Annotated in this window: 46 protein-coding genes (2 of these 46 running past the window's edge); 16 read left to right on the top strand and 30 right to left on the bottom strand. The window is 68.2% G+C overall.

The window, feature by feature from the left end:
* The 3 genes from ACZYX4_RS11175 to ACZYX4_RS11165 form a co-directional block, all read left to right on the top strand.
* Positions 1 to 1,282 carry the 3' portion of an HRDC domain-containing protein gene (locus tag ACZYX4_RS11175; protein WP_463875823.1) on the top strand. It extends 116 nt beyond the left edge of the window, so 1,282 of the gene's 1,398 nt are visible here — the last part of the coding sequence; its start codon lies beyond the left edge, outside the window; its stop codon occupies positions 1,280 to 1,282.
* 173 nt (positions 1,283 to 1,455) lie between these two features.
* Positions 1,456 to 2,769, top strand: coding sequence for a thiolase family protein (locus tag ACZYX4_RS11170; protein ID WP_463875821.1), 1,314 nt, complete (start codon positions 1,456 to 1,458; stop codon positions 2,767 to 2,769).
* Positions 2,766 to 4,946 (top strand): 3-hydroxyacyl-CoA dehydrogenase NAD-binding domain-containing protein, encoded by a 2,181-nt coding sequence (locus ACZYX4_RS11165; RefSeq protein ID WP_463875819.1) that lies wholly within the window; start codon positions 2,766 to 2,768, stop codon positions 4,944 to 4,946. Before ACZYX4_RS11170 ends, ACZYX4_RS11165 begins: the two co-directional genes overlap by 4 nt.
* 266 nt (positions 4,947 to 5,212) lie before the next feature.
* On the opposite strand, the gene ACZYX4_RS11160 is transcribed toward ACZYX4_RS11165, so the two are convergent.
* The 8 genes from ACZYX4_RS11160 to ACZYX4_RS11125 form a co-directional block, all read right to left on the bottom strand.
* Positions 5,213 to 6,190 (bottom strand): aldo/keto reductase, encoded by a 978-nt coding sequence (locus ACZYX4_RS11160; RefSeq protein WP_463875817.1) that lies wholly within the window; start codon positions 6,188 to 6,190, stop codon positions 5,213 to 5,215.
* Between the two features lie 76 nt (positions 6,191 to 6,266).
* A complete protein-coding gene (locus tag ACZYX4_RS11155) occupies positions 6,267 to 6,485 on the bottom strand; it encodes a helix-hairpin-helix domain-containing protein (RefSeq protein WP_463875815.1) in 219 nt (72 codons plus the stop codon).
* A gap of 67 nt (positions 6,486 to 6,552) precedes the next feature.
* Positions 6,553 to 7,110, bottom strand: coding sequence for a hypothetical protein (locus ACZYX4_RS11150; protein WP_463875813.1), 558 nt, complete (start codon positions 7,108 to 7,110; stop codon positions 6,553 to 6,555).
* The gene (locus ACZYX4_RS11145) at positions 7,107 to 7,664 is read right to left on the bottom strand and encodes a DUF402 domain-containing protein (RefSeq protein WP_463875811.1); all 558 of its coding nucleotides are present in this window, start codon (positions 7,662 to 7,664) and stop codon (positions 7,107 to 7,109) included. The genes ACZYX4_RS11150 and ACZYX4_RS11145 overlap by 4 nt, the downstream gene beginning before the upstream one ends.
* Complete coding sequence (dxs, locus tag ACZYX4_RS11140; RefSeq protein ID WP_463875809.1) at positions 7,661 to 9,634, bottom strand: 1-deoxy-D-xylulose-5-phosphate synthase; 1,974 nt, start codon at positions 9,632 to 9,634, stop codon at positions 7,661 to 7,663. Before dxs ends, ACZYX4_RS11145 begins: the two co-directional genes overlap by 4 nt.
* Positions 9,635 to 9,796: 162 nt before the next feature.
* Positions 9,797 to 12,610 (bottom strand): aconitate hydratase, encoded by a 2,814-nt coding sequence (locus tag ACZYX4_RS11135; protein ID WP_463875807.1) that lies wholly within the window; start codon positions 12,608 to 12,610, stop codon positions 9,797 to 9,799.
* A gap of 171 nt (positions 12,611 to 12,781) precedes the next feature.
* Positions 12,782 to 14,155, bottom strand: coding sequence for a class I SAM-dependent RNA methyltransferase (locus tag ACZYX4_RS11130; protein WP_463875805.1), 1,374 nt, complete (start codon positions 14,153 to 14,155; stop codon positions 12,782 to 12,784).
* Positions 14,152 to 16,128, bottom strand: a complete 1,977-nt coding sequence (locus tag ACZYX4_RS11125) for an APC family permease (protein ID WP_463875860.1) — start codon at positions 16,126 to 16,128, stop codon at positions 14,152 to 14,154. The genes ACZYX4_RS11130 and ACZYX4_RS11125 overlap by 4 nt, the downstream gene beginning before the upstream one ends.
* 164 nt (positions 16,129 to 16,292) lie before the next feature.
* Here ACZYX4_RS11125 and ACZYX4_RS11120 point away from each other — a divergent pair, with 164 nt between their 5' ends.
* Together ACZYX4_RS11120 and ACZYX4_RS11115 are read left to right on the top strand one after the other, a co-directional pair.
* On the top strand, positions 16,293 to 16,964 hold the full coding sequence (locus tag ACZYX4_RS11120) for a potassium channel family protein (RefSeq protein WP_463875803.1): 672 nt from the start codon (positions 16,293 to 16,295) through the stop codon (positions 16,962 to 16,964).
* Positions 16,965 to 17,714 (top strand): potassium channel family protein, encoded by a 750-nt coding sequence (locus ACZYX4_RS11115; protein WP_463875801.1) that lies wholly within the window; start codon positions 16,965 to 16,967, stop codon positions 17,712 to 17,714.
* Positions 17,715 to 17,785: 71 nt separating this feature from the next.
* Here the strand turns inward: ACZYX4_RS11115 and ACZYX4_RS11110 are convergent, their stop codons facing one another.
* From ACZYX4_RS11110 to dut, 4 genes are all read right to left on the bottom strand, one after another.
* Entirely contained in the window at positions 17,786 to 18,625 is an 840-nt protein-coding gene (locus ACZYX4_RS11110) for a DUF3159 domain-containing protein (protein WP_463875799.1), read from the bottom strand.
* On the bottom strand, positions 18,622 to 19,050 hold the full coding sequence (locus tag ACZYX4_RS11105) for a single stranded DNA-binding domain-containing protein (protein ID WP_463875797.1): 429 nt from the start codon (positions 19,048 to 19,050) through the stop codon (positions 18,622 to 18,624). The genes ACZYX4_RS11110 and ACZYX4_RS11105 overlap by 4 nt, the downstream gene beginning before the upstream one ends.
* Positions 19,043 to 19,774, bottom strand: coding sequence for a DUF3710 domain-containing protein (locus tag ACZYX4_RS11100; protein ID WP_463875795.1), 732 nt, complete (start codon positions 19,772 to 19,774; stop codon positions 19,043 to 19,045). Before ACZYX4_RS11100 ends, ACZYX4_RS11105 begins: the two co-directional genes overlap by 8 nt.
* Before the next feature lie 166 nt (positions 19,775 to 19,940).
* A complete protein-coding gene (gene dut, locus ACZYX4_RS11095; protein WP_463875793.1) occupies positions 19,941 to 20,471 on the bottom strand; it encodes a dUTP diphosphatase in 531 nt (176 codons plus the stop codon).
* A gap of 119 nt (positions 20,472 to 20,590) precedes the next feature.
* Here dut and ACZYX4_RS11090 point away from each other — a divergent pair, with 119 nt between their 5' ends.
* Positions 20,591 to 21,076 carry a DUF3093 domain-containing protein gene (locus ACZYX4_RS11090; protein WP_463875791.1) on the top strand — a complete coding sequence of 162 codons (486 nt, stop codon included), beginning with the start codon at positions 20,591 to 20,593 and terminating at the stop codon, positions 21,074 to 21,076.
* Between the two features lie 25 nt (positions 21,077 to 21,101).
* Here the strand turns inward: ACZYX4_RS11090 and ACZYX4_RS11085 are convergent, their stop codons facing one another.
* Positions 21,102 to 21,401 (bottom strand): DUF4193 domain-containing protein, encoded by a 300-nt coding sequence (locus ACZYX4_RS11085; protein ID WP_463875789.1) that lies wholly within the window; start codon positions 21,399 to 21,401, stop codon positions 21,102 to 21,104.
* 356 nt (positions 21,402 to 21,757) lie between these two features.
* Here ACZYX4_RS11085 and sepH point away from each other — a divergent pair, with 356 nt between their 5' ends.
* On the top strand, positions 21,758 to 23,122 hold the full coding sequence (gene sepH / locus ACZYX4_RS11080; protein WP_463875787.1) for a septation protein SepH: 1,365 nt from the start codon (positions 21,758 to 21,760) through the stop codon (positions 23,120 to 23,122).
* Between the two features lie 52 nt (positions 23,123 to 23,174).
* On the opposite strand, the gene ACZYX4_RS11075 is transcribed toward sepH, so the two are convergent.
* From ACZYX4_RS11075 to ACZYX4_RS11065, 3 genes are all read right to left on the bottom strand, one after another.
* Positions 23,175 to 24,461 carry an alkaline phosphatase family protein gene (locus ACZYX4_RS11075; protein WP_463875786.1) on the bottom strand — a complete coding sequence of 429 codons (1,287 nt, stop codon included), beginning with the start codon at positions 24,459 to 24,461 and terminating at the stop codon, positions 23,175 to 23,177.
* Positions 24,445 to 25,188, bottom strand: coding sequence for a DUF5998 family protein (locus tag ACZYX4_RS11070; RefSeq protein WP_463875784.1), 744 nt, complete (start codon positions 25,186 to 25,188; stop codon positions 24,445 to 24,447). The genes ACZYX4_RS11075 and ACZYX4_RS11070 overlap by 17 nt, the downstream gene beginning before the upstream one ends.
* 109 nt (positions 25,189 to 25,297) lie before the next feature.
* Positions 25,298 to 27,988 (bottom strand): bifunctional acetate--CoA ligase family protein/GNAT family N-acetyltransferase, encoded by a 2,691-nt coding sequence (locus ACZYX4_RS11065; protein ID WP_463875782.1) that lies wholly within the window; start codon positions 27,986 to 27,988, stop codon positions 25,298 to 25,300.
* Between the two features lie 67 nt (positions 27,989 to 28,055).
* Here ACZYX4_RS11065 and ACZYX4_RS11060 point away from each other — a divergent pair, with 67 nt between their 5' ends.
* Both ACZYX4_RS11060 and ACZYX4_RS11055 read left to right on the top strand, forming a co-directional pair.
* Positions 28,056 to 30,578: a DNA gyrase/topoisomerase IV subunit A gene (locus ACZYX4_RS11060; protein WP_463875780.1), complete on the top strand. Its 2,523-nt coding sequence runs from the start codon at positions 28,056 to 28,058 to the stop codon at positions 30,576 to 30,578.
* Between the two features lie 550 nt (positions 30,579 to 31,128).
* Positions 31,129 to 31,647, top strand: coding sequence for a DinB family protein (locus ACZYX4_RS11055; protein WP_463875778.1), 519 nt, complete (start codon positions 31,129 to 31,131; stop codon positions 31,645 to 31,647).
* Positions 31,648 to 31,677: 30 nt separating this feature from the next.
* On the opposite strand, the gene ACZYX4_RS11050 is transcribed toward ACZYX4_RS11055, so the two are convergent.
* The 6 genes from ACZYX4_RS11050 to ACZYX4_RS11025 form a co-directional block, all read right to left on the bottom strand.
* Entirely contained in the window at positions 31,678 to 32,670 is a 993-nt protein-coding gene (locus tag ACZYX4_RS11050) for a GNAT family N-acetyltransferase (RefSeq protein ID WP_463875776.1), read from the bottom strand.
* Positions 32,671 to 32,691: 21 nt separating this feature from the next.
* Positions 32,692 to 36,279: a thiol reductant ABC exporter subunit CydD gene (cydD, locus tag ACZYX4_RS11045; RefSeq protein ID WP_463875774.1), complete on the bottom strand. Its 3,588-nt coding sequence runs from the start codon at positions 36,277 to 36,279 to the stop codon at positions 32,692 to 32,694.
* 6 nt (positions 36,280 to 36,285) lie between these two features.
* A complete protein-coding gene (gene cydB, locus ACZYX4_RS11040) occupies positions 36,286 to 37,335 on the bottom strand; it encodes a cytochrome d ubiquinol oxidase subunit II (RefSeq protein ID WP_463875772.1) in 1,050 nt (349 codons plus the stop codon).
* Between the two features lie 36 nt (positions 37,336 to 37,371).
* On the bottom strand, positions 37,372 to 38,973 hold the full coding sequence (locus ACZYX4_RS11035; RefSeq protein WP_463875858.1) for a cytochrome ubiquinol oxidase subunit I: 1,602 nt from the start codon (positions 38,971 to 38,973) through the stop codon (positions 37,372 to 37,374).
* Between the two features lie 403 nt (positions 38,974 to 39,376).
* Positions 39,377 to 39,763, bottom strand: a complete 387-nt coding sequence (locus tag ACZYX4_RS11030; RefSeq protein ID WP_463875857.1) for an MIP/aquaporin family protein — start codon at positions 39,761 to 39,763, stop codon at positions 39,377 to 39,379.
* A gap of 14 nt (positions 39,764 to 39,777) precedes the next feature.
* Positions 39,778 to 40,104, bottom strand: a complete 327-nt coding sequence (locus ACZYX4_RS11025) for a hypothetical protein (protein ID WP_463875866.1) — start codon at positions 40,102 to 40,104, stop codon at positions 39,778 to 39,780.
* Positions 40,105 to 40,612: 508 nt separating this feature from the next.
* Here ACZYX4_RS11025 and ACZYX4_RS11020 point away from each other — a divergent pair.
* From ACZYX4_RS11020 to ACZYX4_RS11010, 3 genes are all read left to right on the top strand, one after another.
* On the top strand, positions 40,613 to 42,046 hold the full coding sequence (locus ACZYX4_RS11020; RefSeq protein ID WP_463875770.1) for a DUF2252 domain-containing protein: 1,434 nt from the start codon (positions 40,613 to 40,615) through the stop codon (positions 42,044 to 42,046).
* Positions 42,047 to 42,354: 308 nt separating this feature from the next.
* Positions 42,355 to 42,741, top strand: coding sequence for a BlaI/MecI/CopY family transcriptional regulator (locus ACZYX4_RS11015; protein ID WP_463875768.1), 387 nt, complete (start codon positions 42,355 to 42,357; stop codon positions 42,739 to 42,741).
* A gap of 6 nt (positions 42,742 to 42,747) precedes the next feature.
* Positions 42,748 to 43,737, top strand: a complete 990-nt coding sequence (locus ACZYX4_RS11010; RefSeq protein WP_463875766.1) for a M56 family metallopeptidase — start codon at positions 42,748 to 42,750, stop codon at positions 43,735 to 43,737.
* Positions 43,738 to 43,841: 104 nt separating this feature from the next.
* On the opposite strand, the gene ACZYX4_RS11005 is transcribed toward ACZYX4_RS11010, so the two are convergent.
* From ACZYX4_RS11005 to ACZYX4_RS10990, 4 genes are all read right to left on the bottom strand, one after another.
* Positions 43,842 to 43,994: a hypothetical protein gene (locus ACZYX4_RS11005; RefSeq protein WP_463875764.1), complete on the bottom strand. Its 153-nt coding sequence runs from the start codon at positions 43,992 to 43,994 to the stop codon at positions 43,842 to 43,844.
* A 30-nt stretch (positions 43,995 to 44,024) separates the two neighbouring features.
* Positions 44,025 to 44,990: a M20/M25/M40 family metallo-hydrolase gene (locus ACZYX4_RS11000; RefSeq protein ID WP_463875762.1), complete on the bottom strand. Its 966-nt coding sequence runs from the start codon at positions 44,988 to 44,990 to the stop codon at positions 44,025 to 44,027.
* A gap of 84 nt (positions 44,991 to 45,074) precedes the next feature.
* Positions 45,075 to 45,362, bottom strand: a complete 288-nt coding sequence (locus ACZYX4_RS10995) for a hypothetical protein (RefSeq protein ID WP_463875760.1) — start codon at positions 45,360 to 45,362, stop codon at positions 45,075 to 45,077.
* A gap of 169 nt (positions 45,363 to 45,531) precedes the next feature.
* The gene (locus tag ACZYX4_RS10990; RefSeq protein WP_463875758.1) at positions 45,532 to 47,640 is read right to left on the bottom strand and encodes a DNA gyrase/topoisomerase IV subunit B; all 2,109 of its coding nucleotides are present in this window, start codon (positions 47,638 to 47,640) and stop codon (positions 45,532 to 45,534) included.
* 239 nt (positions 47,641 to 47,879) lie between these two features.
* Between ACZYX4_RS10990 and ACZYX4_RS10985 the strand changes: the two genes are divergently transcribed.
* Positions 47,880 to 48,101 (top strand): DUF7455 domain-containing protein, encoded by a 222-nt coding sequence (locus tag ACZYX4_RS10985; protein ID WP_463875756.1) that lies wholly within the window; start codon positions 47,880 to 47,882, stop codon positions 48,099 to 48,101.
* Between the two features lie 176 nt (positions 48,102 to 48,277).
* Here the strand turns inward: ACZYX4_RS10985 and ACZYX4_RS10980 are convergent, their stop codons facing one another.
* From ACZYX4_RS10980 to ACZYX4_RS10965, 4 genes are all read right to left on the bottom strand, one after another.
* On the bottom strand, positions 48,278 to 49,597 hold the full coding sequence (locus ACZYX4_RS10980) for an RNA polymerase sigma factor (RefSeq protein WP_463875754.1): 1,320 nt from the start codon (positions 49,595 to 49,597) through the stop codon (positions 48,278 to 48,280).
* Between the two features lie 319 nt (positions 49,598 to 49,916).
* Entirely contained in the window at positions 49,917 to 51,215 is a 1,299-nt protein-coding gene (locus tag ACZYX4_RS10975; protein WP_463875752.1) for a DUF4192 family protein, read from the bottom strand.
* A 103-nt stretch (positions 51,216 to 51,318) separates the two neighbouring features.
* Positions 51,319 to 52,650 (bottom strand): MFS transporter, encoded by a 1,332-nt coding sequence (locus ACZYX4_RS10970; protein ID WP_463875750.1) that lies wholly within the window; start codon positions 52,648 to 52,650, stop codon positions 51,319 to 51,321.
* Positions 52,651 to 52,685: 35 nt separating this feature from the next.
* Positions 52,686 to 53,624: a proteasome assembly chaperone family protein gene (locus tag ACZYX4_RS10965; protein ID WP_463875748.1), complete on the bottom strand. Its 939-nt coding sequence runs from the start codon at positions 53,622 to 53,624 to the stop codon at positions 52,686 to 52,688.
* Positions 53,625 to 53,914: 290 nt separating this feature from the next.
* On the opposite strand from ACZYX4_RS10965, the gene ACZYX4_RS10960 reads away from it, so the two are divergent.
* The 3 genes from ACZYX4_RS10960 to sucB form a co-directional block, all read left to right on the top strand.
* Positions 53,915 to 55,441, top strand: a complete 1,527-nt coding sequence (locus ACZYX4_RS10960) for a leucyl aminopeptidase (RefSeq protein ID WP_463875746.1) — start codon at positions 53,915 to 53,917, stop codon at positions 55,439 to 55,441.
* Positions 55,442 to 55,696: 255 nt separating this feature from the next.
* The gene (gene lpdA, locus ACZYX4_RS10955) at positions 55,697 to 57,082 is read left to right on the top strand and encodes a dihydrolipoyl dehydrogenase (RefSeq protein WP_463875744.1); all 1,386 of its coding nucleotides are present in this window, start codon (positions 55,697 to 55,699) and stop codon (positions 57,080 to 57,082) included.
* Positions 57,083 to 57,208: 126 nt separating this feature from the next.
* On the top strand, positions 57,209 to 57,671 hold the 5' end (the start) of the coding sequence (gene sucB, locus ACZYX4_RS10950) for a 2-oxoglutarate dehydrogenase, E2 component, dihydrolipoamide succinyltransferase (protein WP_463875742.1). The gene runs 1,337 nt beyond the window's last position; only the first 463 of its 1,800 coding nucleotides appear in the window; the start codon lies at positions 57,209 to 57,211; its stop codon lies off the right edge, out of view.

Raw genomic sequence — 57,671 nt, 5'->3', positions numbered from 1 at the left:
GGTCCCGGAGATCATCGACCTCGATGCACCCCGCGACGGCGTGCCGCTCGTCATCGAAACGCAGTCGGGCCTGGAACGCTGCGCCGCGGCCCTCGCCGCAGGCCACGGCCCTGCCGGGGTGGACGCCGAGCGGGCCTCGGGTTTCCGGTACGGCCAGCGCGCCTTCCTGGTCCAGATCCGCCGGGAGGGCTCGGGCACGTGGCTGATCGATCCCGAACCCTTCGGGGACCTGGCCATCGTCAACGACGCCCTGCGCGGCGTCGAATGGATCCTGCACGCGGCCAGCCAGGATCTGCCCTGCCTGTCCGAACTCGGAATGTGGCCGGACAAGCTCTTTGACACCGAGCTCGCGGCCCGCCTCGCCGGCCTTCCCCGCGTGGGACTCGCCGCCGTGATCGAACAGCTCCTGGGCTTTGGCCTCGCGAAGGAACACTCCGCGGCCGACTGGTCCACCCGTCCGCTGCCGGAACCCTGGCTGCGCTACGCCGCGCTCGACGTCGAGGTCCTGACCGAATTGCGCGAGGAACTCATTGAGCTCCTCGTCGCCGACGGCAAGCTGGACTTCGCTGAGCAGGAATTCGCCGCCATTCTCGAGGCCGGGCAGGCACCGCCCCGCGTCGACCCGTGGCGCAAAACGTCCGGACTGCACCAGATCCGCGACCGGCGCCAGCTGGCCGCGGTCCGTGAGCTCTGGCTCGAGCGCGACTCGCTGGCGCAGAAGCGCGACGTCGCTCCCGGCCGGCTCATCCCCGACTCCGCCCTCGTCGCCGCCGCCAAGGCCATGCCCGGCACCGTGCCCCAGCTGCTGGGCACCAAAGGCTTCCACGGCCGCGCGGCCCAACGTGAGGCGCCGCGGTGGCTGCGCTGCATCAGCACCGCCCGGACCATGGAGGAGCTCCCTCCCCTGCACCTGCCCACCAACGCTCCCCCGCCCCCGCGGGTCTGGGCCGACCGGGACCCGGAGGCCGCCGCCAGGCTCGCCACCGCCCGGCCGCTGCTGCAGGCCAAGGCCGAGGAGCTGAACATGCCGGTGGAGAACCTGCTGACGCCGGATTACCTCCGCCGCGTGTCCTGGCGTCCGCCGGTCGAGGCCAGCGAGGAAGGCATCGCCGAGGAACTGGCGAACCTGGGAGCCCGCCAGTGGCAGATCGAACTTGTCGCTTCCCTGATCGCGGAGGCCTTCCGGAATCCGCAGCCGCTGCCGGTCAAGGAAGCCAAAGCGGTTCCTGGTTCAGCTGACGCAGCCACAGATGCCGCCACAGCACCGGACACGGCGCACTAGGCCCGCCCGCCACGGCTCCCGGAACTTCTCCCCGGCCGCGCGGCACCGCACCCCTTGCCAGCTATGTTACTGACGAGTAACATGGTCTCTGATGTCGCCCGGTCCACTGCTGCCCCTGGCTCCTTCTGCCCGGGGCGCGGATCCGGCACCCATGTCTCGATGAGGAGTAGCACGTGAGCCAGCCCCCCAGCAGTGGAAATCACAGCAGCGGAAACAACAGCAGCGCGAATCGCCGCACCATCCGCGACGTCGTTTTTGTCGACGGCGTCCGCACCCCGTTCGGCCGCGCCGGCGAGAAGGGCATCTACGCCGGAACGCGCGCCGACGACCTGGTGGTCAAGTGCATCCGCGAGCTGATGCGCCGCAACCCGTCCCTGCCGGCCGAACGGATCGACGAAGTCGCCATCGCGGCGACGACACAAACCGGCGACCAGGGTCTGACCATCGGCCGCACCGCCGCCCTGCTGGCCGGTCTGCCGCGGACCGTGCCGGGCTTTGCGATCGACCGCATGTGCGCCGGCGCCATGACCGCGGTGACCACCACGGCGAGCGGCATCGGCTTCGGCGCCTACGACGTCGTGATCGCCGGCGGCGTCGAACACATGGGCAACCACCCGATGGGCGCCGGCGCGGACCCCAACCCGCGCTTTATGTCCGAACGGATCGTTGACCCGGCGGCCCTGAACATGGGCAACACCGCCGAGAACCTGCACGACCGCTTTCCCGCCATCACCAAGGACCGCACCGACGCCTACGCCGTCGCCTCCCAGGACAAGCTCGCGGCCGCCTACGCCAGGGACCAGATCCAGCCGGACATGGTGCCCGTCGCCACGATGAAACCGGGTCAGGGCTGGACCGTGAACACGGTGGACGAGCCGCCGCGGCCGGGCACCTCGGTGAACGACCTCGCCGCACTCAAGACCCCGTTCCGCGCCCACGGCCGGGTCACCGCCGGCAACGCCGCCGGACTCAACGACGGCGCCACCGCCGCACTGCTGGCCTCCGCCGATGCCGCCGAGGAACTGGGCCTGCCGGTCAAGATGCGCCTGGTCAGCTACGCCTTCGCCGGCGTCGAACCCGAAGTCATGGGCATCGGCCCGGTCCCTGCCACAGAAAAGGCCCTCAAGAACGCCGGGCTGGGCATCGCGGACATCGGACTGTTCGAAATCAACGAGGCCTTCGCCGTCCAGGTGCTCAGCTTCCTGGACCACTTTGGCATCGCCGACGACGACCCCCGCGTCAACCGCTACGGCGGGGCGATCGCCGTCGGGCACCCCCTCGCGTCCTCCGGCGTGCGGCTGATGAACCAGCTGGCCCGCCAGTTCGAGGAGGACCCCACGGTCCGCTTCGGCATGACCACGATGTGCATCGGCCTGGGCATGGGCGCCACCGTGATCTGGGAAAACCCGCACCACGCCGGCTACGGCACCGCCTTTGACCTCGACACCGTCCCCGCCACCACCACCGAGACTGGAGCCGCAGCATGAGCGCCGCCGATTTCCACAAGCTTGCCGACCTTTTCCCGAACGAGACCCTCACCCACTCCTACGTCCAGGACATCCAGCTGCCGGCGGTTGACGGCAAGAGCCCCGGCACCTTCGCCCTGGTCACGCTGGACAACGGCCTGGACCACTCCAAGCCCACCACCCTGGGCCCCAACACCCTGATCGAGCTCGGCACCGTCCTGGAAGGACTCAAGGGCCGTGCCGCCCGCGGCGAGATCGTGGGCGTCGGTGTCACCGGAAAGCCCTACTTCCTGGTCGCCGGCGCGGACCTGTCCACGATCAAGTCCGTCAGCGGCCGCGAACACGGCCTCTGGATGGCCCAGCTCGGCCACGACGTCTACTCGACGCTGGCGGACATGGGTGTGCCCAGCTTCTCCTTCATCAACGGCCTGGCCCTCGGCGGCGGGCTGGAGATCGCCCTGCAGTCCACCTACCGCACGGTGTCCACCGGTGCCGGGGCGCTGGCCCTGCCCGAGGCGTTCATCGGGCTCATCCCGGGCTGGGGCGGGGTGTACATCCTGCCGCGGCTGATCGGGCCGGAAAACGCCGTCAAGGTGATGATCGAGAACCCGCTGAGCAACAACCGGACGCTGACCGGGCCGCAGGCGTTCAAGCTGGGCGTGGCGGACGCGATCTTCGAGCCCGCCGACTTCGTTGAGCAGTCCGTCGCCTGGGCCGCGCAGGTCATCGCCGGCGCCGTGATCCCGGAACGGGCCAACGCCGTCGATCCCTCCGCCCCGGAGGTCATTGCCCGCTGGGAAGGCGCCGTCGCCGCGGGCCGGTCGTTCGTGGAGGCACGGACCTCCAACGCCTCGCCGGCGCCGGCCAAGGTCCTCGAGGTGATGGAAGCAAACCGCACGATGACGCAGGCCGAGTCCGCGGAACTGGAATGCGAATCCCTCGCGGACCTGATGCAGACCGATGAGTTCCGCTCCACCGTCTACGCCTTCCTGGACCTCGTCCAGCGCCGGTCCAAGCGTCCCGCCGGCGCCCCGGACCGCAAACTGGCCCGTCCGGTGACCAAGATCGGCGTCGTCGGCGCCGGCCTGATGGCCGGCCAGCTCGCCCTGCTCTTCGCCCGCCAGCTCAAGGTGCCCGTGGTGATGACGGACATTGACCAGGCCCGGGTGGACAAGGGCGTGGGCTACGTGCACGCCGAGGTGGACAAGCTGCTGCAGAAGGGCCGGCTCAGCCCCGACGCCGCCAACCGGACCCGGGCGCTCGTCACCGGATCGGTGTCGAAGGAGGCCTTCGCCGACGCCGACTTCGTCATCGAGGCGGTGTTCGAGGAGCTCAACGTCAAGAAGCAGGTCTTCAAGGAAGTCGAGGCGATCGTTTCCGCCGAGTGCATCCTCGCGACCAACACCTCCTCGCTGTCCGTCTCCGCCATGGCCGCGGACCTGGAGCATCCGGAGCGCCTGATCGGCTTCCACTTCTTCAACCCCGTCGCGGTGATGCCGCTGCTGGAGATCGTCCGTGTGCCGGAGACCGGCGACGCCGTGCTGGCCACCGCGTTCGAGCTCGCCAAGGGGCTCAAGAAGTCCGCCGTGCTGGTCAAGGACGCACCGGCGTTTGTGGTCAACCGTCTCCTGCTGCGCCTCATGGGCGAAGTGAGCGCCGCGTTCGACGAGGGGACCCCCGCCGACGTCGCGGACAACGCGCTGCGCCCGATGGGCCTGCCGATGACGCCGTTTGTCCTCGGCGCCATGGTGGGACTGCCGGTCGCGCAGCACGTCCAGGAATCCCTGCACGAGGCGTTCCCCGACCGCTTCACCGTCTCGCAGAACCTGCAGAAGCTGATCGACAACGGTGTGAAGTCCATCTGGTCCATGCAAAACGGGACTCCGGAGCAGGGCCCGGACGGCAAACCCTTCATCCCCGCCGAAACCCTGGCGATGATGTCCTTCGGCGACACGCCCTCCACCGGCGAGGAGGTGTTGCGCCGCACCCAGGACGCCCTCGCCCAGGAAATCGGACTCATGCTGGACGAAGGCGTGGTGGCTGGTCCCGAGGATATCGACCTCTGCATGATCCTCGGCGCGCGGTGGCCTATGTTCCTTGGCGGCATCACCCCGTACCTTGACCGGGTGGGCGCCTCCGAACGGGTCAACGGCCGGAAGTTCCTGGCGCCCGGTGTGGCGTCGGAACCGGCCGCCTGAGCCGGCTGCCTGAGCCGCTCTTGTTTCGAGCCTGATCCGCGGCTGCACCGCCCACCAGCGCCGCCGTCCGCACTCCCCACGAGTGCGGACGGCGGCGCTGCCGTGTCAGGGTCCGCTGGTGCCGGCCGGAAGTTCCTCGGCGCCCCGGTGGAAGTATCGCCGGGCCGGACGAGGGCCCCGAATCGGCCGGTGTTTCCAGCGCACCCCGGCCCGGGACCCTGCGGTGGCCCCGGCGAAAGGGCGTCAACCCGGAACCGGCAGTCAATCTAGAACAGCGCGACCTTCGGCGTCCGCGGGAAGATGTCGCCCAGTTCAGCAAGCTCCGCGGCGCTGGGAATCCAGGCCACGGCGGCGGCGTTCTGCACGACCTGCTCGGGCCGGGTGGCGCCGGCGATGACGCTGCTGACCGAGGGCTGGGCCGCGAGCCAGGAGAAAGCCACCTGGATCTCGTTCAGGCCGCGCTCTGCGGCGAAGGCGCTGAAGGCAGCCAGCTGGTCCCAGTCGGCGTCGGAGACCAGGTTGGTGCGGGTGTGGCTCAGGCGCGAGCCCTCGGGCGCGGTGTCCTTGGCGTACTTGCCGGTGAGCAGGCCGTTGGCCAGCGGGAAGTACGGCAGCACGCCCAGTCCGTAGGCTTCGGCGGCCGGAGTGACCTCGAGTTCGGCGCGGCGGTCCAGCAGGTTGTAGTGGTTCTGGCTGGAGATGAAGCGCGCTCCCCCGCGGGCGCGGGCCACGAATTCGGCCTCGGCGATCTGCCAGCCGGCACGGTTGGAATGGCCGATATAGCGGACCTTGCCGCTGGTGACGAGCTCGTCAAGGGCGGCGAGGGTCTCCTCGATCGGGGTCAGCGGGTCGGGGGTGTGGAACTGGTAGAGGTCGATCCAGTCGGTCCCGAGCCGGCGCAGCGAGGCCTCCGCGGCCGTGATGATGTAACGGCGGGAACCGCGGGCACCAAAGTCGTTCCCGTTGGTCCCGCGCATGTCGAGACCGAACTTCGTCGCGACGACGGCGTCGTCGCGACGATGGCGCAGGGCCTTGCCCAGCATCGTCTCGCTGAGGCCCGGCTCCCGGCCGTAGCTGTCGGCGACGTCGAAGAAGGTAATTCCGGCGTCCAGTGCCGAATGCACAACGGCGTCAGTCCCCTCCTGCGACTCGGTGGCCGTATTGGACCGGCCCAGATTGTTGCAGCCAAGCCCTACGACGGAGACGGTCAGTCCGGAATTTCCTACGCGGCGGTATTCAGTCATGGGGTTCAGCCTATAACGGCCGGCAGCGGCCCCCGGGGAGGGCTGTGTTTACGCTGCGGGATCAACCCTGCGGGGTTTACCCTGCGGGCAGTTCCAGCCCGCGTTCGTCCAGGGCATCCTCGAGCTGGGCGAGGGTCCGCGGGCAGACGCCGTGCATCCCGGCAAGGGCGCGGCCACCGAGCGCCACCACCTGCTCGAGGGTCTCGACGCCGGCGTGGGCGAGGCTCCGGCGGGCGGGAGCTCCGATCCCCCGCGGCAGCGGGGTACGGCCAGGTTCAACGGATTTGGTCGCCATGTGGAATGCCTTCCAGTCGATGTCCCCCACAACTGATGTGTATCGTGCCGGTGGAACTGCCTTGGAACTACAGGGTGAAGCTGTTGGCCTGCTTCGGAGAGTGCTTGAGCTTGAAGGAGGTCTCGCCGGAGGCTGCGGCACCGATGCTCAGCTTGGTGAAGTCGAGGTCCTCGCCGCGGATGCAGACCTTAATCGCGTTGACGGCCTTGTTGACGTCCGGGGTGAGGATGAAGATGTTGAGCTTGGCATCCGAGAATTCCGAGCGGTCCACAATTCCGAGCCCGCGCCAGGCCAGGTGGCTGATCAGGGCGTCCTTGGCCTTTTCCTCAAGGTAGCGGTCGCGTTCCGTGCCGTCCTTGGTTTTCAGGGCATACTGGGCCACGACCCAGAACTGCTCGTCCTCGGGGATTTCGGCGAAGCCGTCCTCGGCGCACTGCACGGCGAAGGCATCCATCAGGCCCTCCGCGGCGGCGGCGTCGGCGACGTCGGTCTCATCGGTTTTGCTCTGGTGCCCTACAACGCCGTGGTTCATCACGAACTGGCTGTAATCCTCGTCGAACCAGCCCTCCCTGAACTCGAGGACCCCTTCGTCGTTGCGTTTGTAAACCCGGATGATTCCGCTCATGCCCGTCCTTTCCTGAACCATTCGCGGTCTGCGCCGTCGAACGGTGGCTGTTCTGCCTTGACGGCCTGGTAAAGCTGGTCCGATGCGGCGCTGATCCGGTCCACCACGGCTGCGGGGTAGTCCATCTCGATCCGGTGCTCGGCAAACTCGTCCTCATCGTCCACGTACACTCCGCGGTCCACGGTCCGGATCACGTCCAGGTCCATGTCGATCAGGTGGAACTCGGTGACTCCCGGCCGGATCGTGTGCCAGCCGTGGCCGGTCGCCAGATCCACGTAAACCTGGACGCCGGCGGGTTGGGCCTCGTCGTAGAACGTGGCCACGTATTCCCCGGTGCGCGGGACCAGCAGCACGGCGTCGGATGCGGCGTAGAACGCCGCACCCGGGCGGGAGCAGAACTCGTTGGTTCCCTGGAAGATCCACCAGCCGTGGCCGTCCTCGCCGAGGTAGGTGCCCGGCACCACCCAGTGGGCCTTGCCGTTCCATTTCCGGTTCCGGGACACCACCAGGTCGCCCGGCGCCAGTCCATCCGGAATTCTCACAGGGGTCCTCACAGGATCGGCAGGCTGCCCGTGCTGGGGTGTTCCTGGCCGGGGAGGGGCCGCGCGAAGGGAACTTTGGTCCCCAGGACCTGCGCCACGATGTCGTGGGTGATCCGCTGGGCGGTCAATCCGACCCGTTCGAGCACCTGGCTGCGGGTTCCGTGGTCGAGGAACTCCACCGGGAGGCCAACTTCGTTCAGTGCGGTGTCCACCCCTGCCGCCCGCATTTCCTGGCGGATCCGGGACCCGACGCCGCCGGCACGGACCCCGTCCTCGATGCAGACAACGAGGCGGTGGTGGGAGGCGAGGGCGATGATGGAGTTCCGGACCGGGAGCAGCCAGCGGGGGTCCACCACCGTGGAGCTGATGCCCTGCGCGCCGAGCCGGTTGGAGACGTCGAGGGCGAGTTCGGACATCGCGCCGACGCTGATGATCAGCACGTCGTTGTCGGTGGAGCCGGCCGGGCGGCGGGCCAGCACGTCCACGCCGTCGCTGAGCCGCTCGATGGCCTCCACCTCCGCCCCGACGGTGCCCTTGGAGTAGCGGATCACGCTGGGGGCGTCCTCGATGGCGACGGCTTCGCGGAGTTCCTCGCGCAGCCGGCTGGCGTCGCGGGGCGCGGCGAGGTGCAGGCCGGGAACGATCTGGACCATGGCCATGTCCCACATGCCGTGGTGGCTGGCGCCGTCGGGTCCGGTGACGCCGGCCCGGTCCAGGACAATGGTGACGCCGGCCTTGTGCAGGGCGACGTCCATCAGGAGCTGGTCAAAGGCGCGGTTCAGGAACGTCGCGTAGACCGCGACGACGGGGTGCAGCCCGCCGAAGGCCATGCCGGCGGCGGAGGTGAGGGCATGCTGTTCGGCGATGCCGACGTCGAACACCCGCTCCGGGTGCCGTGCGGCGAACTTTTGCAGCCCGACGGGAATCAGCATGGCGCCCGTGATGCCGACGATGTCCTTGCGCTCGTCCGCGATGTCGGCGATCTCGTCGGCGAAGACGGCGGTCCAGGACTTCGCGCCGCCGATCTCGGTGGGCTCGCCCGTCTCCGGGTCGATGATCCCGACGGCGTGGAACTGGTCTGCTTCATGGGCGCGGGCGGGCGCGTAGCCGTGGCCCTTCTCGGTCATGGCATGCACGATCACGGGACCGGCATAGTTTTTGGCGGTGGCCAGGGCGTGCTCCATGGCCTGGAGGTTGTGGCCGTCCACGGGTCCGATGTACTTCAACCCGAGGTCCTCGAACATGCCCTGAGGGGCCCACCAGTCCTTGACGCCCTTCTTCATGGCGTGCAGGCTGCGGTAAGTGAACTGGCCGGCCGGTCCGCCGTTCTGCAGCTTTCTCCGCCACCAGTCCAGGGTGCCTTCGTAGGCCGGCGCGGCGCGGAAGGAATCGATGGTGGGGCGCAGCGAGGCGAGGTAGTCCGCGAATCCGCCCACGGTCGGGGCGTAGGAGCGGCCGTTGTCGTTCACGACGATCACGACGCGGCGCTTCTTGTCCGCGGCGATGTTGTTGAGGGCCTCCCATGTCATGCCGCCGGTCAGGGCGCCGTCACCGACGACGGCGATGACGTAGCGGTCGCCGTCGCCGGTCAGCTGCCGGGCGCGGGAGATCCCGTCCGCCCAGGAGAGCGAGGAGGAGGCATGCGAGCTTTCGACGATGTCGTGCACTGATTCGGCCCGGGCCGGGTAGCCGGACATGCCGCCCTGCTGGCGCAGGGTGCTGAAGTCCTGGCGTCCGGTGAGGAGCTTGTGCACGTAGGACTGGTGGCCGGTGTCGAAGACGATGCTGTCGCGGGGGGAATCGAAGATCCGGTGGACCGCGATCGTGAGTTCGACGACGCCGAGGTTCGGGCCCAGGTGCCCGCCCGTCTGGGAGACGTTGCCGATCAGGAATTCCCTGACCTCGGCTGCCAGCTGATCCAGCTGCGCCTCTGACAACTTGCTCAGGTCCTGCGGATTCCGGATGGTCTCCAAGATACCCAACGGCCCCTCCTTCGGGTGGTAGACGTGCCTTTTAACTCTAACGCCTCCGGAGCAGCCCTCGTGCCGGGATTGTGCCGGGCACGAAAAAGCCCCGGCCGGTCAGGGACCGGCCGGGGCTTTCGCACCTGGCAACTGTTCCTCCCCTGCGGGAGGAGCTCTCCGCTAGTTCGCGGAGATCTGGCGCAGCACGTACTGCAGGATGCCGCCGTTGCGGTAGTAGTCAGCCTCGCCCGGGGTATCGATGCGCAGGACCGCATCGAAGGACGTGACAGTGCCGTCTTCGGCCGTGGCGGTGACCTTGAGCGTCTTCGGCGTGGTGCCTTCGTTGAGGGCGGTGACGCCTTCAACGGCGAAGGTTTCCGTACCGGTCAGCCCGAGGCTGGCAGCGTTCTGGCCGGCCGGGTACTGCAGGGGCAGGACGCCCATGCCGATCAGGTTGGAGCGGTGGATGCGCTCGTAGCTTTCGGCCACGACAGCCTTGACGCCCAGGAGCGCGGTGCCCTTGGCTGCCCAGTCACGGGACGAGCCGGAGCCGTACTCCTTGCCGGCCAGGACGACCAGCGGGATGCCGGCGGCCTCGTAGTTCTGCGCGGCGTCGTAGACGTAGGCCTGCGGGCCGTCGGCCTGCGTGAAGTCGCGGGTGAAGCCACCCTCGACGCCGTCCAGGATCTGGTTCCTGATCCGGATGTTCGCGAACGTTCCGCGGATCATGACCTCGTGGTTGCCACGGCGTGAGCCGTAGGAGTTGAAGTCCTTGCGCGCCACACCGTTGGCCAGCAGGTACTGCCCGGCCGGGGTGTCCGACTTGAACGACCCTGCCGGGGAGATGTGGTCCGTGGTGACGGAGTCGCCCAGCATCAGCAGCACGCGGGCGCCGGTGATGTCCGTGACGGGCTCCGGCTGTGCCTTCATGCCGTCGAAGTACGGGGGCTTCCGGACGTACGTGGACTTCGGATCCCAGGCGAAGGTGTCGCCGGCCGGGGTGGAGAGTGCCTTCCAGCGGTCGTCGCCTTCGAAGACTCCCTCGTAGCCGCGGGCGAACATTTCCTTGTCGATCGAGGAGTCGATGACCTGCTGGACCTCGACCGGGTTCGGCCAGATGTCCTTCAGGAAGACGTCGTTGCCGGCCTCGTCCTGTCCCAGGGCGTCGTTCTCGAAATCGAAGTCCATGGTTCCGGCCAGGGCGTAAGCGATGACCAGCGGCGGGGAGGCCAGGTAGTTCATCTTCACGTCCGGGTTGATCCGGCCTTCGAAGTTGCGGTTGCCGGAAAGCACTGCGGTGACGGAAAGGTCGTTGGCCTGGATGGCCTCGGAGATTTCGGTGTCGAGCGGGCCGGAGTTGCCGATGCAGGTCGCGCAGCCGTAACCGACGATGTAGAAGCCGAGCTTCTCCAGGTACGGCGTCAGGCCCGACTTGTTGTAGTAGTCGGTGACAACCTTGGACCCGGGAGCCACGGAGGTCTTGACCCACGGCTTCGAGGTCAGGCCCTTGTCGACGGCGTTGCGGGCCAGCAGTGCGGCGGCCAGCATCACGGACGGGTTGGACGTGTTGGTGCAGGACGTGATCGAGGCGATCGACACTGCGCCGTGGTCCAGTTCGAACTCGCGGCCGTCTGCGGTCTTGACGCTGACCTTGTTGGACGGGCGGCCGTCCGACGCCGGGCCGTGCGAGTGCGGAGCCTCGTCCGTGAGGTGGCTTGCGGAAGCGGTGAACGACGGCGCATCCGAAGCGGGGAAGCTTTCGTCGATTGCCTCGTCCACACTTCCGCCAACCAGCTCTTCCTTCACGTAGTTGCGCAGGTCCTGGCGGAACTGGTCCTTGGACTCCGTGAGGATGATGCGGTCCTGCGGGCGCTTCGGGCCGGAAATCGACGGAACAACCGTCGACAGGTCCAGCTCGAGGTACTCGGAGAACTTGATCTCCTTGGAAGGATCGTGCCAGAGGCCCTGTTCCTTCGCGTAGGACTCCACGAGGGCAACGTTCTCGTCCGAGCGGCCGGTGAGGCGCAGGTAGTCGAGGGTGACGTCGTCGATCGGGAACATGGCGGCCGTGGAGCCGAACTCCGGGCTCATGTTGCCGATGGTGGCGCGGTTGGCCAGCGGCACAGCCGCGACGCCTTCGCCGTAGAACTCCACGAACTTGCCGACCACACCGTGCTTGCGCAGCTGCTCGGTGATGGTCAGGACGACGTCGGTGGCGGTTGCGCCGGCCGGGATGGACCCGGTCAGCTTGAAGCCCACGACGCGCGGGATCAGCATGGAGACGGGCTGGCCAAGCATGGCTGCCTCGGCTTCGATGCCGCCGACACCCCAGCCCAGCACACCCAGGCCGTTGACCATGGTGGTGTGGGAGTCGGTGCCGACGCAGGTGTCCGGGTAGGCCCGGACGACGCCGTCAATTTCCCGGGTCATGACGGTGCGGGCCAGGTACTCGATGTTGACCTGGTGCACGATGCCGGTTCCCGGCGGGACGACCTTGAAGTCGTCGAACGCTGTCTGGCCCCACCGCAGGAACTGGTACCGCTCGCCATTGCGCTGGTACTCGATCTCCATATTGCGCTCCAGTGCGCCGGCGTTGCCGGAGAAATCGATCTGCACCGAGTGGTCAATCACCATTTCAGCAGGAGCCAGCGGGTTGACCCGCTTGGGGTCACCGCCGAGTTCCTTGACTGCTTCACGCATGGTCGCAAGGTCCACAACGCAGGGCACGCCAGTGAAGTCCTGCATGATCACGCGCGCCGGCGTGAACTGGATTTCAGTGTCGGGCTCGGCGCTGGGGTCCCAGCCGGCCAGTGCTCGGACGTGATCGGCCGTAATGTTGGCGCCGTCCTCGGTCCTCAACAGGTTTTCAAGCAATACCTTGAGGCTGAACGGAAGGTTTTCTGCACCTTCAACGGAGTTCAACCGGAAAATTTCGTATTCGGTACCGGCTACATTAAGTTTGCCTTTTGAACCGAAGCTGTCCACAATGCTCATCGCAGGACTCCTCTCGCAACAGTTTTTATCTTTGTCGCACCGCAGACCCCCTGCTAGTTAGGGTGGCCTAACTAGCGCCGGCCTTGTTAGCACAAGGACCAGCACAAGGTGCAGGAGATCAGCCGTGATTACGGAGCGCGACGTCGGACTACCCGGCCCATCCTAGTGGCCTCAGCCCCGGGGAGTCAGCAGCGCCACAGTCTCCATGTGGTGGGTGTGCGGATACAGGTCAAAGGCCCGGAGCCCCGCCAGTTCCCAGCCGGACTGCTGGAAGTAGCCCACATCGCGGGCAAAGGACGCCGGATCGCAGGACACATAGGCCACGGCCCGGGGACCGGCCCCGACCACCTGGTTGACGACGGCCTTGCCGGCACCGGCCCGGGGCGGGTCCAGCAGGACGGCGTCGAAGGTACGTTCCTTCTCGCGCAAAACCCGGTCCACCCGGCCCTGGACGATTTCCACCTGGGCTGCGTCATGAAGGTTCTTGCGGGCGTCCCGGCTGGCGCCGGGCGATCCCTCCACGGACAGCACGGACCCGGTGACACCCACGGCGTCGGCCAGCGGCGCGGTGAACAGCCCCGCCCCGGCGTACAGGTCCGCCACCACGGCACCGGGTTCCAGGAAGCCGCCGTCCTGCAGGAATCCGATCACGGCGCCCACGAGGGTGTCAGGGCCGTCCCGGTGGATCTGCCAGAAACCGTCGCCCGTGACGCGGTAGTCGTGGCCGGCCGCCGCCTCCTGGATGTAGGTGCGTCCGCGCAGCCGCAGCACTTCACCCTTGACCGGATCGAAGCTGGCCACCGAGACGTCCTCGGGCAGCTGGGCGAGGACCGCGCTGAGCCGCTTGGCCCGCGTTCCCGCGGCCGGCACCAGGAGCACGAGCGGGCGTGAGCCGTTGGCCGGCGCAGCGACTTCAACGCGCTCGATGCCCTGCAGGTCGATATCCCAGAGCCGGAGGGCGTTGATGGCATCCGAGGCCAGGGGCATCTCCCGGACCGGGAGGACCGTGTCCGAGCGGTGTGCGTGCATGCCGAGCTTTCCGGCGGGGGTCACGGCGAAACCGGCGCGGGTGCGCCAGGCGAGGCCCGCCGCCGTCCCGGTTCCGGACTCCCCCACCGCCTCCACTCCGCCCTCTGCGGTGAGTCCCTTCCCCGCGAGCGGGAGGTCGACGCCGGCCAGGCGGCGCAGCTGTTCGGCCAACACCTCGGCCTTGAGGCTGCGCTGGCGCCCGAGGGAGATGTGGCCCAGTTCAGCGCCTCCCACCGGCGGGTGGCGGTGCGACCAGGAGCGCGCGGAATCGGCCAGGTCCCAGAAGTGCTCCACCCGGTCAGTGGATGGCTCCAGGACCTCCACGACGTCGCCGCGCCAGAACTTGGCGTCCGGCCCGGACTCCGTGAGGCGGACCCGGACCTTCTCGCCGGGGATACCGTGGCGGACGAACACCACGCGCCCCTCATGCCGGGCCACGCAGTGCCCGCCGTGGGCGACCGGCCCGACGTCGAGGATCAGTTCAGTGTGGGGTTGCGTCTGGGTGTCGGAGCTCATTGGATGTCCTGCAGTCTCTTGGCTTCTTCGGATGATTTCAGCTGCCACGGCACACTGGCCACCATGACGCCCGGCTCGAAGTGCAGCCGGGTCTTGATGCGCAGTGCGGTCTGGTTGTGCACCAGATGCTCCCACCACTTACCCACGACGTATTCGGGGATGTAGACGACGATCAGGTCGCGGGGCGAATCGCGCCGCATGTTCTTGATGTACTCCATGATGGGCGTCACCGTTTCGCGGAACGGACTGGCCAGCACCGTCAACGGTACCGGGATTTCCAGCTTCTCCCAGTCCGCGACCGTCTGTTCGGTCTCCTCGCTGTTGATGTCCACGGTGACGGCGTCCAGCCGGGACGGACGTGACGCGCGGGCGTAGGCCAGTGCCCGCAGCACCGGCTTGCGGACGTGCGAGACGAGCAGCACCGCGTGCACCCGGGTCGGCAAGGCCCGCGGCGAGGAGTCCTCGTCCACGGCGAGTTCCTTGGCCACGTTGTCGTAGTGCGCCCTGATGCTCCACATCATCAGGAACAGCACAAACATGGCCAGAAGCGCGATCCAGGCGCCCTGCTGGAACTTGGTGATCAGGACGATCACCAGGACCAGGGCCGTCATGCCAAAGCCGATGGTGTTGATGGTGCGGGACTTGAGCATCCGCCGCTTCACGGCGGGGTCCTTGGCGAGCTTAAGCGCCCGGCCCCAGTGCCGGATCATGCCGAGCTGGCTAATCGTAAAGGAGATGAAGACGCCCACGATGTAGAGCTGGATCAGCTTGGTGACGTCGGCATTGAAGGCGATGATCAGCACCAAGGCGCCGGCGGCCAGTGCCAGGACACCGTTGCTGAAGGCCAGCCGGTCCCCCCGGGTGCGCAACTGGCGGGGCAGGTAACCGTCCTGCGCCAGGATCGAGCCGAGCACCGGGAAGCCGTTGAACGCCGTGTTGGACGCGAAGACAAGGATCACGCCGGTGGCGGCGACCACGATGAAAAAGGGGATGGACGCTGCGCCGAAGATGGTCTGGGCGATCTGGCTGATCGCCGGACTCTGGATGTAGTCCTCCGGCAGCGGCTGGCCGTTCAACAGGAACTCCGTGGCAGGGTCCAGCACGATGTGCACCTTGGTGGCGTTGGCGAGGTAGATGATCCCGGCCAGCATGGAAGCGGCGATCGTGCCGAGCAGCAGCAGGGTGGTGGCCGCGTTTTTGCTCTTGGGCTTCCGGAAGTTCGGCACGCCGTTGCTGATGGCCTCAATGCCGGTCAGCGCCGCGGCGCCGGAGGAGAAGGCCCGGAGCAGCAGGAAGGCGCCGGCGAGACCGACCAGCCCTTCGTCGAAACCTGGCGCGGGAACAATCGTGAAGGCTGCCGAGGGCGCCTCACCCAGCTGGCCGGTGGCGGACTGGAAGAGGCCGATGGCGGTCATGCCGAAGATGGAGACCATGAAAATATAGGTCGGCAGGGCAAACACAGTGCCGGCTTCCTTGATGCCGCGCAGGTTCACGAGGGCCAGGACCACGACGCCGATCGTCGCGATGGTGGCCTGCTGGCCATGCAGCGAAGGCACCGCGGTGGTCAGGTAGGTGGCGGCGGAGGACATCGACACGGCGACGGTCAGCACGTAGTCCACCAGCAGCGCGGAAGCGACGGTAAGCCCGGCATACTTGCCCAGGTTCTCGTTGGCGATCTCATAGTCGCCCCCGCCGGAGGGGTAGGCGTGGACGTTCTGGCGGTAGGAGGCGACCACTGTCAGCAGCACCACCATGACGGCCAGCCCGACCCAGGGCGAGAACGCCACGGCGCTGATGCCGGACAGCGCCAGCGTCAGGAGAATTTCGTCCGGGGCGTACGCCACGGAGGACAGCGCGTCGGAGGCGAAAATGGGAAAGGCGATCCGCTTGGGAAGCAGCGTGTGAGCCAGGTTGTCGTTCCGGAACGGCCTGCCTACCAGCACCCGCTTCACGGCATTGAAAATTGTCGGCACCACACAAAGCTAGTCCGATTCGGACGCGATGTCATGACGGCACCGGTCCCCGCCGTCCGGTCGGGTCCAAGCGGCGCCCGCGGTGCCGGACGCACGGGCCGCGCCGGCCGCGCTGGCCGGTAGAGTTTTACGCAGCAGCAGGTCAGGAACAACAGGAGGCACGGTTGGCGCACTTCGTGATTATGGGTTGTGGCCGCGTGGGGGCAACCCTCGCGCACACACTCGAGGACGCGGGCCACTCCGTGGCCATCATCGACCAGGACGACCGCGCCTTCCGGCGGCTCCGCACGGGCTTCACCGGCCGCAAGGTCACCGGCGTCGGCTTTGACCGGGAGACGCTCAAGCAGGCCGGCGTCGCGGATGCCTATGCCTTCGCTGCCGTCTCCAGCGGCGACAATTCCAATATCCTGGCCACCCGCGTGGCCCGCGAAACCTTCCATGTTCCCCACGTGGTCGCCAGGATCTACGACCCGGGCCGCGCCGAGATCTACCAGCGCCTGGGCATCCCCACAGTCGCCGCCGTGCGCTGGAGCGCGGACCAGGTGCTCCGCCGGATCCTGCCCGAACAGCACCTTGCCGGCGACTTCCGGGACCCCTCCGGCCGGCTGGTCCTCGCCGAGGTGGATCTGAACCCTGACTGGATCGGCCACCCGGTCACCTCGATCGAGAAGGCCGCCGGGATCCGCGTCGCCTACCTGACCCGGTTCGGCGAGGGCATGCTGCCTCCGGCCGGCACCCTGTACCAGGACGGCGACACCGTGCACGCCATGCTGGGTGTTGACCGCAGCACCGAAGTCGCCCACATTCTTGCCAAGCCCCCCGCCAAGGAGTCCTAAGTGAAAGTCGTCATTGTCGGGGCGGGAAGCGTCGGTTCCTCGATCGCGCGCGAACTGCTGGCCCACAAACACGAGATCCTGCTGATCGACCTGAAACCGGAGGTGATCGGGCGCAGCGGCCTCCGCGGCGCCCACTGGCTGGTTGGCGATGCCTGCGAACTCAGCACCCTCCAGGAGGCGAAACTGGAGGACGCCGAGGTCGTGGTCTCCGCGACCGGTGACGACAAGGTCAACCTGGTGGTCTCGCTGCTGGCGAAGACCGAATTCGGCGTCGGACGGACGGTGGGCCGGGTCAACAACCCCAAGAACGACTGGATGTTCGACGACTCCTGGGGCGTCGACGTCGCGGTCAACACCCCGCAGCTCATGACCGCCCTGGTCGAGGAGGCAGTGGAGATCGGCGACCTCGTCCGTCTGCTGACGCTGCAGACCGGCGTGTCATCGCTGGTGGAGTTCACGGTCCCGCACGACTCGCACGTGCTCGGCCTGACCGTCGGCGACATCGAATGGCCCGAGGATTCAACCCTGGTCGCGATCCTGCGGGACCAGGCGCCGATCACGCCGAGCCGTGATGACGTGATCGACGGCGGGGACGAGCTGTTCTTCGTGACCACGATCGCGGCCGAGGACGAGCTGCGTGCCCTGCTGTCGCCGGAGTCCCAGGAACCGCAGGGCGAGGACGAGGACGACACCCCGGGCCGGGCCGGCCACGAGAACCCGCTGCCGGAGGACGACGGCTTCGACGGTTAGCCCGGTTGCGCTGTCAGTCCGGGTTGTTCTGAAACGCCTGGAACGACTGGAAGTGATAGCGCAACAGGAGGCTAGGCCTCGGGGGTGGGTTTGGGGGCGGGCCGGGTCAACAGCCAGGCGACCCAGATACCCAGGATGTACAGCGGCGCGCCCATCAGCAGCCGGGTCGTGGCGAGGGCCGCGAAACCGGGCTCGCCCATGAAGTACAGCGGCACCTGGACCAGCAGCCGCAGGGCCAGCACCGCGATGATCACCCAGGTGCCGATCTGGTAGGCCTTGACCCGGGCCGGGTCCTTCCGCCAGTCCAGGCCCTCGTTGCGGATGAACCCGAAGATCAGCCCGGCAAAGGGCCAGCGCACGGCAATCGAGATGGTCATCGCCACGATGTACGCGAAGTTCGTGAAGAACCCGGGAACGTAGAAGTCTTCGGCCTTGCCGGTGCTGTTCGCAAGCCACGCGGACAGTCCGACGCCGGCAATCCCCGCCAGCGCCTGCGTCAGCGGTTTGCGCTGCACCAGCCGGACTATGGTGAAGACCGCGGCCACGGACAGCGCGCAGATCAGCGCCAGGGGCAGCTCACGCGTGATCGTGTAAGCGACCAGGAAAACCAGGCCCGGGAGAATGCTTTCGGCGATGCCCTGGACCCCGCCGGCGCTCTTGAGCACATCGATGTTGCCGTTGCCGGAGCGGTGCAGCCCGGCCTTGGCCGCGTAGCCTTCGGCGAGCTGCGCGACGGTCGGCTGGGCTGCGGAGCGCCCCTGGTCCGGCCCCTGCCGGGCATCGGGCTGGTTTTCGCCAGGCCGGGCAGCGCCGGGCTGGGCGGCGCCAGGCTGAACAGCGCCGGACTGGGCTGCGCCGGACTGGGCAGTGCCGGACTGAACAGTGGGCTCGGGCTTCTCGGGCACGGTCATTGTTCCTCCTGGCGGGACACAATCTCGTAGCGGGGATTGAACATGGTCGGCAAGCCGTCACGGACGGTGACCATGCCCTGCAGGCGGAGTTCCGTGCCGGCGTCGATCCCGGGAATGCGGCGCCGTCCGAGCCAGACAACCCGGAGCCGGTCCTTGGGAACGTCGGGCCGCTGGCGCCGTGGGCCGGCGGCGGGTACGGCTGCTGACGGCTGGGCGGCTGAAGCGACCGATCCTGCGGTGGCCGCTTTGGCACCATGGGTCCTGGGCGCGTCGTGGTCGACGACGACTGCGGTGAAGGCTGCCACGTGGCTGGCCGGTGCGTAGGTGACCGACTCAATGTAGCCGTGGCACAACACGCGGCCGCGATCCGGCAACCGCCTCACAGAGATGGCGGAGGCCGGGTCCTGGCGGGGGGCGTCAGCCAATCTGGGTAGTCTCCGGTCCACGTTCCGGCTGCCCGAGGTCCGGGGCGGACTGCGGTGCGGGCACGGCATTGTCCTTGGGCAGGCGGAGCTGCAGCAGGTCGCGCGGGGGCATGGGGTTCTCACCCCGCACCACCACGATCTGCCGGAACAGGCCCTCAAGGCCGGCGGCGTCGTCGCGGTCAACAGCAGCCTCGCCGCCGAAGACGCCGCGGAGGAACCAGCGCGGACCGTCGACGCCAATGAAGCGGGCAACGCGGTAGCCGTGGCTTCCGTCGGTGCCGCTGGCGGGGAGCTTGGCGAGCAGCTCGGTGCCGAATCCCCCCTGGATCTCTTCGACCTGGCCGCCCTGGCTGCCCACCGACTGGCCGATCTGCTCACGGATTTCGTCCCACAGGCCCTCGGAGCGGGGAGCCGCGAAGGCCTGGAGCTGGAGGCTGGAGCCGTTCAGGTCCATGGTGACAGCGACGACCCGCTGGGTGGCTTCCTCGACCTCAAGCCGGAGCTGCAGACCTTCGGCGGGAGCGATCAGGAGGGCCCCGAGGTCCACGTAGCCCTCCTGGTCCTTGATTTCAGACACGTCGAAAGGACCCGTGGCGCCGCGGACGGGGGCAGCGGCGGACGTCCCGGCGGAGTCGTCGGCGGAAGCGTCGGTGACGGCTTCCCGGGTTTCCCCGGTGTCTGTCAGCTGTTCCTGCTTGGCTTTCCTGCCACGCCCAAAAACCATGGGGTTGTCTCCTTAGTTGTGATGCCGTGCCGCCGCGTCGCCCCGCGTCCGCGCGGCATCTGCTGTCTCATTCTGCACTCATGCAGAAACAGCGGTCGGCTGATATGTCCTGCATATGGATCCTGCTCATAAGTCACTGCAATACTGCGGTCTGGCCAGCTTCCGGTCAGACCGGCGCGCCGAAGCCGCCGGTGGATCCGAAGCCTCCACCGCCGCGAACCGAGCCGCTGAGGTCCTGGACCGGCAGGAACCGGGCGTACTCCACGCGTTGAATAACCATCTGTGCAATTCTATCGCCGCGCTTGAGTTCAATCGCGTAGTGGCGGTCGGTATTGAGCAGCGTCACCGCAATTTCTCCGCGGTAGCCGGCGTCGACGGTGCCCGGAGCGTTCACAACGGTCAGTCCGTGCTTGGTCGCGAGCCCGGACCGGGGGTGGATCAGGGCCACGAAGCCGTCGGGGAGGGCAATGGCCACACCGGTGGGCACCAGCCGGCGCTCCCCCGGCTCCAGCACCACGTCCTCGCGGGCGCGCAGGTCCGCCCCGGCGTCGCCCGGGTGCGCATACGACGGCGGCTCCAGGCCGTCGTCGAGCATCTTCAGCTGCACCGTCAGGGTAGGGGTCCCGTACCCTGCCGCCGGCTGTGCTTCCGGCTGTGCCGCTTCGGCGGCGTCCGCTCCAGTCGTTTCTTCAGTCACAGTCCCTCACTCTAACGCCCGCCGGGAAGATCGGCCTAGCGACGGCCGGCGGCCCGGGCCCCGCCCCCCGCTTCTGCCGCCAAGGTGAAATAGCCCGGGAAAAGTGGAAAGCTGGGTCCATGCCCGAATCCAGTGCAGCCGTGCCTGCCCCCAACAGCACCCCCAGCGACGCCACCGTTCTGTACAGCGAGAAGCTCTGGCCGAACTTCTGGATCTGGCTGGTGTCGGCGGGTCTGTCGGGCGCCGGGATCCTGGTGTTCGCCCCCATCAGTCTGGCCGCCGGGCTCACCGCCGCGGTTGTCCTGTTCACGATCCTCGCCGTGCTGCTGGTCCTCTCGACGCCGGCCATCACAGTCACCGGCTCCACTCTGCGCGTCGGCCGCGCCACGATCGAACGCCGCTTCGTCGGCACCGCGTCCGCGTTCCGGGGCCAGGACGCGACGGCGGAACGCGGCACCCGCCTCAACGGCCTGGCGTTCCTGTGCATCCGCGGCTGGATCGATCCGGTGGTCCGCATCGGGATCACCGATCCCTCCGACCGCACCCCCTACTGGCTGACGTCCACCCGGCACCCGGACGAGCTGGTCGCCGCACTGAAGTCCTAGCCCGCGCAGTCCCGGCCCCCGGCTCCTAGCCCTCGCAGTCCTTGCAGTACCTTCGGCCGTCCTTTTCGCGGGCAATCTGCGAACGGTGGCGGACGAGGAAACAGGAGGCACAGGTGAACTCGTCGGCCTGGGCCGGCATGACCAGCACCAGCAGTTCCTCCCCGGACAAGTCCGCGCCGGGGAGTTCGTAGCCTTCCGCAAGGTCCGATTCGTCTTCATCGACCACTGCGGAAGGCTTTTCCGTACGCCGGGCTTTCAACGCCTCAAGGGAGTCCTCGCTGAGGTCCTCCTCAGTCTTGCGCGGAGCATCATAGTCTGTCGCCATTGTTAGTTGCTCACTCCGCAGTCGTTCGGTTGGTTCGCCGGGCCCGGGCGGACCTGTCGGGCGGTAGCCCTGGACCCCCGGGTGCGGTTCTCCGATGTCTACACCGGACACACGGTTTCTTGTGCCCGATGTCGGGTTATCTTTGCTTAAGCGCCCGGTGAATGCCAGAGTCCTCTGGTCCGCGGCAGGCACCCCGGGCTGCCGCATCGGGGACCGGCCCGGCAACTCACCACGCGAGGGGGCGAATAGTGCCGGAAATTAGCGGAAAATGACGGCGCGCCCTCCGTCCTCACCGGAATTCGCCCGCATCGGTGGCAGAGTTTGGATTGTTAGTAATGCCAGGGTGGAGGATTTGTATGCAGGATCTACGGCTTGTAGGCGTCCACGACGACAAGGAGCATCTCTTGTTAAGCGGCACCGGCGGCGAGATGTTCCAGCTGCCAATCGATGAAGCACTTCGGGTGGCAGCCAACCGGACGTCGGCTAAGGCCGCATCCGGCGCGGTGGCCGCGCCCATTGCCATGTCTCCACGCGATATCCAGGCGCGGATCCGCAGCGGCTCGACAGCTGCCGAGGTGGCGGAGCTCTCCGGAATTCCGCTCGCTAAAGTCCAGCGCTACGAGGGGCCGGTACTCGCCGAGCGTGAGCACGTTGCCCGGCAGGCCCGCATGGTGGAGGTCGCCGCCCCCGCCCCCGGCCACGACGTGTACCGCTCGGTATTCGGGGACCAGCCGGCGTCGCTGGGCGAAATGGTGGCCCACCGGCTCAGCGCGCACGGCATTGATGCCGCCGCGGTGGAGTGGGACTCCTGGCGGCGCCCGGACGGCAGCTGGAATGTGGTGGCGCACTTCGAAGCGGAGCCCGGCGGTCCGGCTGGCATCGGCGAGGAACCGCCCGCCATGTGGACCTTCAGCCCGGCCCGGAAGGCGCTGCAAAACGCCAACCGCTGGGCCCAGCAGCTCAGCGAACTCGAGCCCCTCGACGGCCCCGTCCCGGCCCGCCGGCTCTCCGCCGTCTCGGACCGGCCCTTTGATTTTGAAACCGACGCCGACGCTGCCGCCCGCACGGCAACCGCCCAGCACCAGGTAATCCAGCAGCTCCAGCTGCAGCAGGAACAGGAATCCGACGGGCTGCTCGACATGCTGCGCTCCCGCCGCGGGCAGCGCCTCGGTGTGGACGAAGACGCCGACGACGCCCTCGCCACGCTGCTGACCAACGGTGTTCCGGCGGCCCATCCCCGGCCTTCCGAGCTTCCTGCGGAGGCACCGGCCGGGCCGGAACCCGTTGCTCCCGGGGAGGGGACCGGGACGAGCGAACCGAAGCACCCGGATGCGGCCGACGCGGAAACCCGCCCGGCCGCCGATCCCCGGGAACGCCGCCGCGACGGCAGGCCCTCGATCATGTCCAGGCTCAGCCTGGCTCCCCGCCACGGGGAGTCACCGGACGACGCCCTGAAGCTGCATGACGGAGTCAGTACCGACACCCGGGAAATCACCATTGCGGCCCCGCCACTGCGGCCTGCCGGACAGCAGGGCGCCACCTCCAGCCCGGGGCTGGACGAACTGCTGGGCGGCGGAACACCGCGTCGCGGACAGCGTGGGACCCCTGCCGCCGCCCGGGATGACCGCGATGCGGAGCAGCCGGAGCGCCAGCCGGCCAAACCGAAGCGCTCCAGCATTCCGAGCTGGGACGATATCGTCTTCGGAGCCCGCGGGGACTAACGTCCGCCGCGGCTTCCAGGCGGCCACGCCCGTCAGGGCCCTTCACGCCCAGTCAGGCGCGGGGGGCCCTTTTTCCGTCGGCCTGGAAACACAACAGCGGGACTTCGCGTTCGGCTTTTGTCAGCGAACCGTGCTGGCCCACCACGTCAAGGGCTGTCGGCCGCGCCCGGCGGGTGTCGTAGAGGGCCAGGGCGTCCCTGGCCGCGATCATCACGTCGCCGATCCGCGGGCCGACCTCAGCCCGGACCGCACCAAAGAGTCCAGCGGCGATGGCTTCCTCCCGGGTGAAGGCCCAGATCCGGTCGCCGAAACGCGCCCGCCAGGCCTCCATCAGGCGCACCCGGCCGGACTCGCCTTCGGACTCCTCCAGATAGAGATGGACCATCCGCGGCTCGCCCGCGGTATGGCGGACACCTGCCACGAGGGCAGGGTCGGCCGCATAGTCGATCCGCTGGGATTCCGGCACGTCCAGCATGCCGTGGTCGGCCGTGAGCAGGATGGTGGTGCCCGCCGGCAGGGTGGCGCTGAGCCGCTTCACCGTGGCGTCGAGTTCCTCGAGCTGGTGTTCCCACTGCGGTGACTGGCAGCCGTGGCGGTGCCCGGCCTTGTCCAGTTCGTTGACGTAGAAGTACATCAGCGACCGTCCGGCCCCGGCCATCGCAGCGGCGGCCGCCGCGGTCCTGGCATGCGGGGTGGTTGCCGTGACGTAGCGGCCGCCCCGGAGCGCGGCCCGGGTCATGGCGGAGTCGCTGAACTGCGGGAGGCTGACGGTGCTGACATCCACGTGCTCCGCGGCCCTTTGGAAGACGGTGGGGAACGGCTGCCACTGCTCCGGATCTACGCCGGCGTCCCAGCCGCCCAGCATGTTGACGACCCGGTCCTGGTCCGGGTCCAGCACGTCGAAGCCCACCATGCCGTGCTGCCCGGCGGAGAGTCCGGTGCCGAAGCTGGCCAGCGACGCTGCCGTGGTGGACGGAAAGGCCGAGTCCAGGGAGACCGGCACCTGCCCCTGGCCGGCCTGCATCACGGCGCGCAGGAAGGGCGTGTGCGCCGACTTCTGCCTGAGCAGGTTGCGGCCCAGCCCGTCGGCCAGCACGACGCAGATGCGCTTGGCCGCGGGCAGGTTCAGGCGGTTTTCGAAGCCGGGAACACCCACGCTGGCCGCGGCGCTGGTGAGAACCTCCGCGATGGAGCGGTTTCCGAAGGCCGGGGCTGCGGGCAGGCTCTGCGGGAGGGCCGGGGCTGCGGGCAGGCTCTGCGGGAGGGCCGGGGCTGCGGGCAGGCTCTGCGGGAGGGCCGGGGGCACGCTGACCGGTGTCATCTCAGCGCTGGTGGCCACGGCTGGCGCGGCTTCCAAAGACGCCCATCCGCGGGCGCGGCGGCAGCCCGGGGCCGGCGTGCGGCACCGGGGCTGTGTATCCGGTGTTGACGGCACGGAGGGCGCGGGCGAATAATTTGGCGTCCTGGACAGCCTGCAGGCCGTCGGCTTCGGCGCTGATCCGGATCACGATGTCCTCCTGCGCGATGGTCCCGCTGTAGCCATGGTCGGCCTCGCACTGCGGGTCCCCGCAACTGGCCGGGCCCATGTCGAGGCGCTGGCCGCCGGACCAGGCGATGGACAGGGTCAGCTCGCGGACCGGGTCCGAGGACTTGTACTCCTGGGGCTGCGCGTACACGTAGCTGAGAACCACGGAGCGGATCTGTGTCACGGGCACGGATTCCGTGGAGATCTGCGCGACGGTCTGCTCCCCCGCCTCATCAAGCTGCTGGTCGTCCACATGGGTGATGACCAGCATGTCCTCGGTCAGGACCAGCACGGTGATGTGGCGGCGGACCTCGGCGCGGTCGAAGTGCGTCTCCAGGTGCACCAGGTGCGCCACGCAGTCACGCCCGTCGAGGGCGTCGGCGACGACGTCGGCCACGAGCCGGGGGTAGAAACCGGCCTGCTGGAGGGCCCCTTCCAGGCTTTGACCCTGCACGCTGTGGTCATGCAGGCCGTGGTGGTGCGCGCCCGGGCGTCCGGAGACGGTCGTCTGGGGCTTGGGTGTCGGAGACTGAAAGCTCATGCTCTCCATTTTCACAGATCGGCTGGGGACTTGCTAACCATTGCAGCCGGGGGGCTTTCCCCGCAGCTGACGCCACGGGAGAGCTGACGCACCGACGCCCTCCCGGGCGTCAGCTGCGCATGGCCCGGCGGGCGCTGTCGGTACGCTGGGCGGCGTTGGCTATCCGGACGTCCGCCGCGAGGATCGACGCCCCCTCCGGCCCGGCAAGCACGGGGGTGAAGTCGACGAGGGCGATCTCCGGATGGTTGTCCTTGAGCCTGGTCAGCCGGGCGGCAAGGTCCTCCAGGGCCCGGGCGTCCACCGCCGGCAATCCCTGGTAGCCGAAGAGCTTCCGCGAGGCCCGGGGGGCCCGGATGAAGTCATGCAGGTCCGAGCCGGACAGCGGCGGTACCCGGTGGGCCCAGTCGTCCAGCAGATTGACGGCGTCCCCCGCCAGGCCGAAGGACACCACCGGGCCCAGCAGCGGGTCCTCGATGGCGCGGAACGTGCAGGCCTGCCCCACCGGCGCCATGGTCTGCACTTCCAGCGACGGCGAGCCGTAGCGTTCCAGCGACTTGCGCATTTCCAGCAGATTCCGCCGCAGCGAGTCCGCGTCCTGGATGTCCAGGCGCACCCCGCCGAGGTCCAGCCGGTGCCGCAGGGCGGGGTCGGTGGTTTTCAACGCCACCGGCCAGCCGAGCCGGTCCGCGGCGGCGATGGCCTGTTCGGCGGTTTCGAAGCCGACGGACGGGACCACCCTGATGCCGTAGCGGGCCAGCAGGCCCGCGGCTGTCTCGGAATCCAGCCGTACCAGCTGCTCGCCGCCCACCGTTTCCAGCAGCCGCTCCAGCTCCTCGTGGGTGCCCTCCGGGTCGCAGCCCTCGGGCTCCACAAACAGGCCCTGGTCCCGGTCCAGCCACTGGGCGTAGCGGACCACGGATCCCAGCGCGGCCACTGCCGCGCCAGGGTTGGAGTAGCAGGGAACAACGCCCGCCCCTGCCTCGTCGCCCACCATTCCTTCGACGTAGATGGACGGGTCCAGCAGACCGCTGAACGCCGCCACCACGGGTTTACCGGCCGCCACCGAACATTCGGCGAGGACTCCGGCGATCTTCTCGACGGTGAGGCCGTGGGCGGGCAGCAGCGCGACCACCACGGCGTGGACGGTGTCCGCGGTGAGGACTTCCTGCAGGCTGCGCCGCAGCGCGGGCAGCGCCACGGACATCCCGGCGTCCAGGTCGACGTCGGTGACAATCCGCTCCACACCGAGTCCGTGTGCCACCGCGCTGTCCGCGACAACCTTGCCGAGCGCGAGGGAGTTGCTGAAGACGGCGATCCCCGGGCCCTTCGGCAGGGGCTGGCTGGAGACGATCTGGGCGACGTCCATGAGCTCTTCGACGGTCCCGACGCGGATCACCCCGGCCTGGCGCATCATCGCGTCGAGTGCCTCCGGCGGGGCCAGGGTGGTGCGGACGGCGTGGCCGGGAGGCAGCCCGAGGCCCATGACACCGGACTTCGCCACGATGACCGGCTTGGTCCGGGCCAGGCGCCGGGCCAGGCGGGAAAACTTGCGCGGGTTGCCGATCGATTCGAGGTAGAGCCCGACGGCGGTCGTGTCGGCGTCGTCCTCCCAGTACTGCATCAAGTCGTTGCCGGAGACGTCGGCGCGGTTCCCGGCCGACAGGAAGGTGGAGATCCCGACGCGGCGCCGGCTGGAGGCCGCGTAGAGCGAGACGCCGATCGCTGCTGACTGGCTGAACAGCCCCAGGCCGCCGCGGCGGCCCAGCGAGGGCGCCATCGAGGCGTTGAGGGACACGGCAGGGTTGGTGTTCATGATGCCCAGCGAGGCCGGGCCGATCACGCGCATGCCGTTGGCGCGGGCCTGCCGGACGAGTTCGCGCTGCCGGGCGAGGCCGCGTTCGCCGTCGTCCGCGTACCCGGAGGTGGCCACCACGATCCCCTTGACCCCGGCGGCGCCGCATTCCTCCACAACCTTGGGGACCTCGGCGTAGGGGACAGCGATGATCGCGAGCTTGACCGGCCCGGGCACCTCGGAGAGCCGTGTGAAGGAAAGCATGCCGGCGAGTTCCAAGGCTTCCGGGTTGATCGCGTAGACCGGGCCGGTGAAGCCGCCTTCAATGATGTGCTCCAGCAGCTGGTAGCCCACAGTGCCCCATTTGCGGCTGGCCCCGATGACGGCGACGGAGGACGGGGCGAGCAGTTCCTGGATGCTGCGGGCCTCGGCGCGGTGTTCCCGGGATTCCATCACGGCACGGGACTTGTCCGTGGGGTCGATGTTGAATTCGAGGCTGACCACACCGTCGTCGAAGTGGCGTTTGACGTCGTAGCCGGCGTCCGAAAACACCATCAGCATTTTGCGGTTTTCCGGGAGCACCTCGGCACTGAATTTCCGGATCCCGTGTTCGCGGGCGGCGGCGGCGAGGTGTTCGAGCAGGATGGACCCGATGCCGCGGCCCTGGTGCGCGTCGGAGATGTTGAACGCGACTTCGGCTTCCTCAGGGTCATCGAGCCGGTCGTAGCGGCCGATCCCCATGATTTCCCCGCCGATGGTGATCACGAGGGCCACCCGGTCCTGGTAGTCCACCTCGGTGAACCGTTTGAGTTCCTTGGCGGAGAGTTTGGACTTGAACGCGAAGAACCGCATATAGATGGACTTCTGCGACTGCCCCACGTGGAAGGCCTGCACCGCGTCCGCGTCGGACGGGTGGATCGGGCGCAGATGGGCCGTCCCTCCGTCGCGCAGGACAACATCAGCTTCCCAATATTCCGGATATACGCCGTCCACGGGCTGTTCCACCATAGGCTTAGCCTAGTCATAAACTTACGCAGCTTTCGCTCTGCACCGCTTAGAAGGACCCACCAGTCTCATGGCCCGCCGCCAAACCCCGTCCCCGGCAGGGGAAGCCAGCCCGGATTTCGTAGAAAACATCGTCGATATTGACGTCACATCCGAAATGGAAGGCTCGTTCCTTGAGTACGCCTATTCGGTCATCTACTCGCGGGCCCTCCCTGACGCGCGCGACGGACTGAAGCCCGTGCAGCGGCGCATCCTGTACATGATGAGTGAGATGGGCCTGCGCCCGGACCGCGGCCACGTCAAGAGTGCCCGTGTGGTGGGCGAGGTCATGGGCAAGCTGCACCCGCACGGCGACACCGCGATCTACGACGCAATGGTGCGCATGGCGCAGGACTTCTCGCTGCGGCTGCCGCTCATTGACGGCCACGGCAACTTCGGCTCGCTCGACGACGGCCCGGCCGCCCCGCGGTACACCGAGGCCCGCCTCGCGGCCGCGGCCCTGACCCTGACGGACCACCTCGACGAGGACGTCGTCGATTTCGTCCCCAACTATGACAACCAGCTGACCCAGCCGGACGTGCTGCCGGCGGCGTTCCCGAACCTGCTGGTCAACGGCGCCACCGGCATCGCCGTCGGCATGGCCACGAACATGGCCCCGCACAACCTGGTGGAAGTGATCGCCGCGGCCCGGCACCTGATTGAGCACCCGGACGCGACGCTTGAAGACATCATGAGGTTCGTCCCCGGCCCGGACCTGCCCACCGGCGGCCGGATCGTGGGCCTGGACGGTATCCGCGACGCCTACGCCACCGGCCGCGGCTCGTTCAAGACCCGGGCCAAGGTGGAGATCGAGCAGCTCTCGGCCCGCCGCACCGGACTGGTGGTCACGGAACTGCCGTACATGGTGGGCCCGGAAAAAGTGATCGAGAAGATCAAGGACGCCGTCAACGGCAAGAAGCTCACCGGCATCAGCGACATTGTGGACCTCACGGACCGCAAGCACGGCCTGCGCCTCGTGATCGAGCTGAAAAACGGCTTCAACCCGAACGCCGTGCTGCAGCAGCTGTACCGCTATTCGCCGATGGAGGACTCCTTCGGCATCAACAACGTCACGCTCGTCGACGGGCAGCCGCAGACCCTCGGGCTGCTCCAGCTCCTGAGCGTTTATGTGGAACACCGCATCAACGTGGTGCGCCGCCGCACGGCCTTCCGCCTCGGCAGGAAAAAGGACCGCCTGCACCTGGTCGAGGGTTTGTTGATCGCGATCGTGGACATTGACGAGGTCATCCAGATCATCCGTTCCTCGGACGAGGTGGCCGCGGCCCGGACCCGGCTGATGTCCATCTACGACCTCACCGAGATCCAGGCCAATTACATCCTGGAACTCCGGCTCCGGCAGTTGACCAAGTACTCGCGGATCGAACTCGAGAAGGAGCAGGAGGAACTGCGCCGGGAGATCGCCGAGCTCGAAGCCATCCTCGGCTCCAGCGAGCGTCTCCGCGGCCTTGTGTCGTCCGAGCTGGCCGGGATCGCCGAGAAATACGGCACGCCGCGCCGGACCGTGCTGCTCGAATCCGAGGCCGTCTCCCCCACCGTCGCCGCCGCACTGGCCGCCGCTCCCGGGGCCAAAGGCAAGGCCAATCCACTGGCCCTGGAGATCGCGGACGATCCCTGCTGGGCGATCCTGACCGCCTCCGGCCAGATCGCTCGGACCGCCAACCAGGACAGCCTCGCCGAGTCCGGCCCGCGGACCCGGCACGATGTGTTCACCTCCGTGGTGAAGACCTCGGCCCGGGGCGAGATTGCCGCCGTCACCTCGCAGGGCCGCATGCTCCGGCTTCAGGTGATGGACATGCCCGTGCTGCCGCCGACCCAGGGCACCCCGAACATGGCCGGCGGAGTTCCGGCCAAGGACTTCATCACGCTGCTCAAGGGCGAATCGCTGGTGGCGTTCGCGCCGCTGGATGAGGTACTGGCGATCGGCACGGCCCAGGGAGTGGTCAAGCGCGTCCAGCCCGACTACCCGCTGAACCGCGAGGACTGGGAAGTCATTGCGCTCAAGGACAAGGACGCCGTGGTGGGTGTCGCCCCCGCGGGTTCCGACGACGTCGACCTCGTCTTCGTGACGCGGCAGTCGCAGCTGCTGCGCTTCCCGGCCCCGGCGGTCCGTCCGCAGGGCCGGACCGCCGGCGGCATGGCCGGCATCAAACTGGCTGCCGGGGACCTGGTGATGTTCTTCGGCGCCGCCAGCCCGGCCGACAGCGCCGCCGTCGTGGTGACCATCGCCGGCACGGAAGGGGCGCTTCCAGGCACCGCTCCCGGGGCCGCCAAGGTCACCGCCCTCGCCGAATACCCGGCGAAGGGCCGCGCCACCGCCGGGGTCCGGGCGCACCGTTTTCTCAAGGGCGAGGACACCCTGCTGCTCGCATGGGCCGGCCACGGCCCCGCGAAGGCGTCGTCCCAGGCCGGGGTGTCCCGTTCCCTTCCCGGGGAACACGGCCGCCGCGACGGGTCCGGCATTCCGCTCTCCCAGGCCATCGACGCGATTGGCCCCAGCATGTCCTGGCAGCCGGCACCCGGGGCGGAAGCCTAGTCACGGCGGGACTCCGGCGTCCGGGCACGGGGTCTTTAGGCAACGCCCGGGCACCCGTCACGCCCGCCGCTCACCCACTTGCCACAAGTGGCCGCTATCGCTCACCGGCTCACCACGAATGGCCGCTATGGGGCCAGTCATGGCGGCCATTTGTGGCGAATGGCCGGCGCAGACGCACCTGTGGGCTCAGTATTATGCGGGGCAACAGCGTCGGACCCACGGTGGAACCTGGGATTTCGGCTTCGAGGCGAGGTGCCACTGCCGGAATGGGCTGCAGACACAGGCCCCTGGTGGCGACTTTCGCCGCCGCGTGACGACATTTTTTGTATTGCCCGAGGGGCGGGGCCGGAGCCGGAGGCTCATATCCAACAGGTTCCGATTGCGGGAAGCGTACCCCTGGCCAGGATTCGACCGCGCGGCGACAGACTGCAGCGGGCAACGGGACGTTGCTGTGTCCCCAGTGGTTGAGACAGCGTCGGCCCTGCCCGACGGCAATGTCTCGCCTGGACCCTTGGCCCTGGGCTCCCCGGACTGCGCTTAGACTGCTCCCATGCCTATCATCCCGGACATCAAGGATTGGACCTGGGTCCTGCAGCGGCCCTGCCCCGAGTGCGGTTTCGATGCCTCGGCGGTCACGCCAGCGACGGTACCGGGGATCGTGGGAAGCATGCTCCCGCGCTGGCGCGCCGCCCTGCGGCGTCCGGACGCCGCCGAACGCCCGAACGGGGACACGTGGTCCGTGCTGGAGTACGCCTGCCATGTCCGGGACGTCTTCGGCCTGTTCGACTACCGGCTGGATCTGATGCTCCGCGAGGACGACGCCCGGTTCGATGATTGGGACCAGGACGTGGCCGCGGTCGAGAAGGACTATGCCAACGCCGACCCGGCCGAGGTCAGCGCGGAACTCACAACGGAGGGCGAGCAGATCGCCGCTTCCTTCGGACGGGTCCCGGAGGATCAGTGGGGCCGCACGGGCACCCGCAGCAACGGCTCCGGGTTCACCGTACTGACGTTCGCGCAGTACTTCCTCCATGACGTCGTCCATCACCTCCACGATGTGGATGGGTAGCGCGCGGAAGGGTACCGCGACGATGGCCAGCTACAGCTCCTTGTCCCAGGCCATGCTCCTGTTGACGGCGACATAGCCCATCCCGGCGTAGAGGGCCAGGGCCCCGGTGGGGTTCTCCGAGTCGACGTCGAGCGAGGCCATGTCCATCCCGGCCGCGGCGAAGCGGCGCATCGCGTCGGCCAGGAGCGCCCGCGCGACTCCGCGGCCGCGGAACCCGCGCCGCACGCCCAGCAGGTCCGTGTAGCCCTCTTTGTAGCCCCGGGTCCCGGCGCTGACGGGGTCATGGCTGGCGAGCTGGTAGCCCGCCACGTTTCCGGTGGACTGCTCCACGACGACGGCACTCAGGTCCGGCCGGGCCAGCGGATCGTTCACCACGAAGCCCCACCCCTCCCCGTCCCGGGGCTCGCTGCCCCAGTGGTCCCGGAAGGCATCGTTGTGCGCGAGCCGCACGGCCTCGTGCAGGCCGGGCCCGAAGCCCACAAGTTCCAGACCTTCGTCCAGCAGCACCGCGGGGAGGCCGTCCGCCAGGGGCCGGTGCATCTCGTTGTAGTAGCGGACGATCCGGTAGCCGGCTTCCTCGAACAGGGCGGCCTGGTGCGTGTGTTGCTGTTCCATGTGGAGCCGCAGCCTGGGGGTGGAGCCTGTCCCCGCGTCCCCGGCAAACCGCTGCCGGGTCCTCGCCTCCATCCAGCCCAGCAAGCCGGTGCCGATCCCGCGTCCCTGCCACCCGGGATCGACGCAGCCGTACCCGGTTGCCTTCTCACCGTCCGGGGTCTTGGTGATCCGGCCGTACGCCCTGGCCGTGCCCTGCGCGTCGAAGCCGAGGACCGTATTAGCCGCGGCCGGGTTCGTCCGTGATGCGAGGATCTGTTCCAGGTCGGCGCGGCGCTCGAACCAGACGGGCCGTTCGACGGCGGCGGTCCGGGCGATCAGGTCCGCCCAGCCGTCCAGGTCCGCGGTCCCGGCGGCCCGCCACGACAGGCGCGGGTCCAGGCTGGCCAGGGTGTCGGTGTGTCCGTTCATGGCAACAGGCTAACGTCCGGCCTACTCCCGCACCAGCAAAGGCGTTGGCTCCGCCAAAAGCGCAGCATTCCTGGCCGCCGCCCGGTCAAGGTCCAGCCGGATGTCCTCTGCGGCGATGTCCTCCGGGTTGTGCGTCACCAGCACAACCGTGCGGTCCCGCAGGCCGTGCCGCAGTTCCGCCAGCATCGCCCGGCCGGACTCCGCGTCCAGGTGGGCTGTGGGTTCGTCCAGCAGGATCACGTCCGCGCCGGTCAGGAGCGTGCGGGCGACGGCGAGGCGCTGGCGTTCGCCGCCGCTGAGGAAGGCGCCTCCCGGTCCGATCCGGGTGTCCAGGCCGTGCTCCAGCCGCCCGAGCAGCCGCCCGAGGCCCACCGCGGCCAGGGCGCCCTGCAACCGCGGCTCCGGTTCTCCCCCGCGCTGGGTCTCCGGAAGCCCCAGCAGCAGGTTGCCGCGGATGGTGGAATCGAAGAGGTGCGCCTCCTGCGGGCACCAGGCGGCCCGTCCGCTCAACAGTATCCGGCCGCCGGCCGCCGGCAGGAAGCCCAGGACGACCGCGAGCAGGGTGGATTTTCCGGAGCCCGAGGTCCCGGTGACGGAGAGCCAGCGTCCGGGTTCGGCCGTGGCGCTGAGGCCGGTGAAGACCGGCGGCCCGCCCGGCCAGGCGGCCGCCAGATCCAGGAACTCGATGCCGGGCTTGCCGCCGGTCCTGCCGGCAACGGACACCACGCCGCCGGACGCGCCGTCGTCCAGGACGCCCGCTTCGCCGATGCGGTCCAGCACGGCCCGCAGCGCCGGGTATTGCCGGACCGCCGTCGTGATGGCCGCGTACGGCTCCACGAGCGCCAGTTGCAGCAGCACCACCACAGCAACCGTCGAGGCCTCGACCGCGCCGCTGAGAGCCAGCGGAGCGGCCAGCGCGGCACTGGCCAGGGCGGCGGTCCCGCAGGCCAGCACCGTCAGCCCCTGGCCGAGTCCTTCGGCCCAGGCCGAGCGCTGGGAGGCGGCGGTCGCGGAGCGGTCGGCGCGGGTGATGGCCGCGAGCACCGGGGCCGAGACGCTGTTGGCGTGCAGTTCGGCGCGGGCGTCGAGGGCGGCCGCCACCTGGCGGAGGACACCGGAGCGCAGTTTCTGCTCGGTACCGGCGGACATCCGGTCCGCTGCCAGTGCCAGGGCGGGGGCCGCCACGAGGCTCAGCACGGCGGCGGCAATCACGGCGGGCAGCGCGCCCGGCAGGAGCAGCGCGATGCCGGTGACGGCGGCGGCCGCGACAGCCAGGGCGGTGAGCGGCGGCAGGACCACCCGTGGGAGGAGCTCCCGGACGGTGTCGACGTCGTCCACCACGGTGCCCAGGACGTTGCCGCCCTGCAGCAGCCGGCGCAGCGAGAGAGCGCGCCGGCTCAGCGACTCCCAGAGCCGGCCGCGGAGCCGGGTCAGGGCGGCAAAGACGGCGTCGTGCAGCAGGAGGCGTTCCAGATAGCGCAGCGCGGCCCGGCCGATGCCGAAGAACCGCACGCCCACGATCGCGGTCAGCAAATACAGAATGGGCGGCTGCTCGCTGGCGCGGATGATCAGCCAGCCGGAGAGCCCCGCGAGGGCGACGGCGAAGAGCGCCGCCAGGGTGCCGACGGCGCCGGCCGCGGCGAACTTGGCTCCGACAGGTGCGAGCAGCCGGCGGAGCCGGGTTGCCGTTGAACCGCGCGCGGCGCGTCCGGCTGCCCCGGGCTGTGGCCCGCGGGGATCCATGTTCCCGGCCTGCCCGAACCCGGCCGGGAGTCCGTCGGGCCCGACCACGGCCGGCGGGCGTTCAAGCAGCGCGGATTCGGTGGCAGGCACCCCCGCGGCGGATGCCTCGACCCCGGATGCTTCAAGTACAAATGCTGTGACGCCGGATGCTTCGACGCCGGGCGCCGGCGCGGCCCCGGGTGCCACGGCCACGAGCTCATCGGCGAGTTCCCGGGTCAGCCGGTCGTGGGCCACCAGCAGGACAGTGACACTGCCGCGGAGCGCCCCGATGGCACGGCTCACGGCGGTGGCGGACTCCCGGTCCAGGTGGGCGGTGGGTTCATCGAGCAGGAGCACCCGGGCTCCGGCTTCGATCCTCGCCAGGCCGCGGGCCAGCGCGACGCGGCGCAGCTCCCCCGGGCTGAGTTCGGCGGGGTGCTTCGCGGCGAGGTGCTCCGCGGCGCAGGCTGCCAGGCATCGCAGCGCCGTGGCCGTTGCCCGGGCCGTTGCCTGGTCCGCATCGCCGCCGGCGCGGTCCGCCGTTCCCGGAGCGGACCCCAGATACAGCAGGATCTCCTCCAGCACGGTGGGGGCCACCATGACGGGATGCTGAGGCACCCAGGCGAGGTCCGCCGTCGTGAATCCTTCGAGCCGTCCGGTGACGGTGGTGTCACGGTCAGTGCCGCCACCGGTCCCGATGGTGCCCGCCAGCACCCCGAGGACGGTGCTCTTGCCGGCGCCGCTGGGGCCGTCGAGGGCGGTGATCCGGCCCGGGGCTGCGGTGAAGCTCAGCGGCCCGACGGCGGCATCCGTCCTGCCGCCGTAGCGGACGGTCAGTCCGGCCACCCTCAGGGCGGGCGGACGGCGGGCCGCAGCGCCTGCCCCGGCGGCGGCCGAATCCGTGCCTGCCCCGGCTGCGGCAGCAGCAGGCCCGGCTGGCCGCAGCGGCGTGGGCTCAGGTGCCTCAAGAACGGCGGTGGATTCGGCGAGCGCGGCACGGCCGTCGTCGCTGGCGTGGTGCGCGGTGCCGAGTTCCCGCAGAGGCAGGTAACAGTCCGGGGCGAGGATCAGCGCCAGCAGCCCCGCTTCCAGCGCCATGTCGCCGTGGACCAGCCGGACGCCGATGAAAACCGCGACGACGGCCACGGAGATGGTGGCGATGAGTTCCAGCGCGAGGGCGGAGAGGAAAGCGGTCCGCAGGGTCCCCATGGTCCGGTGGCGGTACTCCTCGGAGAGATCCTCCAGGGCCTTGCGCTGGGCGGTGGCGCGGCCCAGCCCCACGAGCACGGGCAGGCCCTTGGCGAGCTCCAGCATATGGCCGGACAGCCGCGACAGGGCCGACTGGGCCTCCCGGACGCGGTCATCGGTGTAGCGGCCGATCAGGATCATAAAGAGCGGGACCAGCGGGACGGTCAGAACGATCACGGCGGCGCTGATCCAGTCGGCGAACAGGATCCGCGCGCCCAGCAGCAGCGGGATCGCGGCGCAGTTCACCAGGGCGGGCAGGAACTGGGTGTAGTAGCTGTCCAGGGCATCCAGTCCCCGGGTCGCTAGGATGGCGAGGCCACCATCGGAGGGGCCGGCGGACCGGGTGCCGTTGCGCAGCGCACGCTCAAGCAGCTGCGAGCGCAGCTCCTCCTTCACGCCCAGCGCCGCCCGGCGCGACGCGACCGCCTGTGCCCAGACGGTCAGGGACCGCAGAGCCACGCCCGCAACCCCCCAGTACAGCTGCCCGCCCCAGGCCGGGTCGCCGGCCATCAGCCCCGCCAGCATGGACGCCACCGCCTGCGCGATCAGCACGAGGGACAGGGCCTTCAGTGCCGCGAGCAGGCCCAGCAGGTAGAGGGCGGCCCGGTTGGCGGGTCCCGGGGGGAACTGCGGTCTCATCAGGTGCTAGTCCTTGGGTGCCAGGGCTTTGGCGGCGATGGCGGGGAGGAAGCTGTGGGCCTCGGGGATGTCCGCGTCGCTCACCCGGCGCCGGAACACCCAGTAGGTCCACGCCTGGTAGGCGAGCACCAGGGGCAGCCCGATGAGGGCGACGATGCTCATCAGCCCCAGGGTGTAGTCCGAGGAGGACGCGTTGGAGATGGTCAGGTTGAAGTCCGGGTTCAGCGTGGACGGCAGAACGACCGGGAACGCGGCGCCGAAGATCGAGGCGCTGCCGAGGATCAGGAAAGTGCCCAGGCACAGGAACGCGCGGCCTTCGGCGCCGGTGCGGGCGAAGTTCCACGCCATCACGGCGGCGACGACGGCGGCGACGACCGCCAGGACGGTCCATACCCCGCCGCTGAGCAGCTGAAGGCTGATCGCCCAGCCCGCGATCGGCAGCAGCAGGACGGGCAGGAGCCGGACGAACCACCGGCGTGCACGGTGCCGGACGTCGCCGTCGGTCTTGAGGGCCAGGAAGGCCAGTCCGTGCAGCAGCGAGAAGCCGACGACGGCGAGGCCGCCCAGCACCGCATAGCCGCTGAACCACGCGAACGGTCCGCCTTCGCGGTCGCCGTTGGCGTTGATCGGGAGTCCGGTGGTGGTCAGCCCCAGGGCCGCGCCGATGCCGAAGGCCGCCACGAGGGAGCCGAGGGAGATGGCCCAGTCCCAGCGGGCCCGCCACCGCGGGTTGTCCACCTTGCCGCGGTATTCGAAGGCCACGGCGCGGAAAATGAGGGCGACGAGGACCAGCAGCAGCGGCAGGTAGAGCGCGGAGAACAGCGAGGCGTACCAGAGCGGGAAGGCCGCGAAGGTGGCGCCGCCGGCGGTCAGGAGCCAGACCTCGTTGCCGTCCCAGACCGGGCCGATCGTGTTGAGCAGCACGCGGCGTTCGGTGTTGTTCCGGGCGAAGCCCTTCATCAGCATCCCGACGCCGAGGTCAAAGCCCTCGAGAAAGAGATAGCCCGTCCACAGCACCGCGATGGCGATGAACCAGATGGTGGGAAGCAGTTCCATGCTGAGTGTCCTCTGCGTTTCTTGGGGAGCGAAGGCTTAGTAGGCGAAGGCCAGGACGTCGTCGGTGTCCCCGGGCTTGCCGGGGCCACCGCCCTTGGGGGTGGCATCCTCGTCCTCGTCCACCGGAGCGTGGGCAAGTTCGGGCATGGCCGCGACCACCCCGCCGCGGATGTACTTGACTAACAGCTTCACCTCGACCACCAGCAGCACCGCGTACACGGCCGTGAGCACCACCAGGGAGGTCAGGAGCTCCCCGGCGGAGACGCCGGGTGAGACGGCGGCGGCCGTGAACATAAAGACCTGGTCGATCCCGCTGGGGTCCGGGTTGGGGGCGACAACGAAGGGCTGTCGGCCCATCTCGGTGAAAATCCAGCCGGCGGCGTTGGCTCCGAACGGCGCCAGGATCCCGAATACGGCCAGCCGCATGAGGCCGCGGGAGGCGGGCACTGTCCCTTTGCGGGTGAGCCAGAGGGCAACCAGCGCGGCCAGGGCCGCCAGAGCGCCGAAACCGATCATCATCCGGAAGCCCCAGTAGGTGACCTCCATAACCGGAACGTACTGGATCTCCTGCCCGGCCCGTTCCCCGTAGATGGGATTGTCCGGCAGGTGGGTGCCGTAGTCGGCCTTGTACTGGTCCAGCAGGCTGTTGACGCCCTTGACCTCGGTGGTGAAATCACCCTTGGCAAGGAAGGACAGGATCCCGGGGACCTCGATGAGGGCGACGATGTCGTCGCAGTTCTTGGAGCCGAGGTTGCCGGTGCTCAGGATGGAGAAGCCGGTGCCGTCGTGGCAGGCCGCCTCCGCGGCGGCCATCTTCATGGGCTGCTGTTCGAACATGAGCTTGCCCTGCAGGTCCCCGGTGAGCGCGGTACCGGCAAAGGAGATCAGGGCGACGACGGCGCCGATCCGCAGGGAGCGGATCCAGACGGCGTGGTCGGTGCGGTCCCGGCCGGGGATGGCTGCTTCGCCGGGAACGACCAGGCCGTCCGCGCCGATGGTGTCGATCCCGTCGTGCCGGCGGCGCCACAGGTGGTACCAGGCGATGCCGAGCAGGAAGGCGCCGGCGACGGCGAGGGCGCCGAAGATGGTGTGCGGGACGGCGACGAGGGCGGTGTTATTGGTGAAGACCGCCCAGGCATCGGTCATCACGGGACGGCCGTTGATCATCTCAACGCCCACCGGGTGCTGCATCCAGCTGTTCGCGACAATGATGAAGTAGGCGGAGAAGACCGAACCGATGACGGCGATCCAGAGGCAGGCCAGGTGGACGGCGGGCTTGAGCTGCTTCCAGCCGAAGATCCAGAGACCCAGGAAGGTCGACTCCACGAAGAACGCCAGCAGGGCTTCCATGGCCAGCGGCGCCCCGAACACGTCGCCCACGAAGCGGCTGTACTCGCTCCACGCCATGCCGAACTGGAATTCCTGCACAATGCCGGTGGCGACGCCCATGATGAAGTTGATCAGGAAGAGCTTGCCCCAGAACTTGGTCATCCGAAGGTATTCGGGCTTGCCGGTGCGGTACCACATCGTCTGGATCCCGGCCACGACGAGGCCCAGGCCTATCGTGAGCGGCACCATCATGAAGTGGTAGACGGTGGTGATACCAAATTGCCAGCGAGCAATTTCCAAGGCGTCCAAAGCGTCCAAAGCAGTCCCTACTTAGCTAGGAGCAACTTCTACATCACGTAGAAAGATTCTTCTACAGAGTGTAGAACACACTCTGATGGTCCACCGCATCCGGAGTCCCACGTCACGGAAAGGCCAGAAACGGAGGCGCCGCCGGAGACTCCCAGCCCGACGGCGACGCACGAGCCTGCCTCAGCGACGGTGTTCGAGCAGGAGCCGATCAGCACCTCAAGGACGCCCCTGGCCCCGGCTGCCCAATCGACGCGCCAACTTACTGCCAGGGCTTCCCGTCCTTCGCAGTCTCGGTGAAGAGGGCTCCCTGCGCGGCGGAGGAGCCCGACTTGCCGCCGCCCGCGCCGCGCAAAATAAAGGCGATACCGACGGCGGCCACTGCGCCGGCCAGTGGCCCGGCGACCTACACCCAGTCGTCGCTGAAATTGCCGCCGGCGAGGTCGGGCCCGAACGTGCGTGCCGGATTCATCGATGAACCGGAGATAGGGCTGCCCCACAGGCCGGCCACCGCAATGTAGCCGCCGACCGCAAACGCCCCGAGCGGCCCGATATTCCGGGCCCCGGAAGCGGTTCCCAGGATGACGCTGACCAGCGTCATTGTCAGCAGTGCCTCCATCCAGAACGCGGCGAGCGCCGGATAGTCCGCCGCCGGATAGGTGGATCCGCAGGTGGCCGAAACGCCAGTCACGGCCTGCAGCAGCACACAGGCAACAGCCGCTCCGATGAGCTGGACAACTATGTAGCCGGGCACCCTTCGCCACGGGAAGTCGCCCCGGAGCGCGAACGCAATGCTGACCGCAGGGTTCAGATGAGCGCCCGAGATTTGCCCATGAAGAGGATGATCCCCATCACCATGATGCCCGGGGCCACCACGGCCGCCGTGCGGCTGATGGCATCGGGGAATGCCCGGCTCATCATGCCACCCCCGGCCGCGACAATGACGAGCAGGAATGTGCCGTGCAACTCCGAGAAGAGGCGCCGCCATTCCTGGCGGGGATCATTGAAATCCTGGATCCGCTCCAGGATGTTCTGCTCGGCAGTTCCTGGTTCGCTGGCGGGATTCTGGTGGTGCGCCCGGCCCTTGAGCGCGTGCACGCGTCCGGTTCCGTCTTTTCGCTGATTTTCCGTCATGGCTGACAGCCTCCGCCGACGCTGGCATCGTGCCCTGCCATGAGGCGCCGGCACCTGGGAACCCCAATGTACCGCTGCCGGAGACGGTCGTCAGCGCTGCGCGGGGGTCCGACGCCGGGTGTCCCGCAGTCGATCGCCAGCCCGGGCGGCATTGCCGGAATGAACTGGTGTCCGATCACCCCGGCTGTGGCGCCGGGGGGTTCTGCGGGCCCGCATCTGCCCTGCGCCCGCCGCTCGGCATGTGATCACCAGTTCCGGGCGCACGTTTGATGGCCCGGCCTTTCCTCACAGGGGAGGGTGCTGCCCGTCCTGTGGCTCCGGGGGACCCGGGCTTCAACATCTCCACCTCGTGACCGGTTCCTTCGGCGGCGCGTTGACCATGGGCCGCTGCAGGACCACAATCGCATTGTGAAGGCGGGCACGATGCTGCAGGCCTTGGCGAAGTTGGCAGACCGTCGGGCCCCCGATACCCGAATGTTCATCGCCCGCGAAAGGAAGGTCACCGATCATGGCCCAGACCAAAGTCAAGCACCGGAGCGTCGAGGAGCGGATCGCGAAGGGCAAGGGCTGCCGGGAGAAGACACCAGTCTCCAGCTCCGCGGGTTGGGTTCCGGCGCCCGGCCGGCCGGATCCGGTCGCGCTCCTCGAGGAACAGAACCTCACCCGCGAACAGGACCTCGTCCCGGTCCGGCACGGACGGATGCTGGTCTCGCCGTTCACTTTCTACCGGGGTGCGGCCAAAATCATGGCCGCCGACCTGAAAGACACCCCGCGGGCGGGCCTGATCACCCAGCTGTGCGGAGACGCCCACCTGTCCAACTTCGGCGTCTTCGCCTCACCGGAGCGGAACCTGCTCTTTGACCTCAATGACTTCGACGAGACGCTCCCGGGACCGTTTGAATATGACGTCAGGCGCATGTCCGCGAGCTTCACCATCGCTGCCCGGAACAACGCGTTCACCAAGACAGAAACACACGATGTGACACTGGCCGCGGTCCGGGCCTACCGGGAAGCGATGGCCCAGTTCGCGCAAATGCGCACTCTGGACATCTGGTACGCCCGGCTGTCCGAGGAACAGCTGCTGGAAACCATCAATATGGCTGTGTCGCCGCCAACGGGCAAGACCCTCAAGAAAGCCGGGGGCCTGGAAAGGAAGTTGCGGGCGAACATCGCCAAGGCCCGCACCCGGGACAGCCTGCAGGCGCTCTCCAAGCTCGCCGAGACGGTGGACGGGAAGTACCGGATCGTCAGCCAGCCGCCGATCGTCATCCCGGCCCGGGAGCTGGGCGGATCGTTCGGCATGTCTGCCGATGAACTTGAGCACGTGATCAGCGAGCAGCTCCGTTCCTACCGGGCCACACTGCCGGAGGACCGGCGTCACCTGCTCGAGCGGTTCGAAGTCATCGACGTCGCCCGCAAAGTCGTCGGCGTCGGCAGCGTCGGCACCCGGGCGTTCATCGCTTTGCTCCAGGGGCGCGATCAGGAAGACCCGTTGTTCCTGCAGCTGAAGGAGGCCACGCGATCCGTGCTCGAGGACCACCTGCCGAAGAGCAAGTTCAAACAGCCGGGCGAGCGCGTGGTGCAGGGGCAGCGGATGATGCAGGCAGCAAGCGACATCTTCCTGGGGTGGACCAAGGGCGCGCAGGAAAACCGGTACCTGTACTGGCGCCAGTTACGTGACATGAAGGGCTCAGCCGTCGTGGAGGGAATGAAACCGCTCAACATGACAATCTACGCCGGGCTCTGCGGCTGGACCCTGGCACGGGCGCATGCCCGCTCCGGCGACCCGGTCGCGATCGCTGCCTATCTGGGCAAGAGCGCTAAGTTCGATGTGTCGATCACCGACTTCTCCGAGCGCTACGCCGATCAGAATGAACGGGACTACCAGGCCTTCGCCGACGCGGTTCGTTCCGGCCGGCTGGAAGCAATCGAGGGTCTTTAGGCCAACGGCGACCTGCCGGCCACCCAGTGACGCGGACTCGCCTGGAAACTGGGCCGGCCGGAACCTGCGCCACCAGGTCAATACCGTCGACGACCTGACCGGACGGGGCATCGGCCTCAAGGTCCCCGCCGGAGCCCGCACTGCAGGTCACAGTCCCTTCCGGGCGCCAGGCGCGACCCGCCCGCGCCGGGGCACTTCTACCTCATGTAGAAACTATCCGCAAAACACGGTAAATTTAAGGCAGGAGTATTCATCTACCGCGCGGCAGAGTCGATTGGCCGGAGTGGCCCTCACGAAGGATGTACGGAATGGCTAGTCTCGGTGAACTGGAACGGGCAGTGATGGATCTGCTCTGGGCAGGCCATGAGGCTGCGACGGCGAACACCCTGCGGGATCGGCTCGCACGGAGCACGCGCGCCGAGAACGGCACTTCAGGGTACGAAGGCAAGGACCTGGCTGTCACGACGGTGCTGACTGTGCTCTCCCGTCTGGAGCGCAAGGGCTTGGTGGAACGCGAACGCGGCACCCGCCCGCACCGCTACCAGGCAGTCTCCAGCCGTGCGGACCACACCGCTGAGCTGATGCACGAGGTCCTCGGCTCCGCACCGGACCGCGAGGCCGTGCTGGCCCGCTTCATTGGCTCCGTCACCGACACCGAGGCAGAAACGCTGCGCAAGCTGCTGGGACTCAGCTAGCGCCCGATGTTCTGGACCTCATGGTTTCTGGCGGTCCTGGCGATGGCGTTGGCTTGGCCCGTGCCTGTCCTGCTCTCGCGCGCCCAGTGGCCGGCCCGCTCGCCGTTCACGGCCATGCTGCTCTGGCAGGCAATTGCCCTCGCCGGCGGGCTGTCCATGATCGGGGCCATGCTGGTTTACGGGCTGGAGCCGGTCGGGGACAACCTGCTGGCCGGCCTCAAGGCCCTGGCCGGGATGGTCTTCAACAATGCGCCCACCACGGCACTGGGCTTCTGGCACATCTTTGCGCTCTCGGCCGCGGCACTGCTGACGGCCCATCTCGTCTTCACCCTGCTGCTGACGTACTACAGGATCCAGCGCCAGCGGCGCCGGCACCGCGAACTGTTGGCCCTGCTCGCTTCCCCCTCCGCTGAGGGCGCGCGGACCATGGTGATCAACGTCGACTCCCCCGTGGCGTATTGCCTGCCGGGAGGCGCCCGCTCGGTCACTGTGCTCTCCGACGGGCTGATGGCGGCACTGGAACCGGCGGAACTCCGCGCGGTCCTGAACCATGAAAACGCCCATCTGGACCAGCGCCACCATTTGCTGCTGTGGGCTTTCGCGGCCTGGCGGCAGGCATTGCCGTGGCTGCCCACCACACGGCTGGCGCAGGAAGCTGTCAGCTCGCTGATCGAGATGCTCGCAGACGACGTCGCGCTGAAGACCGAGAGCAGGGCCACCCTGATCAAGGCGATCGCGATTGTGGCCAGCGGATCCCCCCGCTCCCCCGCCGCCAGGATGGCTTTCGGCGAACCGGAACTCTCCGACGTCGTGCCCGTCCAGCCGGGTGCCACCGGAGGCACCGGTTCGGCGCGGACGACGGCGTCCCGCGTCAGCCGCCTCCTCTCGCCGCAGCCTCCGCTCCCGGAACCCCTGCGGGCGGCGGTCCTGGTGGCCAGTCTGCTGCTGCTGACGGTTCCGACGGCCCTGCTGATTGTTCCCGGCCTGCTGGGCTGATCCCCTCCGCTGCGGCCGCCATCCAACGGCGCCCCCGCAGCGTCCGGGCCGCCCCGCCCGAAGGCAGAGCGGCCCGGCACCTGTCCCGTGGCTGTGCCCCGTGGTTACTTGAGCAGCTTGTTCGCCTTGTATTCGAGGTCCACGTTGCCGGACCCGTTCCCCTTGGTGGTGCCATTGACCGCCGAGGTGGTCATGCCAAAGGTGAGCGCTGTGTGGGCGATCGCGTCCGCCATTTGCTCCAGCACGGTCTGGTTCACGTTGGCGGTGGTGTCACAGGCCGCGTGGTATCACGGGTCCAGCGGGGCACCGGCCGTGCCGCCGAAGATGGCGGCCTCTTCTGCGGTCTTCGGGTCCTCCGCGCCGGTGAACAAGCCTCCGGCCGGAATTCCGTTGTTGATGAACCCGAAGTAGTCGGACCGTCCGTCAAAGGCGGTCGGCGCGACGGGCAGGTTCTGGGACTTGAAGTAGTCCAGGAAGACCTTCTCCACCAGCGCGGAGCCGTTGGGGCCCTTCTCCCCGAAAGCCGAGCCGTCGCCGTCGTAGACGTAGCGGACGAAGTTGGGCGAGCCGACCATGTCGAAATTGAGGTTGACGGCATGTTCCTTGATCTGGCGGCTCGTCAGCTGGGAGACGTAGTGTTCGGACCCGATCAGGCCGTCCTCTTCCCCACCCCAGAACGCGAAGCGGATCCGGTTGGTCGGCGTTGTGCCCAACGCTTTGAGTTGGAGCGCGGTCTCAAGGATCGCGGCCGATCCTGAGCCGTTGTCGTTGATGCCGGGGCCTTCGGCCACGGAGTCCAGGTGCGCGCCCACCACCACGGTGCGGTCGGCGCGGCCTGCGGTATCCGCCAGGATGTTGAAGGATTCGATCGTGGTCACTCCGGCGTCGACAGCCAGGCGCATCACCACGTTGCTGAGCACGGCAAGTTCGGCGCCGGTGGCGTAGCTGGTGCTGACCACCGGGATGGCGGCCTGCGGCAGGTCAAGGGTGCCGCCGAAGAGGCCGAGGCGGTCATCCCCCGGGACGACGTTGCCCTGGTTGAAGATGATGGCCCCCGAGGCTCCGGCGGCGGCGGCGTTGTCCGCCTTGATCCGGAAGCTGCAGGTGCCGCGCTGGATCAGGGCGATGTTTCCTGGGGTGAAGCCGGTGAAGTCGCCCGCTTCGCAGCCGCTGGTCGAGGCGTGGTCGCCGGCGAGGTTGAGGTCGACGGCGGTCAGCGGGGCCGTTTCGTCGCCGGCGCCCGAGTAGGACATGTCCCGAAATCCGGTCCCATAGGTGTAGCGTGCCGGATTGGGTGGTAGGCGCTCCAGCGACGCCGAGGTGAAGTCGTAGCGGTCCTAGCTGAACGGCTGGCGGACCGGCTCATAGCCGGCCTCGTCCAAGGCCGCCTCGATGTATTCGAGCGAGGCCACGTAGCTCGGGCTGTCAGCGGCGCGGTTGCCGCCGTTGGCGTCCGCGATGGTCTGGAGGGCCTGAAGATGGGTCATGATGTTGCCTGCGGACACCGCTGAGCGCAGGGCGTCCGAACTGGTTGAGGCCGCTGCAAGGGCCGGCGGCGCGAAGCTGACCGCCAGCCCGATCGTTGCGGCGATGGCCGCGCCCTGGATATTCCGAGTTTGCCTCATAGGGGTCTCCTGGATTTATGCTGCGGAATCCGGCCCCGGGCGTCGTTGCCCGGGGCCGTGAGACGACACTATCGGATGGAGGCATGCCGGGTCAGAGGGTTTTTGGGCACTGGCGTGAATTGGCAACGGCTGGGACGATGCCGGCCACAGCGCCCGTTGAGGCCGGGCGTCAGGCGTCGATGCGCTCCCGGTCCAGGCCCGCCGCCCCGGCGATGATGAAGTCCTTACGCGGCGCGACGTCGGACCCCATCAGCAGGTCGAAGGTCTCTTCGGCCTGCTTGGCGTTTTCAATGCCGACCTTGCGCAGCGTACGGTGCCGCGGATCCATCGTCGTCTCGGCCAGCTGCTCAGCGTCCATCTCGCCCAGGCCCTTGTAGCGCTGGATCGGCTCCTTGTACCGCTTGCCTTCCTTGGCGAGCCTCGCCAGCAGGACGTGCAGTTCCGCCTCCGAGTAGGTGTAGATCATGTCATTGGCCTTCTGGCCGGCGTTCATGACCTCCACCCGGTGCAACGGGGGGACAGCCGCGAAGATCCGGCCCTGCTCGATCATCGGCCGCATGTAGCGGAAAAACAGCGTGAGAAGGAGCGTGCGGATGTGGGCGCCGTCGACGTCGGCGTCGGTCATCAGGATGACCTTGCCGTACCGGGCCGCGCTGATGTCGAAGCTCCGGCCGGAGCCGGCGCCCACCACCTGGATGAGGGCCGCGCATTCGGCGTTGGAGAGCATGTCGCCCACCGAGGCCTTCTGGACGTTCAGGATCTTGCCGCGGATGGGCAGCAGCGCCTGGAAGTCGGAGGAGCGCGCCAGCTTGGCGGTGCCCAGCGCCGAGTCGCCTTCGACGATGAACAGCTCCGAGCGCGCGACGTCATCCGTGCGGCAGTCCGCGAGCTTGGTGGGCATGGACGACGTCTCGAGGGCGTTCTTGCGGCGCTGGGTTTCCTTGTGGACGCGGGCAGAGATGCGCGACTTCATCTCGCTGACGACCTTTTCCAGCAGCAGCGCCGACTGGGCCTTGTCGTTGCGGTGGGACGAGGTCAGCTTCGCATTGATCTCCTGTTCCACCACCTTCGCGACGATGGCCCGCACGGCGGAGGTGCCCAGGATTTCCTTGGTCTGGCCCTCGAACTGCGGCTCCGCGAGCCGGACGGTGAGGACGGCGGTGAGCCCGGCGAAGATGTCGTCCTTCTCGATCTTGTCGTTGCCGGCCTTCAGCTTCCGGGCGTTGGACTCGACCGCCTTGCGGAAGGTCTTGAGCAGCGCCTGTTCGAAGCCAGTCTGGTGGGTTCCGCCCTTGGGCGTGGAGATGATGTTGACGAAGGTGCGCACCGTGCTGTCGTAGCCGATGCCCCAGCGGAGGGCGACGTCGACCTCGCAGTCCCGCTCGACCTCTGTCAGGTGGCTGTGGCCCTTGTCATCCAGGACCGGCACGGTCTCTTTGAACCTGCCGGCGCCGTGCAGACGCCAGACGTCCGTGACGGCGGGGTCGGCGGCGAGGTACTCGACGAACTCGGAGAGGCCGCCGTCGTGGTGGAACACTTCCTCGTGCGCGCCGGACTCGCCCGGGGTGCCGGGGAACTTGCGCTCGTCCCGGACGGTGAGTTTGAGGCCGGGCACCAGGAAGGAGGTCTGGCGGGCGCGGGCGGCGAGTTCGTCGTAGGAGAACTTGGCGTCCGGGGTGAAGATCTGCCGGTCCGCCCAGTAGCGGATGCGCGTGCCCGTGACGCCGCGTTTGGCCTTGCCCACGATGTCCAGGACGGAACCGTCGACGAAGGGCGAGAAGACCGACGCCGGGTCCGGTCTGGTGCCGGTGTCCTTGAAGCGGCCGGGCTCACCGCGGCGGAAGGACATCTTGTAGGTTTTGCCGCCGCGGTCCACTTCCACGTCCAGCCGGGAAGACAGGGCGTTCACGACGGACGCACCCACGCCGTGCAGCCCGCCGGAGGCCGTGTAGGAACCGCCGCCGAATTTACCGCCGGCGTGCAGCTTGGTGAAGACAACTTCGACGCCGGTGAGCCCGGTTTTGGGTTCGATGTCCACGGGGACGCCGCGGCCGTCGTCGTGGATCTCCACCGAGTTGTCCGCGTGCAGGATGATTTTGATGTCATGGCCAAAACCGGCGAGGGCCTCGTCGACGGAGTTGTCGATAATCTCCCAGAGGCAGTGCATGAGTCCGCGGGAGTCAGTGGAACCGATGTACATGCCCGGGCGCTTGCGGACGGCCTCGAGGCCTTCCAGTACGGAGAGATGCCGGGCGGTGTAATCAGAACTTGGTGCCACGGGGCGGAAACTCCTTCAGGAACGGGACCGTCGTCCTTGGACGGACGAAGCTTTTTGGCGCTCTTCCTAGGGTAGTCGGAGTGCCGAGGCACGGCGTGCTGCCACTCCTCCGGCGGTGCACGCACCGGAACCCGTTACCGAGACGTGATACGCGTACAGCGAAAGTGGGCCATCCGTGCCATGGTTTCGCCGCGAATGCTGGTTATATAGATTGTATCGATCTACCAAGGAGGCCGAACATGACAACAGCAGTTGCGGACCGCACACTTACCACCGTCGACCGGTGCGATCGTTGCGGAGCACAGGCGTATGTCCGGGTTGTTCTCGGCGCCTCCGGGGGTGAGCTTCTCTTCTGCGGCCACCACGCCCGCGCCGTGGAACCGACGCTCCGGCCGCTCAGCTCTGACTGGCACGACGAGACCGCACGTCTTCACGAGAAGCCGACGGTCCCGGTCGACTAGAGTCCTGGGCCAGCAGACCACTTGAGAAAGAGCCCCTCCGGATCCGGAGGGGCTCTTTCCGCGTTAACGACCGACGCGTGGCTGGCTTAACGAACAACGCGGGGTCACTTCCGGCCCAATCCTCCGGGGAGGATGGGCGCGAAGTGACCCCGCGTTGTCGTTGTCTGGGTGCGTGCTTAGTCCAGGTAGTCCCGGAGGACCTGGGACCGCGACGGGTGCCGCAGCTTGGACATGGTCTTGGATTCGATCTGGCGGATCCGCTCACGCGTGACTCCGTAGACCTTGCCGATTTCGTCTAAAGTCTTCGGCTGTCCGTCGGTCAGGCCAAAGCGCATCGCGACCACGCCTGCTTCGCGTTCGGAGAGGGTGTCCAGCACCGAGTGCAGCTGTTCCTGCAGCAGGGTGAAGCTCACCGCGTCGGCCGGGACCACTGCCTCGGAGTCCTCAATGAGGTCACCGAATTCAGAGTCGCCGTCCTCGCCCAGCGGGGTGTGCAGCGAGATTGGCTCGCGGCCGTACTTCTGGACTTCGACGACCTTTTCCGGCGTCATGTCCAGCTCGAGGGCCAGCTCTTCAGGAGTGGGTTCGCGGCCGAGGTCCTGCAGCATCTGGCGCTGCACGCGGGCCAGCTTGTTGATGACTTCCACCATGTGCACCGGGATGCGGATGGTGCGGGCCTGGTCGGCCATGGCGCGGGTGATGGCCTGGCGGATCCACCAGGTGGCGTAGGTGGAGAACTTGAAGCCCTTGGTGTAGTCGAACTTCTCGACCGCACGGATCAGGCCCAGGTTGCCTTCCTGGATCAGGTCCAGGAACAGCATGCCGCGGCCGGTGTAGCGCTTGGCCAGCGAGACCACGAGGCGGAGGTTGGCCTCCAGCAGGTGGTTCTTGGCACGCTTGCCGTCGTGGATGACGAATTCGAGCTCACGCTTGAGCTTCGGATCCATGGTTCCGTCGTCGGCGTTGATCTTTTCCTCGGCAAAGAGGCCGGCCTCGATCCGCAGGGCGAGGTCGACTTCCTGCTCGGCGTTCAGCAGGGCGACCTTGCCGATCTGCTTCAGGTAGTCCTTGACCGGGTCGGCAGTGGCGCCGGCGGACATGACCTGCTGCACGGGGGCGTCGTCGTCGTCGGCGTCGGAGTAGACGAAGCCGGTGCCAGTGGCGGCTGCGGCGGCCTTTGCGGGGTTTTCGTCCCCGTCCTCCGCGACGGCGTCGTCGAGGTCAACCTCGGCTTCCTCATCGGTGTCATCGTCACCGTTGGCGGCTTTGCCGGCGGCTTGCGCCGCGGCCTTAGCGCCGGGCTTGGGCCCGCGCTTCTTGGGTTCAGGCCTGGCGACTGCCGATGCGGTGGTGTCACCTTCGGCCAAGGCTGCGTCTTTGAGAGCCTTGTTGGCTGCACGCGTGGCGGCGCGCTTGGCGCTCGTCGCCGCCTTCTTCTCCTCGGGAGACAATACTGCCTGGTCGGCGGGTTCCTTCTTCGCGGAAGACGGGGTCACAGAAAACCTTTCTAGCGGCGGTCTGTGGAATCACCATACGGGCAACACCACTATGACCCTGTCAAGTCCGTGTTTTACATCAGGTGCAATCACGACCAGCAGAGCCACTAAGTAGAACTCCTGGGGTGACCGTAATGTTCCCTGTTTCCACGGTCCATTACAAGCACTTAATACACGGACCCAACGGGGTCTCGGCAACTATTGTCTCACGGTTTTCTCAATCGGGACCGACGCGGGGCACGGGCCCGCGATCCGGCCGGAGCGCCGCGGCCCGTCTGGCCTGAGCGGCGGCGCCCCCCGGGCCGGCGTTGGTTTGGTGTCAGGCAACGTCCGGCTCGAACCGCTGCCAGGCCGCCTCCCTCCTGGCCGCCCAGCCGCAGAGCGTCCCGCGGCGGACCAGTTCCGCCAGCAGTTCCGCCAGCCGGTAGCCCGGTAGTTCCTGGTCCGCGCGGCGGAAGAGTGCGTCGGCGAAGGATCCTTTGCCGCGGCACCACTCAATCCAGCCCCGCCCGGTCAGCGCGGCAGCTCCCGCCTCACCGCCGGTGGCGCCCAGCTGCTGCAGCACCCGGTCCAGGCGTGCCATCAGGGCCCAGTCCGGCAGCGGGGGCGCCAGTCCCAGCAAGACCTCACCGTACCCGGGAACCTCCCGCGGTTCATGACCGGGACCACGGCCGCCGCGCCCACGCCCGCCGTCCTCTCCCCTCGGGTCCCGGCCGCGGGACGGGAAGCCTTCCAGCGGCGGCAGTGGGACAGGTGGCATCGAGGACAGTCCGGAGGCAGGAAGGGATCGGGCCCGTCCGGGCTCCGGTGTCCCGCCGTCGAACACACCGAAGTCCTCGGCTCCGCGCTCAGCGGCCTCCTGCCCGGCGGCCGCCATCACCAGCACCGCGTCGCGCCAGGGCGGGACGCACAGGGACGCGCGCAGGTAGCCGCTGAGAGCCGTCGACAGGACCGGCGCGTGGTCCTGCAGCACCCGCGCCCATACGTCCAGGACCTGGCCGAACTGGATCCTGTCCCGCTTGTGAGAGGAGAACTGTTGCGCCCACTCCTGCTGGGCCTGCACCAGGGCGGGGTCTGGCTCACCGGGCGGCGGCGTGAGCAGGGCAGCGCCGGGAGCCGCTCCCACGGTGCTGCCGCGGTAGACCATCTCGGCATTGAGCCTGCTGTTCCTGATCTCCTCCACGGGTCGCCCGGGCGGTGCACAGCACGAAGGATCCAGGCAGTAGGCGTTGCGCCAGTAGTCGGCACCGACGAGCCAGGCGTCCCGCACGGGCATGCCGGCGCCGGCCAGCGCGTCCTCCAGCGCCGCCAGGAGTTCCGCCCACGGGGTGCCGTCCCCGTCGGTTTCGGTGAAGAGGGCCAGCAGCGAGCCGTCCGCCTCGGTGTCGGCCTGCAGGTAGGATGCCACGGAACGGGCATAGCCCGCGGGCCCGGGAGAACCGGACCAGTCGGGGCGGCCGCCGTCGCCGGGGAGGTCCACCCGCAGCGTGGCTCCGAGCCGTTTGCCCTGCATGGTCATGGCCACGAGGCTGCGGGCCGGCCAGTACCCCAGGGAATGCGGGATGAACCCGAGGATGTCCTCCGGGCCGGTGATTCTCAGGTGATCGGGAGCTGTCATGAAGCCAGCTTTGCGGCCCGGACAGGTCCGCGTCAGGGCCGGCGTGTCCTATGTGGACAACCCGGGGCGGACCACGGCGGGAAACCGGGCCGGGTCCCCGCGGTCAGGGCGTCCGGCGCCGCTCTGCACGGCGCCGGCGCTGTCCGGCGAGGGCCGCCAGCAGCGGCGGCACGGGGACGCCCCGGGCCGCCATCTGCTTCCGCACCTTCCGGCGGATGACAACGATGGCTCCGGCCCCTCCGGCCAGCAGCAGGAACTGCACGCTCAGGGCGATCCGGAACGGATCGAGCCCGTACAGCCCGCCCTGCGAGAAGCCGGTGGCGTGCAGCACGTCAAGGACCAGGCCGATCAGGTAGGTGGCGATGAGGGAGGCGATAAATCCGCCCACGTTCACAATCCCGGTCGCGGTGCCGACCCGGTGGGCCGGGTTGAAGGTGCGGGCAAAGTCGAAGCCGATCATGGAACCGGGGCCGCCGATGGCAAGCACGACCACCAGTCCGGCCAGCAGCCACAGGGGGGAGCGCCCCGGAATGAGCAGTACCGCCGCCCACGCCGCGGCGGTGGCGGCGGAAATCAGCAGCACCATGGTGGACCGACGCAGCGGGTGCCGCGCAACGAAACCGCCCATCAGCGGTCCGGTGGCAATGGCTGCGGCCACGTAAAGCGTCATCAGCGCCGAAACGGCCGGCGCTTCGAGGCCCTGCGCGGAGATCAGGAAGGGGTAGCCCCAGGTCATCGCGAAGACAGTGCCGCTGAACTGGACGGTGAAGTGGCTCCAGAGCCCCAGCCGTGTGCCGGGCTGCCGCCAGGCGTGGGAGATGGAGATCCCGGTGGCGCGCAGCCCCTGGGACGGTTCCGGTGCCGGGTGCCCGGGCGGCAGATCCTGGAGCAGGACCAGGACGAGCACCACGGCGAGGACGGACATGGCCGTAAGTGTCAGGAACGCGGGGGTCCAGCCGGCGAGGTGCAGGATCAGGGCGAACGGCACCACGGAAAAGAGCTGGCCGAGCTGGCCGGACATTCCGGTCAGCTGGGTGAGCAGCGGAACGCGGGCGGGGGCGAACCAGACCGGTATCAGCCGGATCACGGCGATGAACGTCATCGCGTCTCCTGCACCCACCAGGACCCGGCCCAGCACGCCCCCGGGGATGTTTTCGGCAAAGGCCAGCTGGAGTTGCCCCAGACCCATCAGGACGGCGCCGCCGGCGATCATGGCCCGGGAGCCGAAGCGGTCCACGAGGATGCCGACCGGAATCTGCAGGGCCGCATAGACGAGGAGCTGGAGCACGGTGAAGAAGGAGATTTCGGCCGCGCTGGCCTGGAAGCGTTCCGTGGCCTCCAGCCCCACCACACCGAACGAGGTGCGCTGGCTGACCGCCACGAGGTACGCGAAGACCCCGACGATCCAGGTCAGCCAGGCGCGGGGTGCAGTCACTCCCCCATTATGCCCAGCGGATGGAGAAATAGTATTTATTCGCCGGGTTCTTTGCGGGCCAGGTAGGCCTCGACGGCGGCCCCGAGGTCATCGGCGTTGGGCAGCTGGTCGTTCTCGTCGGCGAGCAGGGACCGGCGCACGGTTCCTTCGGCGTTCTCGTCGTAACGGGTTTCGAGCCGCGAGACCACCTGCTGCACCTCCTCGGAAGCGTCGATCTGCTCGGCGATCTGGCGCCCGACGTCCCGGCCCGCTTCGCGGAGCCGGTCGGCGGGCAGCATGAGCGAGGTAGCCGCCCCAAGGTGTTCGAGTCCGGCGACGGCCGCCGTCGGGTACTCGGCTTCGGCAAGGTAGTGCGGCACGTGCATCACGTAGCCGGCGACGTTGCGTCCGGCCTCCGTGAGCCGCAGTTCCAGGATGTGGCCGACGGCGGCAGGCACCTCGACGGTGGGCTTCCACACCGAGATGCCCTCGATGAGGTCCGGGCGGTTGCCGTGCACCGTCACTCCGACGGGCCGGGTGTGCGGGACCGGCATGGGGATGGAATGGATCCAGGTGACGAGATTGACGTCCAGTTCCTTGACGATGCCCACGACGGCGCGCGCGAACCGCTCCCATTGCAGGTCCGGTTCGAACCCGGCCAGGAGCAGGAACGGGCTGCCGAGCCCGTCGACCAGGCGGTAGAGCGCCAGGCGCGGCGCCTGGTAGTCCTGCAGGTGGTCCTCGACGAAGCTGATCTGCGGCCGGCGGGTCCGGTAGTCGATCAGCTGGTCGGCGTCGAATTCGGCCACCATACCGGACTCCAGGGTGTCCAGCAGTTCGGCGGTGATCTGCCTGACGACGTGTCCTGCGTCGGCGAACCCGGTGAAGCCCATAACGAGGTTCAACCCCTGCAGTTCGGGGCTGTGGAACAGCGCGTCATCACGCAGGTAAAGCGATTCGGGGTCCAGCAGGGAGCCGGAAATCCGTTCAAGCACGGCATGTTCCTTTCGTCGTAGTCAGTCGGGGTCGGCCGGACGGGCACTGCGGAGCGGCGCTGATACGGGGTACAACACGGCGGGGCGCCGGCGCATTCCAGATCGCGGTGTGCTCCAGCTCTCATTCAATTGAACACCCGTGCCGCGGAGAGACTACGATCGGAGCTGGCCTTATGACGGCTTGAAGACACGTGGGTTGCGTCTCAATCCGGCAGCGGCCCAGGTTCCAGGGCAGGGCGCCGAACATGCAGTGCCTGCCAAAAAAACTCAGAGAATTGAGGACTGTCCTCGTGGTGAAGAATACTGAAGTCAAACTGAGTGCTGTCGCAGGGGACCTTAAGAAGTCCCCGTCCGACGCCCTTGTCATCGGCGTCGGGCAGGGCACGGACGGCCCTGTCCTGCTCAGCAACCCCCTGACGGCCAAGGCCGCCGAAGCCCTGGCTGAATCACTGAGTGTTCTTGGCATCACCGGGGCAGCCGACCAGGCCCACCGGCTCCCGGGCCTGAGCGAAACCGGCGCGAAAGTCCTTGTGCTCGCCGGTGTCGGGAAGATTTCCGCCTCGCAGCCGCTCACCGAAGAGGCGCTTCGCCGCGCCGCCGGCTCGGCGGTCCGCCAGTTGGCCGGCGCCGGCACGGTCGCCCTGGCCCTGCCGGCGGCGTCGCTCGGCGATGTTGCCGCCGTCGCCGAGGGCGCCGCGATGGGCGCCTACTCCTTCACCGAATACCGCTCCTCCACGGAGGGCCTGAAGGATCCGGTAAAGAACGTTGTGATTGTCACGGACTTTGCCGCCGACAAGGCCCTGAAGCCGGTTCTGGAGCGTGCCGCGCTGATCGGCAAGGCCGTCAACGCGACCCGCTCACTGGTCAACCAGCCGCCGAGCCACCTCTACCCGGAATCCTTCGCGGACGCCGCCAGGGAACTGTCCAAGGGACTGCCTGTCAAGGTCACCGTATGGGACGAGAAGCGTCTGGAAAAGGAAGGCTTCGGCGGCATCCTCGGCGTCGGCAAGGGTTCCACCCGGCAGCCGCGCCTGGTCAAGGTCGAATACTCCCCCGCCCGGGCCACCGCCAAGATCGCCCTCGTGGGCAAGGGCATCACGTTCGACACCGGCGGCATCTCGATCAAGCCGGCCCTCGGCATGGGCGACATGAAGTCCGACATGGCGGGCGCCGCCGTCGTCCTTAACAGCGTGCTGGCCATCGCCGGCCTCGGCCTGCCCGTCAAGGCGACCGCCTGGCTCTGCATCGCCGAGAACATGCCCTCCGGCGCCGCCCAGCGCCCGGCCGACGTGCTCACCATGTTCGGCGGCAAGACCGTCGAGGTCCTCAACACCGATGCCGAGGGCCGGCTGGTCATGGCGGACGGCATCGTCGCCGCCAGCCAGGAGTTCCCGGACGCCATCATCGACGTCGCCACCCTCACCGGCGCGCAGCTGATCGCCCTCGGCGGCCGCACCGCCGGTGTGATGGGCGCCGACTCCGTCACCGGCCCGCTCAAGGCCGCCGCCGACCGCGCCGGCGAGCTTCTCTGGCCGATGCCGCTGCCCGAAGAGCTGCGCCCCAGCCTCGACTCGCAGGTCGCGGACATCGCCAACATTGGCGAACGCCACGGCGGCATGATGACGGCGGCCGTTTTCCTGCGCGAATTCGTGGGCAAGGGCAAGGACGGCGAGCCGATCCCGTGGGCCCACATCGACATCGCCGGTCCGTCGTTCAACAACGGCAGCCCCTACGGCTACAACCACAAGCAGGGCACGGGCTGCACCGTGCGCACCCTGGTGGCCTACGTCGAGGACATCCTGGCTAAAACCGCCTAGGCGCAATCCGCCCAACCGTCCGCGCCGCCTGGTGGCCGGGGCCACTCTGCCCCGGCCACCAGGGCCGCGTGAGACTGGACACAAGAGCTCCACAAACGCTATGGCAGGGTGGAGCATGGATAAGTGGTTCGCTAAGGTGAACACCGGTAGTCATAAATGAAAGGGAACTTACCTGCTGGCATAATCACGGCAGGGAAGTTCCAAGACCAGATGATGCGCACTCTCGTGTCATCGTTCACGCGAGGGAGCGTTTTAGTGGCCGATCAGGCAACTGCGCAAGAATTCGACATCCTGGTACTCGGCGGTGGCAGCGGCGGCTACGCAACTGCCCTGCGTGCCGTTCAGCTCGGCCTCACCGTCGGCCTGGTCGAAAAGGGCAAGCTCGGCGGCACCTGCCTGCACACCGGCTGTATCCCCACCAAGGCCCTGCTGCACTCCGCGGAACTGGCCGACCACGCCCGTGACTCGGCAAAGTACGGCGTCAACGTCACCCTTGACAGCATCGACATTACCGCTGTCAACGCCTACAAAGACGGCATTATCGCCGGCAAGTACAAGGGCCTGCAGGGTCTCATTAAGGCCAAAAAGGCCATCACCGTCATCGAGGGCGAAGGCAAGCTCCAGGGCACCGACACCGTCGTCGTGAACGGGACCGCGTACAAGGGCAAGAACATTGTCCTCGCCACCGGCTCCTACTCGCGCACGCTCCCGGGCCTGGAAATCGGCGGCAAGGTCATCACCTCCGAGGAAGCCCTCACCCTGGATTACATCCCCAGGAGCGCGATCATCCTGGGCGGCGGCGTGATCGGCGTCGAGTTCGCCTCCGTCTGGAAGTCCTTCGGCGTCGACGTCACCGTCATCGAGGGCCTGCCCTCGCTGGTCCCGAACGAGGACGCGACGATCGTCAAGGCCTTTGAGCGCGCCTTCAAGAAGCGCGGCATCAACTTCTCCACCGGCACCTTCTTCCAGGGCGTCGAGCAGAACGCCGACGGCGTGAAGGTCACCCTCGTGGACGGCAAGACCTTCGAGGCCGACCTCATGCTCGTCGCAGTCGGCCGGGGCGCCGTCACAGCCAACCTCGGCTACGAGGAAGCCGGCGTGAGCATTGACCGCGGCTTCGTCATCACCAACGAACGCCTGCACACCGGTGTCGGCAACGTCTACGCCGTGGGCGACATTGTCCCGGGCATCCAGCTGGCCCACCGCGGCTACCAGCACGGCATTTTCGTCGCCGAGGAAATCGCCGGCCTGAAGCCGGTTGTCGTCGATGACATCAACATCCCCAAGGTCACCTACTCCGAGCCGGAAATCGCGACGGTGGGGTACACGGAAAAGGCCGCCAAGGCCAAGTTCGGTGACGATCAGGTCCAGACCCAGGAATACAACCTCGCCGGCAACGGCAAGAGCTCCATTCTGGGCACCAGCGGCCTGGTCAAGCTGGTCCGCCAGAAGGACGGCCCCGTCGTCGGCGTCCACATGATCGGATCCCGCATGGGCGAGCAGGTCGGCGAGGCCCAGCTGATCGTGAACTGGGAAGCGTACCCGGAGGACGTGGCGCAGCTGCTCCACGCGCACCCGACCCAGAACGAGTCCCTGGGCGAGGCCCACCTGGCCCTGGCCGGCAAGGCCCTGCACGGCTAGCAGTTCCGCCCGCACCACCGCAAGAACTCAGGGCTTGGTGCATCCGGCCCGAAATGCCGGGTGCACTAAGCTCGACCAAGGCAGCAATCATCCGCACTAAAGATCAATAAGGAGAACGGGGACGACATGTCTGAATCCGTTAACTTGCCCGCCCTCGGTGAGAGTGTCACCGAAGGAACCGTCACCCGCTGGCTCAAGCAGGTAGGTGACCGGGTAGAGGTGGACGAGCCGCTGCTCGAGGTTTCCACCGACAAAGTAGACACCGAGATCCCCTCTCCGATCGCTGGCGTGATCGAGGAAATCCTCGTCGCCGAGGACGAGACCGCTGAAGTCGGCGCACCGCTGGTGCGCATCGGCGACGGCTCCGGTTCCGCCGGCTCGGGCGAGGCCCCCGCCGCCGAGGAAGCCCCGGCCGCTGAAGCCGAAGCTCCCGCCGCAGAGTCCGCAGCCGTTGCGCCGGCCCCCGAAGCTGAATCATCGGCCGCCGAGGCACCTGCCGCTGAAGCACCCGCCGCCGAGGCCGCTGCGCCCGCCGGCGAAAGCCACGAAGTCACGCTCCCCGCCCTGGGCGAGAGCGTCACCGAAGGCA

Source organism: Pseudarthrobacter leeuwenhoeki (assembly GCF_055412885.1).
The sequence above is the reverse complement of the archived record's forward strand: the minus strand, read 5'-3'. Positions and strand labels throughout refer to the sequence as shown.

What these genes read in the sequence shown, in the direction of transcription:
- ACZYX4_RS11165 (WP_463875819.1), top strand. Translation starts at nt 2,766, where the DNA reads ATGAGCGCCGCCGATTTCCACAAGCTTGCCGACCTTTTCCCGAACGAG.
- ACZYX4_RS11160 (WP_463875817.1), bottom strand. Translation starts at nt 6,190, where the DNA reads ATGACTGAATACCGCCGCGTAGGAAATTCCGGACTGACCGTCTCCGTC.
- ACZYX4_RS11155 (WP_463875815.1), bottom strand. Translation starts at nt 6,485, where the DNA reads ATGGCGACCAAATCCGTTGAACCTGGCCGTACCCCGCTGCCGCGGGGG.
- ACZYX4_RS11150 (WP_463875813.1), bottom strand. Translation starts at nt 7,110, where the DNA reads ATGAGCGGAATCATCCGGGTTTACAAACGCAACGACGAAGGGGTCCTC.
- ACZYX4_RS11135 (WP_463875807.1), bottom strand. Translation starts at nt 12,610, where the DNA reads ATGAGCATTGTGGACAGCTTCGGTTCAAAAGGCAAACTTAATGTAGCC.
- ACZYX4_RS11130 (WP_463875805.1), bottom strand. Translation starts at nt 14,155, where the DNA reads ATGAGCTCCGACACCCAGACGCAACCCCACACTGAACTGATCCTCGAC.
- ACZYX4_RS11110 (WP_463875799.1), bottom strand. Translation starts at nt 18,625, where the DNA reads ATGACCGTGCCCGAGAAGCCCGAGCCCACTGTTCAGTCCGGCACTGCC.
- ACZYX4_RS11100 (WP_463875795.1), bottom strand. Translation starts at nt 19,774, where the DNA reads ATGGTTTTTGGGCGTGGCAGGAAAGCCAAGCAGGAACAGCTGACAGAC.
- ACZYX4_RS11090 (WP_463875791.1), top strand. Translation starts at nt 20,591, where the DNA reads ATGCCCGAATCCAGTGCAGCCGTGCCTGCCCCCAACAGCACCCCCAGC.
- ACZYX4_RS11085 (WP_463875789.1), bottom strand. Translation starts at nt 21,401, where the DNA reads ATGGCGACAGACTATGATGCTCCGCGCAAGACTGAGGAGGACCTCAGC.
- sepH (WP_463875787.1), top strand. Translation starts at nt 21,758, where the DNA reads ATGCAGGATCTACGGCTTGTAGGCGTCCACGACGACAAGGAGCATCTC.
- ACZYX4_RS11070 (WP_463875784.1), bottom strand. Translation starts at nt 25,188, where the DNA reads ATGAGCTTTCAGTCTCCGACACCCAAGCCCCAGACGACCGTCTCCGGA.
- ACZYX4_RS11065 (WP_463875782.1), bottom strand. Translation starts at nt 27,988, where the DNA reads ATGGTGGAACAGCCCGTGGACGGCGTATATCCGGAATATTGGGAAGCT.
- ACZYX4_RS11060 (WP_463875780.1), top strand. Translation starts at nt 28,056, where the DNA reads ATGGCCCGCCGCCAAACCCCGTCCCCGGCAGGGGAAGCCAGCCCGGAT.
- ACZYX4_RS11055 (WP_463875778.1), top strand. Translation starts at nt 31,129, where the DNA reads ATGCCTATCATCCCGGACATCAAGGATTGGACCTGGGTCCTGCAGCGG.
- ACZYX4_RS11050 (WP_463875776.1), bottom strand. Translation starts at nt 32,670, where the DNA reads ATGAACGGACACACCGACACCCTGGCCAGCCTGGACCCGCGCCTGTCG.
- cydD (WP_463875774.1), bottom strand. Translation starts at nt 36,279, where the DNA reads ATGAGACCGCAGTTCCCCCCGGGACCCGCCAACCGGGCCGCCCTCTAC.
- cydB (WP_463875772.1), bottom strand. Translation starts at nt 37,335, where the DNA reads ATGGAACTGCTTCCCACCATCTGGTTCATCGCCATCGCGGTGCTGTGG.
- ACZYX4_RS11025 (WP_463875866.1), bottom strand. Translation starts at nt 40,104, where the DNA reads ATGACGGAAAATCAGCGAAAAGACGGAACCGGACGCGTGCACGCGCTC.
- ACZYX4_RS11020 (WP_463875770.1), top strand. Translation starts at nt 40,613, where the DNA reads ATGGCCCAGACCAAAGTCAAGCACCGGAGCGTCGAGGAGCGGATCGCG.
- ACZYX4_RS11015 (WP_463875768.1), top strand. Translation starts at nt 42,355, where the DNA reads ATGGCTAGTCTCGGTGAACTGGAACGGGCAGTGATGGATCTGCTCTGG.
- ACZYX4_RS11010 (WP_463875766.1), top strand. Translation starts at nt 42,748, where the DNA reads ATGTTCTGGACCTCATGGTTTCTGGCGGTCCTGGCGATGGCGTTGGCT.
- ACZYX4_RS11000 (WP_463875762.1), bottom strand. Translation starts at nt 44,990, where the DNA reads ATGTCCTACTCGGGCGCCGGCGACGAAACGGCCCCGCTGACCGCCGTC.
- ACZYX4_RS10995 (WP_463875760.1), bottom strand. Translation starts at nt 45,362, where the DNA reads ATGAGGCAAACTCGGAATATCCAGGGCGCGGCCATCGCCGCAACGATC.
- ACZYX4_RS10985 (WP_463875756.1), top strand. Translation starts at nt 47,880, where the DNA reads ATGACAACAGCAGTTGCGGACCGCACACTTACCACCGTCGACCGGTGC.
- ACZYX4_RS10975 (WP_463875752.1), bottom strand. Translation starts at nt 51,215, where the DNA reads ATGACAGCTCCCGATCACCTGAGAATCACCGGCCCGGAGGACATCCTC.